The 57,671-nt window shown below is 49.3% G+C and carries 48 protein-coding genes and 1 pseudogene (2 of these 49 running past the window's edge); 22 read left to right on the top strand and 27 right to left on the bottom strand.

What is annotated here, in order from left to right; genetic code table 11:
- Positions 1-808: the 3' portion of an ammonium transporter gene (locus JYB87_RS04755; RefSeq protein ID WP_207356592.1), read on the top strand. The gene continues 353 nt to the left of window position 1, outside the view; the window shows 808 of its 1,161 coding nt (coding positions 354-1,161); the start codon falls outside the window, past its left edge; it ends in the stop codon at positions 806-808.
- 103 nt (positions 809-911) lie between these two features.
- On the opposite strand, the gene JYB87_RS04760 is transcribed toward JYB87_RS04755, so the two are convergent.
- Entirely contained in the window at positions 912-2,468 is a 1,557-nt protein-coding gene (locus tag JYB87_RS04760; protein ID WP_207355764.1) for a S10 family peptidase, read from the bottom strand.
- Between the two features lie 342 nt (positions 2,469-2,810).
- Here JYB87_RS04760 and JYB87_RS04765 point away from each other — a divergent pair, with 342 nt between their 5' ends.
- The 9 genes from JYB87_RS04765 (at position 2,811) to JYB87_RS04805 (ending at position 11,600) form a co-directional block, all read left to right on the top strand.
- Positions 2,811-3,737: a DUF368 domain-containing protein gene (locus tag JYB87_RS04765; RefSeq protein WP_207355765.1), complete on the top strand. Its 927-nt coding sequence runs from the start codon at positions 2,811-2,813 to the stop codon at positions 3,735-3,737.
- Between the two features lie 126 nt (positions 3,738-3,863).
- The gene (locus JYB87_RS04770; protein ID WP_207355766.1) at positions 3,864-4,823 is read left to right on the top strand and encodes a YbgA family protein; all 960 of its coding nucleotides are present in this window, start codon (positions 3,864-3,866) and stop codon (positions 4,821-4,823) included.
- Positions 4,813-5,715, top strand: a complete 903-nt coding sequence (locus JYB87_RS04775) for a MerR family transcriptional regulator (protein ID WP_207355767.1) — start codon at positions 4,813-4,815, stop codon at positions 5,713-5,715. The genes JYB87_RS04770 and JYB87_RS04775 overlap by 11 nt, the downstream gene beginning before the upstream one ends.
- The gene (gene phrB / locus JYB87_RS04780) at positions 5,712-7,139 is read left to right on the top strand and encodes a deoxyribodipyrimidine photo-lyase (protein ID WP_207355768.1); all 1,428 of its coding nucleotides are present in this window, start codon (positions 5,712-5,714) and stop codon (positions 7,137-7,139) included. The genes JYB87_RS04775 and phrB overlap by 4 nt, the downstream gene beginning before the upstream one ends.
- A 13-nt stretch (positions 7,140-7,152) precedes the next feature.
- Positions 7,153-7,608, top strand: a complete 456-nt coding sequence (locus tag JYB87_RS04785) for a nuclear transport factor 2 family protein (protein ID WP_207355769.1) — start codon at positions 7,153-7,155, stop codon at positions 7,606-7,608.
- Positions 7,605-8,327, top strand: a complete 723-nt coding sequence (locus JYB87_RS04790; RefSeq protein ID WP_207355770.1) for an SDR family NAD(P)-dependent oxidoreductase — start codon at positions 7,605-7,607, stop codon at positions 8,325-8,327. The genes JYB87_RS04785 and JYB87_RS04790 overlap by 4 nt, the downstream gene beginning before the upstream one ends.
- Positions 8,328-9,605, top strand: coding sequence for an NAD(P)/FAD-dependent oxidoreductase (locus JYB87_RS04795; RefSeq protein ID WP_207355771.1), 1,278 nt, complete (start codon positions 8,328-8,330; stop codon positions 9,603-9,605).
- On the top strand, positions 9,602-10,372 hold the full coding sequence (locus JYB87_RS04800) for a DUF1365 domain-containing protein (RefSeq protein ID WP_207355772.1): 771 nt from the start codon (positions 9,602-9,604) through the stop codon (positions 10,370-10,372). The genes JYB87_RS04795 and JYB87_RS04800 overlap by 4 nt, the downstream gene beginning before the upstream one ends.
- Positions 10,353-11,600, top strand: a complete 1,248-nt coding sequence (locus JYB87_RS04805) for an SAM-dependent methyltransferase (RefSeq protein WP_207355773.1) — start codon at positions 10,353-10,355, stop codon at positions 11,598-11,600. The genes JYB87_RS04800 and JYB87_RS04805 overlap by 20 nt, the downstream gene beginning before the upstream one ends.
- A 32-nt stretch (positions 11,601-11,632) precedes the next feature.
- On the opposite strand, the gene JYB87_RS04810 is transcribed toward JYB87_RS04805, so the two are convergent.
- Positions 11,633-11,965: a DUF3634 family protein gene (locus JYB87_RS04810; protein WP_207355774.1), complete on the bottom strand. Its 333-nt coding sequence runs from the start codon at positions 11,963-11,965 to the stop codon at positions 11,633-11,635.
- Between the two features lie 221 nt (positions 11,966-12,186).
- On the opposite strand from JYB87_RS04810, the gene JYB87_RS04815 reads away from it, so the two are divergent.
- The gene (locus JYB87_RS04815; protein ID WP_207355775.1) at positions 12,187-13,629 is read left to right on the top strand and encodes an NAD-dependent succinate-semialdehyde dehydrogenase; all 1,443 of its coding nucleotides are present in this window, start codon (positions 12,187-12,189) and stop codon (positions 13,627-13,629) included.
- 76 nt (positions 13,630-13,705) lie between these two features.
- Here JYB87_RS04815 and JYB87_RS18830 read toward each other — a convergent pair whose 3' ends face one another.
- The 4 genes and pseudogenes from JYB87_RS18830 to JYB87_RS04830 form a co-directional block, all read right to left on the bottom strand.
- Entirely contained in the window at positions 13,706-15,025 is a 1,320-nt protein-coding gene (locus JYB87_RS18830; RefSeq protein ID WP_207355776.1) for a methyl-accepting chemotaxis protein, read from the bottom strand.
- A gap of 254 nt (positions 15,026-15,279) precedes the next feature.
- Positions 15,280-15,717, bottom strand: coding sequence for a methyl-accepting chemotaxis protein (locus JYB87_RS18880; protein WP_267459566.1), 438 nt, complete (start codon positions 15,715-15,717; stop codon positions 15,280-15,282).
- A gap of 111 nt (positions 15,718-15,828) precedes the next feature.
- Positions 15,829-16,587: pseudogene (locus JYB87_RS18885) on the bottom strand (PAS domain-containing protein); the annotation flags it as partial.
- A 174-nt stretch (positions 16,588-16,761) separates the two neighbouring features.
- On the bottom strand, positions 16,762-18,222 hold the full coding sequence (locus JYB87_RS04830; RefSeq protein WP_207355778.1) for an aminoacyl-histidine dipeptidase: 1,461 nt from the start codon (positions 18,220-18,222) through the stop codon (positions 16,762-16,764).
- A gap of 214 nt (positions 18,223-18,436) precedes the next feature.
- Here JYB87_RS04830 and JYB87_RS04835 point away from each other — a divergent pair, with 214 nt between their 5' ends.
- The 4 genes from JYB87_RS04835 to JYB87_RS04850 all read left to right on the top strand — a co-directional run bounded on the left by JYB87_RS04835 (position 18,437) and on the right by JYB87_RS04850 (position 24,529).
- Positions 18,437-19,969: a M17 family metallopeptidase gene (locus JYB87_RS04835; protein WP_207356593.1), complete on the top strand. Its 1,533-nt coding sequence runs from the start codon at positions 18,437-18,439 to the stop codon at positions 19,967-19,969.
- Between the two features lie 725 nt (positions 19,970-20,694).
- Positions 20,695-21,984 (top strand): NCS2 family permease, encoded by a 1,290-nt coding sequence (locus JYB87_RS04840; protein WP_207355779.1) that lies wholly within the window; start codon positions 20,695-20,697, stop codon positions 21,982-21,984.
- 167 nt (positions 21,985-22,151) lie between these two features.
- Entirely contained in the window at positions 22,152-23,273 is a 1,122-nt protein-coding gene (gene proB / locus JYB87_RS04845; RefSeq protein WP_207355780.1) for a glutamate 5-kinase, read from the top strand.
- Positions 23,270-24,529, top strand: a complete 1,260-nt coding sequence (locus JYB87_RS04850; protein WP_207355781.1) for a glutamate-5-semialdehyde dehydrogenase — start codon at positions 23,270-23,272, stop codon at positions 24,527-24,529. The genes proB and JYB87_RS04850 overlap by 4 nt, the downstream gene beginning before the upstream one ends.
- Positions 24,530-24,635: 106 nt before the next feature.
- Here JYB87_RS04850 and ybaK read toward each other — a convergent pair whose 3' ends face one another.
- Both ybaK and JYB87_RS04860 read right to left on the bottom strand, forming a co-directional pair.
- Positions 24,636-25,115, bottom strand: coding sequence for a Cys-tRNA(Pro) deacylase (ybaK, locus tag JYB87_RS04855; protein WP_207355782.1), 480 nt, complete (start codon positions 25,113-25,115; stop codon positions 24,636-24,638).
- A gap of 19 nt (positions 25,116-25,134) precedes the next feature.
- Complete coding sequence (locus tag JYB87_RS04860; protein WP_207355783.1) at positions 25,135-26,043, bottom strand: DMT family transporter; 909 nt, start codon at positions 26,041-26,043, stop codon at positions 25,135-25,137.
- A 268-nt stretch (positions 26,044-26,311) separates the two neighbouring features.
- Between JYB87_RS04860 and dnaK the strand changes: the two genes are divergently transcribed.
- The 3 genes from dnaK (at position 26,312) to JYB87_RS04875 (ending at position 32,835) form a co-directional block, all read left to right on the top strand.
- Positions 26,312-28,231 carry a molecular chaperone DnaK gene (gene dnaK / locus JYB87_RS04865; RefSeq protein ID WP_207355784.1) on the top strand — a complete coding sequence of 640 codons (1,920 nt, stop codon included), beginning with the start codon at positions 26,312-26,314 and terminating at the stop codon, positions 28,229-28,231.
- Positions 28,232-28,324: 93 nt separating this feature from the next.
- The gene (dnaJ, locus tag JYB87_RS04870) at positions 28,325-29,464 is read left to right on the top strand and encodes a molecular chaperone DnaJ (RefSeq protein ID WP_207355785.1); all 1,140 of its coding nucleotides are present in this window, start codon (positions 28,325-28,327) and stop codon (positions 29,462-29,464) included.
- Positions 29,465-30,186: 722 nt separating this feature from the next.
- Entirely contained in the window at positions 30,187-32,835 is a 2,649-nt protein-coding gene (locus tag JYB87_RS04875; protein ID WP_207355786.1) for a TonB-dependent receptor plug domain-containing protein, read from the top strand.
- 129 nt (positions 32,836-32,964) lie between these two features.
- On the opposite strand, the gene JYB87_RS18675 is transcribed toward JYB87_RS04875, so the two are convergent.
- The 3 genes from JYB87_RS18675 to JYB87_RS04890 form a co-directional block, all read right to left on the bottom strand.
- Positions 32,965-33,246 (bottom strand): GNAT family N-acetyltransferase, encoded by a 282-nt coding sequence (locus JYB87_RS18675; protein ID WP_228729990.1) that lies wholly within the window; start codon positions 33,244-33,246, stop codon positions 32,965-32,967.
- A gap of 403 nt (positions 33,247-33,649) precedes the next feature.
- Positions 33,650-34,822, bottom strand: a complete 1,173-nt coding sequence (locus tag JYB87_RS04885) for an aminotransferase class I/II-fold pyridoxal phosphate-dependent enzyme (RefSeq protein WP_207356594.1) — start codon at positions 34,820-34,822, stop codon at positions 33,650-33,652.
- Between the two features lie 314 nt (positions 34,823-35,136).
- A complete protein-coding gene (locus tag JYB87_RS04890; protein ID WP_207355787.1) occupies positions 35,137-37,413 on the bottom strand; it encodes a TonB-dependent receptor in 2,277 nt (758 codons plus the stop codon).
- Between the two features lie 550 nt (positions 37,414-37,963).
- Here JYB87_RS04890 and JYB87_RS04895 point away from each other — a divergent pair.
- A complete protein-coding gene (locus JYB87_RS04895; RefSeq protein WP_207355788.1) occupies positions 37,964-38,662 on the top strand; it encodes a hypothetical protein in 699 nt (232 codons plus the stop codon).
- Positions 38,663-38,806: 144 nt separating this feature from the next.
- Here the strand turns inward: JYB87_RS04895 and pepA are convergent, their stop codons facing one another.
- The gene (pepA, locus tag JYB87_RS04900) at positions 38,807-40,315 is read right to left on the bottom strand and encodes a leucyl aminopeptidase (RefSeq protein WP_207355789.1); all 1,509 of its coding nucleotides are present in this window, start codon (positions 40,313-40,315) and stop codon (positions 38,807-38,809) included.
- Positions 40,316-40,557: 242 nt separating this feature from the next.
- Between pepA and lptF the strand changes: the two genes are divergently transcribed.
- Entirely contained in the window at positions 40,558-41,670 is a 1,113-nt protein-coding gene (gene lptF, locus JYB87_RS04905) for an LPS export ABC transporter permease LptF (protein ID WP_207355790.1), read from the top strand.
- On the top strand, positions 41,670-42,728 hold the full coding sequence (gene lptG, locus JYB87_RS04910; RefSeq protein WP_207356595.1) for an LPS export ABC transporter permease LptG: 1,059 nt from the start codon (positions 41,670-41,672) through the stop codon (positions 42,726-42,728). Before lptF ends, lptG begins: the two co-directional genes overlap by 1 nt.
- 63 nt (positions 42,729-42,791) lie before the next feature.
- On the opposite strand, the gene JYB87_RS04915 is transcribed toward lptG, so the two are convergent.
- From JYB87_RS04915 to JYB87_RS04925, 3 genes are all read right to left on the bottom strand, one after another.
- A complete protein-coding gene (locus JYB87_RS04915; protein ID WP_407695831.1) occupies positions 42,792-43,277 on the bottom strand; it encodes an RDD family protein in 486 nt (161 codons plus the stop codon).
- Entirely contained in the window at positions 43,261-43,524 is a 264-nt protein-coding gene (locus tag JYB87_RS04920) for a DUF2960 domain-containing protein (RefSeq protein ID WP_207355792.1), read from the bottom strand. Before JYB87_RS04920 ends, JYB87_RS04915 begins: the two co-directional genes overlap by 17 nt.
- A gap of 72 nt (positions 43,525-43,596) precedes the next feature.
- Positions 43,597-44,079 carry a GNAT family N-acetyltransferase gene (locus JYB87_RS04925; RefSeq protein ID WP_207355793.1) on the bottom strand — a complete coding sequence of 161 codons (483 nt, stop codon included), beginning with the start codon at positions 44,077-44,079 and terminating at the stop codon, positions 43,597-43,599.
- Positions 44,080-44,355: 276 nt separating this feature from the next.
- On the opposite strand from JYB87_RS04925, the gene JYB87_RS04930 reads away from it, so the two are divergent.
- A complete protein-coding gene (locus JYB87_RS04930) occupies positions 44,356-44,970 on the top strand; it encodes an OB-fold-containig protein (RefSeq protein ID WP_207355794.1) in 615 nt (204 codons plus the stop codon).
- Positions 44,971-45,055: 85 nt separating this feature from the next.
- Here the strand turns inward: JYB87_RS04930 and JYB87_RS04935 are convergent, their stop codons facing one another.
- From JYB87_RS04935 to leuS, 12 genes are all read right to left on the bottom strand, one after another.
- Positions 45,056-46,357, bottom strand: coding sequence for a DEAD/DEAH box helicase (locus tag JYB87_RS04935; protein WP_207355795.1), 1,302 nt, complete (start codon positions 46,355-46,357; stop codon positions 45,056-45,058).
- Between the two features lie 178 nt (positions 46,358-46,535).
- Complete coding sequence (locus JYB87_RS04940) at positions 46,536-47,741, bottom strand: serine hydrolase (protein WP_207355796.1); 1,206 nt, start codon at positions 47,739-47,741, stop codon at positions 46,536-46,538.
- Between the two features lie 125 nt (positions 47,742-47,866).
- Complete coding sequence (locus tag JYB87_RS04945) at positions 47,867-48,679, bottom strand: septal ring lytic transglycosylase RlpA family protein (protein ID WP_207355797.1); 813 nt, start codon at positions 48,677-48,679, stop codon at positions 47,867-47,869.
- Positions 48,666-49,667 (bottom strand): lytic murein transglycosylase B, encoded by a 1,002-nt coding sequence (gene mltB / locus JYB87_RS04950; RefSeq protein WP_207355798.1) that lies wholly within the window; start codon positions 49,665-49,667, stop codon positions 48,666-48,668. The genes JYB87_RS04945 and mltB overlap by 14 nt, the downstream gene beginning before the upstream one ends.
- 23 nt (positions 49,668-49,690) lie before the next feature.
- Positions 49,691-50,791 (bottom strand): rod shape-determining protein RodA, encoded by a 1,101-nt coding sequence (gene rodA, locus JYB87_RS04955; RefSeq protein WP_207355799.1) that lies wholly within the window; start codon positions 50,789-50,791, stop codon positions 49,691-49,693.
- Positions 50,778-52,643, bottom strand: a complete 1,866-nt coding sequence (mrdA, locus tag JYB87_RS04960) for a penicillin-binding protein 2 (protein ID WP_207355800.1) — start codon at positions 52,641-52,643, stop codon at positions 50,778-50,780. The genes rodA and mrdA overlap by 14 nt, the downstream gene beginning before the upstream one ends.
- A 33-nt stretch (positions 52,644-52,676) precedes the next feature.
- Positions 52,677-53,147 carry a 23S rRNA (pseudouridine(1915)-N(3))-methyltransferase RlmH gene (gene rlmH, locus JYB87_RS04965; RefSeq protein WP_207355801.1) on the bottom strand — a complete coding sequence of 157 codons (471 nt, stop codon included), beginning with the start codon at positions 53,145-53,147 and terminating at the stop codon, positions 52,677-52,679.
- Positions 53,148-53,153: 6 nt separating this feature from the next.
- Entirely contained in the window at positions 53,154-53,477 is a 324-nt protein-coding gene (gene rsfS, locus JYB87_RS04970) for a ribosome silencing factor (protein ID WP_207355802.1), read from the bottom strand.
- A 61-nt stretch (positions 53,478-53,538) separates the two neighbouring features.
- Positions 53,539-54,183 carry a nicotinate-nucleotide adenylyltransferase gene (gene nadD, locus JYB87_RS04975; protein ID WP_207355803.1) on the bottom strand — a complete coding sequence of 215 codons (645 nt, stop codon included), beginning with the start codon at positions 54,181-54,183 and terminating at the stop codon, positions 53,539-53,541.
- Positions 54,183-55,214 (bottom strand): DNA polymerase III subunit delta, encoded by a 1,032-nt coding sequence (holA, locus tag JYB87_RS04980; protein WP_207355804.1) that lies wholly within the window; start codon positions 55,212-55,214, stop codon positions 54,183-54,185. The genes nadD and holA overlap by 1 nt, the downstream gene beginning before the upstream one ends.
- Positions 55,214-55,723 (bottom strand): LPS-assembly lipoprotein LptE, encoded by a 510-nt coding sequence (locus tag JYB87_RS04985; protein ID WP_207355805.1) that lies wholly within the window; start codon positions 55,721-55,723, stop codon positions 55,214-55,216. Before JYB87_RS04985 ends, holA begins: the two co-directional genes overlap by 1 nt.
- An 11-nt stretch (positions 55,724-55,734) precedes the next feature.
- Positions 55,735-57,671, bottom strand: the 3' portion of a protein-coding gene (leuS, locus tag JYB87_RS04990) for a leucine--tRNA ligase (protein ID WP_207355806.1). It continues 643 nt past the right edge of the window; only the last 1,937 of its 2,580 coding nucleotides appear in the window; its start codon lies beyond the right edge, outside the window; its stop codon occupies positions 55,735-55,737.

Genomic DNA, 57,671 nt, shown 5'->3' on the forward strand with positions numbered 1-57,671 from the left:
TCCGTTTTTTGAAGGTCTGATTTGGAACGGTAATTACGGCTACCAAGCCTGGTTGGATCAACAGTTTGGTGCGCAGTTCCATGATTTTGCGGGTTCGGTAGTGGTGCACAGTGTTGGTGGCTGGATTGCCTTTGCTGCCATTTTACTGTTGGGTTCGCGCAAAGGGCGTTACCGTAATGGCAAGGTGATTGCGTTTGCGCCGTCCAATATTCCGTTTTTGGCGTTAGGCGCTTGGGTGTTGGCCGTCGGTTGGTTTGGCTTTAACGTGATGTCAGCGCAGACCCTAGAGAATATCTCTGGTTTAGTGGCAATCAACAGTTTGATGGCGATGGTCGGCGGTACCTTGGTGGCCATGTTACTCGGTAAAAACGACCCTGGCTTTATCCATAACGGCCCGCTGGCGGGCTTGGTGGCAGTTTGTGCCGGTTCAGATCTGATGCATCCGATTGGTGCTTTAGTGGTGGGCGGCGTTGCCGGTGGTCTATTTGTGTGGGTATTCACCATGGCTCAAAATAAGTTTCCAGCGTTTGATGACGTGCTCGGTGTGTGGCCGTTGCATGGCTTGTGTGGCGCTTGGGGCGGTATTGCGGCAGGCATTTTTGCCAGCCCATCGCTCGGTGGCTTAGGCGGCGTAAGTTTTATGGCGCAACTGGTGGGCACTGTGACCGGTATTGTGGTGGCCACTGTAGGCGGCTTTGTGATGTACGGCTTAGTGAAATTAGTGTCTGGATTGCGCTTATCTGAAGAAGATGAATTTCGTGGCGCTGACTTAGCTATTCATCGCATTGGTGCGACCAGCGAAGAGTAACGCTCACTTAGGCCGGACAGGAAGTTTCTTAGGTCGGCAATGCATCAACGAAAAAGCTCAGCCTGTTGGCTGAGCTTTTTGTTTGCAGACTGCGAGGTAGCAATTACTTGGTCAACAGTTTGTCGTAGAACCCAGCAACATCCTTGTAGAAATCAACCATCGCTTTTTCGTTCAGGTAGATCATGTGGCCTGATGGGTAGTAGGTCAGCGACACGTTGCCTTTGAGGCTTGGGTCGAGGTTCATGTGCGCCAAATCGTACTCAGTGGCATGGAATGGCGTGGCCATATCAAAGTAGCCGTTGGTCGCTAGTACATGCAGATCGGGGTTGGTGCGAATTGCATCGCCGAGGTCGCGCACCACATAGGGCTCGCGGGTTTTGTATTGGAAGCCCCATACGCCGCCTTGGGCATGGCTCCAGTCCCAGTTCATGTACGCTGCGTGGTTAGATACCTTGTACGACTCAGTGGTGCTGTAGTTGAGTTCCGTTTCTAGGTAGTTGTGCAGACTGGCCACATAAGCGCCGCTTGGGCCTGTGCTTGATGGGTCGGTGTCAGGCATCGCGCCAATGGCGTCATCATCCATGCCCAGATAACGGCCATCGTAGCGGCCTAACGTACGGTGTTCATCACGCAGCAACTCTTTGCGGAACTGGCCTTGATTAACACGCAGATTGGCGTTGATCAAATACTGGGTATCTAGCCCTGTGTATTGATGCAGTTTTTCGGCGATTTCCGCCAGTTTGTCGGCAGGGAGGTTATGGCCTTGTGCCAAGGCAATAGCGTAATCCGTTTCAGCAAAGGTGCGCACTTCATCCAAGAATGGCTCAAGCTTTTCTGGCTTGTTTGGCAGTTTGTTTTGATACCATGCGGTAGCTGCAAAGGTAGGCAAAATGCCCACGTATTGGCGATCTAAGCCGGGGGCATTTTCTGAATAGTTAAGAATGCTAGATACCAACACAATCCCGTTGAACGCCATGCCTTGGCCTTGCAGTTTGTTCACTAGCGCTGGCGCACGTATTGTGCCGTATGATTCGCCGATGACAAACTTCGGCGCGGCCCATTGATGATTGAGGGTGACGTAGCGGGTAATAAAGCGGGCAAAGCCGTCAACGTCGCCATCTACGCCCCAAAAGTGCTTGGCTGGATCATCTTTACCATCGGCATTGTCTTTGGTGGCGATACCGCGTGAGTAACCGGTGCCAAAGGCATCAACAAACACCAAGTCGGTTTTATCCAGCAGGGTAAATTGATTATCCACCAAGTTATAAGGCGCGGCACCGGTTGGCGCAGCATTTTCAGTCAAAATCCGCTTTGGCCCAAACGAGCCCATGTGCAACCACAGACTTGAAGAGCCAGGGCCACCGTTAAATAGGAAGGTCACCGGGCGCTGTTCACCGCGCTTGGCCGGCTTAGTGTAGGCCACATAAAACACCTTGGCATCTGGCTCGTTTTTGTCGTTGCGGATCACCATAGTGCCGGTGGTTGCAGTGTATTCGAATTTATCGCCATGCAAGCGAATGGCGTGTTCTGTGGTGACTGTTTGGTCTTGCGCTTCAGCCGCGATTGCTGCTGTTTGCTCGGCAGCCATCACCGGAGTGAGCAATAATGTTGAGGTTGACAGGGTGGCTGCAAGCACCGCTGCTAGAGGTAGTAAACGCATGGTTAGCTCCAATTTTATTGATTATGTTTTTTTGATTGCGGAGTACCGTTGTAACAGAGATTTTAATGGCTGTGGTGCGACAATTTGTGAATGGAAATATCATTATTGTGCGTAATGTTGAACGATAATTTTTGCGTAACTTGCTGTTTTATAGTTGGTTAATATTAATTTGTCTGGGTAAAATAGCGTGACTTACTGTGTGGCAAGACAACTTTTGTCACAATTTGACAGTAAAAATCATTTATCTAAGAAAAAGTTAAAGTAATGCAAGTAATCATGCTTTAGCATTTACATTCTTCAACCGTATAATTCACCGCCTAAAGTGAAATTAAAGGAAGTACAGTGCAGTATCTACTTACTTACCTCAAAGGATTGGCCATGGGGGCCGCTGATGTGGTGCCAGGGGTATCTGGCGGAACAATAGCCTTTATTACCGGCATCTACGACACCTTGTTAGAAAGCATTCGCCGTGTGAATCCATCTTTGTGGAAACGTTATCGCGAGCAGGGCTTTAAAGCGGTGTTGACCCATATCAACGCCGGTTTTTTGTTGAGCCTGTTTGCTGGCATTATCACCAGTATTTTGACACTGGCTAAGCTGATTTCGTGGCTGTTGGTGGAGCATCCAATTCCGGTTTGGTCGTTCTTTTTTGGCTTAATCATTGTGTCTGTGATGCACATGTTAAAGCAGGTGCAGGGTGGAGTATCACTGGTACGCCTCGTACTGTTCGCCGTGGGTGTACTGATCGCTTGGGGCATTACGGTGTTGAGTCCGGTCAGTATCGAAGCCAGTTATTTGAATATCTTTTTTGGTGGCGCCATTGCGATTTGCGCAATGATTTTACCGGGCATTTCGGGCAGCTTCATACTGCTGCTGTTAGGGCTATATCCCGCGGTATTGGCGGCGGCAAAGAACCTGCAAATCGATATTTTGGCTTGCTTTGCAGTGGGCGCTTTGATCGGTATTTTGAGCTTTAGCCATCTACTGTCGATGTTGTTGCGCCGTTTTAAGGACGCGACCTTGATTTTTTTAACCGGCTTGATGATGGGCACCCTTGGCAAGATTTGGCCATGGAAGCAAACCCTGAGCTGGCGGACCAATTCACACGGTGAACAAGTGCCATTGTTGCAGCAAAACTTGTCGCCGCTTGCCTATGAAAACCTTACCGGGCAATCACATCAACTCTGGTTAGCGCTGATCTATGCTTGCTCCGCTATCGTGCTGGTGTTGGCACTGGAATACATCAGTAATCGCAAGCATCACCATTAAGGGTGACTCGTTAACAAGGGCTCCGTTGGAGCCTTTTTTGTGGGCGTAAAAAATATTTGTACAAATATTTGATCCTTGTACAACTCTGTGCCGTAATAGATACAAAGTTATACAAGGAGCAGATAAATGTACAAGTTTGAACCGCAGCATATTCGTCTTGGTGTCAGCAGTTGCCTGCTGGGGGAGAAGGTGCGTTTTGATGGCGGCCATAAGAATTCTGCTTATTGCCAAAATGAACTAAAAGCGCATTTTGATTTTGTGCCGGTTTGCCCAGAAATGGCGATTGGCCTTGGCGCACCGCGTAAATCGATTCGTTTAGTTCGTGAGGCCGACAAACAAATTCGAGTGCAGTCAGCCGACAGCAGTATTGATGTTACTGATGCGCTGCAGCAGTTCAGTCAGCAGAAGGTTGAGAGCTTAGATTTTATCAGTGGTTACATTGTCTGCGCCAAATCGCCCACCTGTGGCATGGAACGGGTGACAGTGTATAAAGCCGGCACCAATAATGGCATGAAAGAGGGCGTAGGACTCTACACCCAAACCTTGATGGAGCGCTGGCCTCAGCTGCCGGTAGAAGAAGAAGGTCGCCTGCATGATCTGGTGATCCGTGAAAACTTCTTCACCCGCGTTTACGCTTATCACGATTGGCTATGCCTGCTGCACAGCGGCCTAACCCAACATAAATTGACCCAGTTTCACGCGCGCTACAAATACCTGCTGCTTGCCCATTCGCCAGCTCAATATCGCAATCTCGGGCCGTTGGTGGCTGATGCTGATTTGCCACTGGCACAAAAGGGACAGCAATATTTTGAAGGCTTTATGGCTGCGCTGAAACAGAAGGCGACCCGCAAAAACCACACCAGCGCCTTGCAGCATATTCAGGGCTACTTTAAGCGCGATTTGAGCAAGCCGCAAAAGCAGGAGCTCACTCAAACTATTATGGATTATCGCAATGGCGTGAAACCTTTGATTGCGCCGCTTACCTTGATCAATCACTACCTCAAAGAACATCCAACGCCCTATATCGCCGAGCAGGTGTATCTCAATCCACATCCACAGGAGTTAAAGCTGCGTTATGGCTACTGAAAACGAATTTTGTTTGGCGATTGGAGAAGTTGCGCGCTTGACTGGGGTAAACCCTGTGACCTTGCGTGCGTGGCAGCGTCGGTTTGGTTTAGTTACGCCGCAGCGCACGCCCAAAGGACATAGGTTGTATAGCCAAGCACAAGTCGATGAAATTAAAGAGATCTTGCATTGGCTGGCGCAAGGGGTGGCAATTAGCCGGGTTAAGCCGTTGTTGAGCAGCGCTGAAGGGCATGCCGAAATCGCCATTAATGACGATGCCGATTGGCAGCAACTGGCCAAAGGCTTGGATGATGCGGTGATGGCACTCAAAGCAGTCACACTGCGCCAGCGTCTAGACGAGCTCACCAGTTTGTATCCTATGCCGTTATGTGGAGAAAAACTGGCTGATTGGCTGCAAACCATTGAAGCCAACTTGGCACTGCGGGTTGATGGTGGACTGATTAGCCAGTGGCTGGCACGGCAGTTACAGCTGTATTTGGCGATTAGAACCGATTCGGTAATACGGCAAAAGCCACAGCAAGTGTTGCTACTGGCATTGCAGGAACATCCACAACATGCGCTGTGGGTGTGGCAGTTGGCACTGTTAGCTCAGGGTAAATTGCCGTTGCTGTTTGACCGTTCCAGTGAGCTCGATAGCTTGCCCTTGTTGATGGAGCGTCTACAACCTACCGCCTTATTAGTCTTGCCAGCGGCACATACACACGCGAGTTTGCTTCATCAACTGTCTGAGTTAGCCAGCAAGCTGTCACTCAGCACAGCGCTTTGCGGTAAATTTGCTTCGCTGTTGCAACCACAGCTGAGCCAAGACACTAACCTTACTAACCTCAGTATTCTCGACAGTGTGGTGCAGTTGCCAGCTTGGCTGATGGCAACACAGGAGGTGTCAGCATGAGCCAAGCAACGGTTTATATCTGGTTTCGGCAAGACTTACGTGTCAGCGACAACCAAGCCTTGCACGCGGCAGCCAAAATGGCGCGGCAGCAGCAACTGCCGTTAAAAGCGGTTTATATCGAAACGCCGTTGCAGTGGCAGCAACATGATGTTGGCACGCGGCAGTTAGATTTTATTCAGCGCCATCTCAATTGCTTGCAGCAATCGCTGGCAGCGCTTGGGGTTGAATTAGAGCTATGGCATTGTGATGACTTTAATGGCGTACAACAGCTGTGGCAGAGCCGCATGCAGCAGCACGATATTGCTGCCATTTTTGCCGGGCGCGAGCCCGAACTCAATGAACTGCGCCGCGATCAAGCACTGATTGAAGCAGGGTTGCCACTCAACCTCACCGACGAACATTGCATCTTAGCCCCCGGCACAGTAGTGAATCAGAACGGCGAGATGTACCGCGTATTTACTCCATTTTTTAAACGTTGGCGTGAGATTGCCAGCGCGCAGCAATTTCAACCTGTCAAAGCGCCGGTGCCGCTTGGGCCAGCATTATCGGTTGCTGAGCCGATTAGCTTCTCGGTGGCCACTGGCGATAGTGAACTATGGCGTGCTGGGGAAGGCGAAGCGAAACAGTTGCTGCAGCAGTTTGTCGCGAATCATGCGGCTGACTACAAGCAGCAGCGGGATTTTCCAGCACTTGATGGCACCAGCAGCTTATCGCCTTACTTGGCAATTGGGGTGATTAGTCCAAGGCAATGTTTGGCAACGCTGTTGGCGCAATTTCCTGAAGCGCTGGTGGATGACACTAGCCCAGGCCGTTGTTGGTTGTCGGAATTGGTCTGGCGCGAATTTTATCGGCATCTGCTGCAGGCTTACCCCAATTTAAGCATGGGCGCTAACTTCAATCCGCTCGGGGCACAAATTGCGTGGCGCGATGATCAACAGGCGTTTGATGCTTGGTGTGAAGGTCGCACCGGCTATCCCATCGTTGATGCTGCCATGCGTCAGCTCAATCGCACTGGCTGGATGCACAACCGGCTGCGGATGATCACCGCCAGTTTTCTTACTAAGCATCTGTTGATTGATTGGCATCGTGGCGAACGCTGGTTTAGACGACAACTGCTGGATGGTGATCTGGCTGCCAACAATGGTGGCTGGCAATGGTCGGCGGGCACAGGCTGCGATGCGCAACCCTATTTCCGCATCTTTAACCCTATGACACAAAGCGAAAAATTTGATCCTGACGCCAGCTTTATTCGTAAGTACGTGCCGGAAGTGCGTGATTGGCCGTTGAAGCAGATCCACCATCCAGAGAGCCGTGTTAATGGCCATCTGTTTGCGGTCAGCGATTACCCAACGCCGATTGTGGACCATAGCGCCGCGCGGGAACGTGCCTTAGACCGTTTATCGGTGTTGAAGAAAGCTAATTAACAAGGAGCAGCACATGACAAGTATCAGTGGCACAGCGAGCCCTGTTGAGCAGCAATTGGTCGAGCGCTTTCTTGTCATGTATCAGCGCCTCAACCGCGATAATTTAGCGTTACTCAATGATGTCTACGATGACGAAGTGTTATTTCAAGACCCGTTACATCAGGTGCGCGGCATTGCGGCGTTAACCGAGTATTTCGCCGCCATGTACCAAAACATTGATTACATCGGTTTTGATATGCAGCAGGTATTGCTAGTGCCGTCGCAAGCCGCTATTACTTGGCGAATGCAGTTTCAGCATCCCAAGCTCAACGGTGGCCGGTTAATCAGTGTTGATGGGATGAGCTTTCTAACCTTTAGCGATAAAGTCACCTTCCACCGCGACTACTTTGATGTGGGGCAGATGTTATATGAACAACTGCCGCTGCTAGGGAGTGCGGTGCGAGCCATAAAACGGCGGGCCGGGGTATGAAGCGAATACTGATCACGGGCGCGACCTCAGGCATTGGTTTACAGCTGGCAAAAGATTATGCCGCTGATGGCTGGCAGGTGTTCGGTTGTGGACGTCGTACTGAGGCGCTCGCTGATATTGCCAACCTGACCGCGTTCTCGTTCGATGTCACCGATAAACAGGCGCTGCAAACCGCGGCTGACACCATTGCCGATGCCTCGTTGGATATGGTGTTACTCAATGCTGGCACCTGCGAATACCAACAAATTGACCAGTTCGATGGCGACAGTTTTGCCCGGGTTATCAATACCAACCTGATTGCGGTGGGCTACTGCTTGCAGTTTTTGTTGCCGAAGCTAAAGCCGGGCGCACAGTTAGCCCTGACGGGTTCTGCAGTGGTGCATCTACCGTTCAGCCAAGCCGAAGCATATGGCGCGTCCAAGGCGGCGATTCATTACCTCGCGCAAAGTTTGCAACGCGATCTTCATTCAAAAAATATCAGTGTCAGCGAGATCCAACCGGGCTTTGTTGACACGCCTTTAACTGCGCGAAATCAGTTTGCGATGCCGTGGTTGATGACGGTTGAACAAGCCTCGCAGCGGATCCGCGCGGGAATAGCAAATCGCAAAGCGGTGATTGCCTTTCCTTGGCCGCTGTTGTTGTTGCTCAAATTGGTGTCATGGCTACCTTTGCGGTGGCAACTCAAGTTACTCGCTACCCAACCCACAGGAGAGTTATAGATGAGTCAGATAAAGGCTGCATCAGCACGTAAACGGATTGCCATTGTTGGCTCTGGTATCTCATCACTGACTTGTGGCTATTTGTTGTCGAAAAAGCATGAAGTCACCCTGTTTGAGGCGAACCCAACTTTAGGCGGCCACACAGCTACCGTTGATGTGGAACTGGCGGGCAAACAATACGCGATTGATACCGGCTTTATTGTATTTAACGATCGCACTTACCCGAATTTCCAAAAGTTGATGGCGAAAATTGGCATCGAAGCGTTGCCTACAGAGATGAGCTTTTCGGTGCAGCATCAACAAACTGGCTTGGAATATAACGGCCATAGTTTGGCGACGCTGTTTGCGCAAAAAAAGAACTTATTCAGTCTGCAGTTTTGGCGCTTTTTGCTGGAAATTACCCGCTTCAATAAGCGTTGTAAGCAGCTGTTCGTCAGTGGCGCCTATCCAGAAGATACCCTAGGCGAATTTCTCAAACAGGAGCGCTTTTCAGCGTTTTTCTGTGAACACTACATTTTGCCCATGGGCGCGGCGATTTGGTCGGCCAGTTTGCACGCCATTGAGGCGTTTCCGCTGCGTTTTTTCATTGAGTTTTTCCAGAATCACGGCCTGCTTGATGTCACCAATCGGCCGCAATGGTATGTGATTAAAGGTGGTTCACGCAGCTATATTCCGCACTTGATCAAGCCGTTTGCAGAGCGGGTACATCTCAATGCACCGGTGCAGGCCGTTACTCGTAACGACTTATGGGTGGAGTTGAAAGTGGCCGACCAGTGGCACACTTTTGATGAGGTGATTCTCGGCTGTCACAGTGACCAAGCCTTGGCGCTGTTAACCGATGCCGATCTTCACGAACAGCAAGTGTTAGGTGCGCTGCCGTATCAAAACAACGACGTGTTGCTGCATCAAGACACACGTTTGTTACCCAAGCATCAAGCAGCGTGGGCTAGTTGGAACTACCGCCTAGATGGCGACCGCGAAACACCGTCTACCGTCACCTACAACATGAACATATTGCAGCGCTTACCCGCCGATGCGCCGCATTTTTTTGTGACCTTAAATCAAAGCGATGCCGTTGCCGAAGACAAGATTTTGCAGCGGTTCAATTACAGTCATCCGCAGTTTTCGATGGCAGGATTACGGGCAAGACAGCAACGGACGCAGATCTGCGGTAAACGCCACACCCATTTTGTCGGCGCTTATTGGTACAACGGCTTTCACGAAGATGGTGTGCGCAGTGCGCTTGACGTGTGTAACCGCTTTGGAGTCAGCCTATGAGTTCGTTCAATAGCGGCATCTATTACGGTGATGTACTGCACAAACGCACAGAAACCGTGGAGCATCAATTCCGCTATCCGTTTGCGTTAGTGTTGTTGGATCTTGATGAACTCGAACAGCTGGAACGCTTAGGCGGGTGGTTTGGGCCACAGCGCTGGCGGCCGCTCAGTTTTAACCCGCAACATCACCTTGATGGCGGCACTATGCCACTGAAGCAGCGGGTACAGCAGCGCGTGGCTGAACTTGGTGGCGACGCGGGCAACCGCGTGATGTACGCCGGTCAACTGAGCCATTTTGGCGTGTACTTTAGTCCGGTTAACTTTTTCTATTGCTACCAAGATGATGCGCTAAATTGCATCTTGGCTGAGGTGAGCAATACCCCGTGGAACGAGCGCCATTATTACCTGATTGATGCTCAGCAAAGCGCGTTAACCCCCAAAGCGTTTCATGTGTCGCCATTTATGGATTGCGCCATGCAGTATCGCTGGCAGTTCAATCATCCGGCAGAGCAGCTTAATTTTGCGATTAGCAATTTGCGGCCAAACAGTGGTAAAGCCAGTTTTCGCGCCGCTATGCAGTTGCAACGCCAGTCATTTACCGCCTCCAATATTCGCCGTTATGGGCTGCGTTATCCCTTGATGACGCTGCGCATCGCATGGCTAATCTATTGGCAAGCATTGAAATTATGGTGGAAGAAAGTCCCGTTTGTGCCTCATCCCAACACACTAAAATCACAGGAGAACCCCCATGCAACCAAGCGAGATTGAGTTAAAGCAGCCCGTATCTTGGCAACTTGGCTGGCGACAAAAACTGGCGAGAAGTGTGTTGTTTAACCTACTGCAAGGGCTGAGCAATGGCGCGGTCACGCTGGTGGAAGGTCATCAACGCTATAGCTTTGGCGACGCTTCCGCCGAGTTGCGCGTGACCATGACCATAGTCGATCCGAGCTGTTATCAGCGCTTAGTGTTTGGTGGCAGTATCGGTGCGGCGGAAGCTTATATTATGGGGCAATGGCACTGTGATGATTTAACCGCGTTGGTGCGGATTTTTGCCCGTAATCTGAAGTTATTGCAACGACTTGAACAGCGCTTTAGCTGGATAACCAACGGCTGGCATTTGTTGCGTCATCGCTTTAGTCGCAACTCGGTCAACGGCAGTAAGCGCAATATCTTGGCGCATTATGATTTGGGCAACTCACTGTATGAGCAGTTTCTTGATGATTCGATGCTGTACTCCAGTGCCATCTATCCGCATCCCGACACAGGTTTAGCGGCAGCGCAGCAACATAAGTTGCAGTTGATCTGCGAGCGGTTGGATCTCAAGCCGGGGCAACGGGTATTGGAAATCGGTACCGGATGGGGCGCGCTGGCTATTTACGCGGCGCAGCATTTTGGCGTGCATGTGACCACCACCACCATTTCTGATGCCCAGCACCAATATGCTAAAGCGCGGATTGAGGCGGCAGGTTTAACGGAACAAATCTCCCTGCTGAAGCAGGATTACCGCAAGCTCGAAGGCCAGTATGATCGGATTGTTTCCATCGAGATGATTGAAGCGGTTGGGCATGAATATCTGCCGGGATTTTTTAATAAGCTGAATTCGTTACTGTTACCCCATGGTAAGTTGCTACTGCAGGCCATCACCATCGCCGATCAACGATACGATAGCTATCGTCGTGGGGTGGATTTTATTCAGCGCTATATTTTCCCCGGTGGCTGCTTGCCGTCGGTGTCTGTGATGGCGCAGCAGCTAAGTCAACATTCCGATATGGTGATTGATAGCCTGTATGATTTTGGCTTTGATTACGCCAAAACCCTCAACGATTGGCAGCAACGTTTTGTGCACGCATTAGCGCAGGTCAAACAGTTGGGTTACGGCGAGGACTTTATTCGAATGTGGCGTTTTTACTTGAGTTACTGCGAGGGTGGGTTTCTTGAGCGAACCATCAGCGTGGTGCATGTTACTGCGGCCAAGCCAGATTATCGGCCGCAGTAATTTCAAACACTTGTAAGCTAACAGAACCGCGATTAGTGAGCCTTGGCCATTGAGGCAACTTCATATTGTTTGGCAGAAAAGGCCTCGCGGATCTGGTGGCTGTAAGCTGTGCCCGCATTAGCAGAAATATGCAATGTGACAGGTTGGCTATTCTCGGCGCGTATCACGCAAGTGAGCTTACCTTTTTTGGCGATGGCGCGGCACTCTTTGGCAAAACGTTCTGGGATTTTGCCGCTGTGTTGAGCCATTCGGCCATTTTTAAAATGCATCTCAAATAGCACGTCTTTGGGTTTACGTACGAATACCAATTTGTAAATCACAGCAAGAATTACTAACAGCGCCAGCAGTTTTAAAATTTCGGCCATGTTGTCTCTCCGAGATGACGACGATGGCTTCACTATAGTCGCTGGTCATGCGGCTAACTGCTAATTCGGTCACAGAGTTTTGATGCGGTAAGTTTGAATTACTGTTAAAAAACAGTGAGTCGGCAGTCATTATTGGCCACGATCGTTCGCTAAATTCCGCCCATTAAGTTCAGCTATGCTACTTTATTGAAATTCATCTGCACTAAGACTCAGGAGTCTATATGCAACTCGCCAACCCTGAACTATTGCAAACACAAGCCTATATCGATGGCCAATGGTGTGACGCCGCTAATGGCGAACAAATAGATGTTATCAATCCTGCCACTGAACAACGGCTTGCCTCGGTTGCCTTTGTCGGCGCCAGTGAAACCCAGCAAGCGATTGCCGCCGCTGAGCGCGCATTGCCCGCATGGCGCAATCAAACGGCCAAAGCGCGTGCACAGCTATTGCGCCGCTGGTACGAGCTCATTATCGAAAATAGTGCTGACTTGGCATTGTTGATGACCAGTGAAGGCGGCAAACCCTTAGCGGAAGCCCAAGGCGAGGTGGCTTATGCGGCCTCGTTTATTGAGTGGTTTGCCGAGGAAGCTAAGCGATTGTACGGCGATGTGATTCCAGGCCATCAAGCCGATAAACGCTTGTTGGTGATTCGACAAGGCATTGGTGTGTGTGCAGCCATTACCCCGTGGAATTTTCCGGCGGCGATGATTACCCGTAAAGCTGGGCCAGCCTTGGCGGCTGGGTGCACTATGGTATTAAAACCCGCCGAACAAACGCCGCTTACCGCATTGGCTTTGGCCAAACTTGCCGAGCAGGCGGGTATTCCTGCGGGTGTGTTTAACGTGCTACCCGGGCACGCAATCGAGATTGGCCGAACGCTTACCGACAGCCCCGTGGTGCGCAAACTGTCGTTTACTGGTTCGACCGCAGTGGGCATCAAATTGATGCAGCAAAGTGCGGCAACGTTGAAAAAACTGTCACTGGAGCTAGGCGGCAACGCGCCATTTATTGTGTTTGAAGATGCCGATATTGATGCCGCTGTTGCCGGTGCGCTTCAGTCTAAATATCGTAATGCTGGGCAGACTTGCGTCTGCTCTAACCGCTTCTATATTCACGACAGCGTTTATGATGAATTTGCCGCCAAGCTGGCCAGTAAAGTGGCTGAGCTCAAAGTAGGTAATGGTACTGACGCCAGCGTCAATATTGGCCCGTTAATCGATTATAAAGCGCTCGATAAAGTGCAGATGCAACTGCAGGACGCTGTGAGTAAAGGGGCTAAATTGCTGTTGGGCGGTGAGCGATTAGCAGGGCGTTTTATGCAACCGGCTGTTTTAACTGAAGTAACGGCGGCAATGATGATTGCCAAAGAGGAAACGTTTGGCCCAGTTGCGCCATTATTCCGTTTCCAAGATGAGCAGCAAGTCATTGAATTAGCAAATGATACCGAGTTTGGCTTGGCGTCTTACTTCTACTCGCGGGATTTATCACGTGTTTGGCGTGTTGCTGAAGCCCTCGACTACGGCATGGTGGGGATCAACACCGGATTGATTTCCAATGAGGTCGCGCCTTTTGGTGGGGTCAAAGCCTCTGGATTGGGGCGAGAGGGCTCAAAATACGGCATTGAAGATTATCTAGAGATGAAATATCTCTGTATCTCGATTTGAATTGCCAGTAAACAAAAACGCGGTGCATCGGATAAAATCGCATTGCCCGCGTTTTATTGCTGAATTTGATGCATTGCTACATGCGGTGATCACCAGAACGTGACAGTGACGCAACGGTTTCCGCAGCCTGAGAAGAGCTGGCCAAAATATGGTTCATCACCAAAATCACATCTTGGATCTGCAACTGCGCCTGCTGGGTTGAAGTTGCCACTATTGACATATCCTTGGTGGCAATTTCCGTTAAACCACCATTTTGTTGCACTACGTCACCAATCTGCTGGGTGGAATTACTGGTGCGCCCCGCCAGTTTACGCACTTCATCGGCGACCACCGCGAAACCGCGACCTTGATCACCGGCGCGGGCGGCCTCAATTGCAGCGTTCAGCGCCAGCAAGTTGGTTTGATCGGCAATACCGCTGATGGTGGACACAATTGCATCAATATTGCGTGACTGTTCATTCAGTTTGGTAATTGCCAGTGTTGCCTTTTCTACCTGCGACACACTGCTTTGCGAGGTGGTTGATACTGATTGCAGCAGCGACAAAGCCTGCTGGGCTTGCTCGTTGGTGTCTAACGCTGCACGATGCGCTACTTCCGCCGCATGGGTGGTCGCATTAGCGCGTTCAATACGCTCGGTAATATCACTGGCGAATTTAATTAACTTATAGACTTTGCCATCTCGGTCTATTACCGGGTTGTATGAGGCTTCTAGCCAAATCTCTTGGCCCGATTTAGTGACACGTTTGAATAGACCGCTTTCAAATTTGCCGCTGGCAAGACTTTTCCAAAAGTTGGGGTTTTGCTGATAGAACTCATCTTCACAAAACATGCGGTGATGCTTGCCGATAATCTCTTCGCGGCGATAGCCCATGGCGCGCAAAAAGTTATCATTGGCATCAAGAATATTGCCTTGCGGATCGAACTCAATTACCGCTTGCGAGCAGCTCAACGCTTGTGAAATTGCCACATGATGGAGTAGTTCTTCTTGGGTGCTGGTGACGTCAGAGCAAATTTTCATTACCTGAGTCACTTGGCCATTTTCCACTACCGGGAAGTAAGTGGCTTGCAGCCACAGTCGTTTGCCCGAGGCATGGCGACGTTCCACAATGCCACAGTAGGGTTTTCCGACGCGCAACTGCTGCCAGAACTTTTGGTAGTCATCGGAGCTGGCATAGGCGGAGCTACACAATTGCCGATGTTTCATCCCTTTGAGGACGGAACGTTCAATACCTACCATGTCGGCAAACATTGGGTTGGCATCTATGATAGTACCATCCAGCTCAAAGGTGATGCTGGGCAGGTTGGTTTCGATAGCAGAAGAGACTGCGGTTAAACGATTAACATTAACGTTTGTTAAACAGTCATTTTCGGCTTTCTTGGTTCGGTTCCAGAACATGGTTAACCCTTTTCAAATTCGTGCGTTGGCGAAGGTTAATTAAAATCTTCTTCGGTCCCTGAAATTTGAGCGCAGATTGCTATGCGGGGCTCATCAGCGCGAGTTGGTCGAAGTTAAGCATAGAAGATATTTTTGAGGCTGCATTACCGACGTTGGTCGTGGATACAATTATTTAAAAAAGCTGTTTGAAATGGTGGAGTTACTGCCAATGGGCGATTAATCGCCCATTGGCAAGTGCAGAGGTAGTGTTGCTGTTAGTCGGTATTTTGCAACGCTGCGATGGTTTGTGACACGTTTTGCGAGCTGGTGAGAATATCGTTCATTACAGTGCTCACCTCTTCAATGTGGACTTTCCCTTGGGTTGTTGCATCTGCAACAGAGGAGATCTCTTTGGTGGCTTGTTCGGTCAATGTGCCGTTCTTTTTCACGACATTGTTGATCTCTTTGGTAGATTCGGTGGTTCGAGCCGCTAATTGCCGCACTTCATCGGCCACCACTGCAAATCCTCGGCCTTGCTCTCCTGCTCGGGCGGCTTCAATGGCCGCGTTCAACGCCAACAAATTGGTTTGATCGGCGATGGCGCTAATGGTGGATACGATAGATTCAATATTTCGGGACTGTTCATTCAGCTCCACAATCGCACACGACGCACGCTGCACTTGCTGATAGTTGAGGTTGGCATTATCGCGCACATTGCCCAGCAGTGACGTGGCGTGTTGCAATTTTTGTGTGGTTTCGATAGCTGACTCTCTGGCAACATTGGCTGCGGCTTTGGTGGCATCGGCCCGCAGTACCCGTTGGGTGGTATCACTGGCAAATTTGATGACTTTATATACATTGCCATCGGGATCTTTAATCGGGTTATAGGAGGCCTCTAACCATACGGCATCACCGTGCTTGGTGTAACGCTTGAACAGCCCAGTTTTGTACTCACCCGCGGCGAGATCTTTCCAAAAGCTGGGATTCTTACTGTAGAACTTGTCATCGCAAAATATGCGGTGATGCTTGCCCTGAATCTCATTCAGTTTGTAGCCCATGACCTGCAAAAAATTACTGTTGGCATCGACAATATTGCCTTGCGGGTCAAATTCGATCCCTGCGCGCGATTTATCAAGGGCATCCGACAGGGCGATTTTATCCAATAACTCTTCATGTTCGGCGGTTACATCGGTGGCCATTTTCATCACTTTGGTGACTTGGCCATCACGCATCACCGGAAAGTAAGTGGCCTGTAACCAGACGGCATGACCATTGGCATGACGGCGTTTTACTGCACCTGAATAGGGAATGCCGCTGCGTAATTTATTCCATAGGTCGGCGTATTTGGGCGATTTTGTCAGCTCAGCAAAACATAAGTCGCGGTGGTGCATACCGATAAGGCGTTGGCGCTCAATACCTACCGCTTTGGCAAATAACTCGTTCGCATCAATAATGTTACCGTCGGGCGTAAAGGTGATTGACGCGATGCTCTTATTGATCGAGTTGGTAATGGACTTAAGTTCAGCGAGTTCATCTTCCAGTTGATGGCGCTGTTGTTGAGATGATGATTTTCCCCAAAACATAGTGAGTCCTTCAATGGCTATTCAGATGGGATTAACTGCCAATTTCACAGGCAGCGTCACCAAAGTCAATGGTCGTAACCGTGTGAATTAAGAATAGAATCTAATGTTGAGATTTGCCTAATTAGGTGCATAAAAAAGCCTTCATTGACGAAGGCTTTGGCGAGCGATGCTGAATTACGCTTTGGTTGGAATACGTTGCAGAACCGCCAGCAGTAATTCCCAATATTGGCCGACCGTGGTGATGTTCACCATTTCGTCAGGGCTATGTGGATAGCGAATAGTTGGGCCAATCGACACCATATCCATGGTTGGGTAAGGCTCTTTGAATAGACCGCATTCTAACCCAGCGTGAATCACCATGATCACTGGCTCTTTGTGGTAAATGTCTTGATAAGTATTACGCACAATCGCCATCACTTCAGATTCGTTGTCTGGTTTCCAGCCAGGATAAGCACCGCTGAAGACCACTTCGGCTCCAGCCAATTTGCCTAACGCTGCCAGTTGGCTGCACACGTTATCCCGGCCTGAATTAATTAACGAGCGGATCAAACACAGTGCCACGATTTTGTCGGCATGGGTGGTGATAACGCCAAGGTTCAGTGAAGTTTCGGTTACGCCTTCTACTTCATCACTCATGCGTATCACACCATTAGGGCAAGCATGCAGCAGTGCCAGCAGTTGTGCTTGGCTGCTGGCACTCAATTGTTCAGCAGGCAACTCAACTGAGGTCAGTGCTACTTTGACATCGGCATCTGCTACCGCTAATTCTGCGCGCAGCAGTGCTTGGTATTCAGCGACTGCAGTGGCTAATGCGTCCGCTTTCGCAGCAGCAACCGTGATGGTGGCAAACGCTTCACGCGGAATGGCGTTACGCAGTGAGCCACCGGTGAAGTCAGTCAATGCCAAACCTAGTTGGTCAGCATAATCAAACAGGAAACGCGCCAGTATTTTGTTAGCGTTACCACGTCCTAAATGGATGTTCACCCCAGAGTGACCACCTTTTAGGCCTGAAACGGTCAGACGGAATGCTTTTGCATCGGCGTTGCAAGCATCTTTGGTCAACGGCAAGGTGAAGCTGGCATCAACGCCACCGGCGCAACCCATGTAGATTTCACCTTCTTGCTCTGAGTCGGTGTTAATCAGAATATCGCCGGTTAACACACCTGCTTGCAGGCCGAAGGCGCCGGTCATGCCCGCTTCTTCATCAATGGTTAGCAGAACTTCTAATGGGCCATGTGGAATATCATTACTGGCCAGAATTGCCAGCGCGGATGCCATACCGATCCCGTTGTCAGCACCCAATGTGGTGCCTTTGGCTTTTACCCAATCACCGTCCACCCAAGCTTCAATAGGATCTTTGGTGAAGTCATGCACTTTGTCGGCATTGGCTTGTGGCACCATATCCATATGCGCTTGAATCACGACGCCTTTGCGGTCTTCCATGCCTGCTGTGGCAGGTTTACGAATAATGAGGTTACCCACCGCATCTTCGATGACGGGAAGGCCAACGGATTTAGCCCATGCTTGAATATGTTGGCTTAGTGCGGCTTCATGCTTAGATGGTCTTGGAATTGCGCAAATCTTTTCAAACCATTGCCACAAAGGCTGAGGGGCTAATTGGCTGAGTTGAGACACATCTGACTCCTGATTAAAAAAGTGAACACAGATCGATGAGCGGAATGCCATCGACATCAATGGTGCGAGTTTAACATAAGCAGAAGTTGATAGTGGTTATCAGTTAAGATCTAGCTCACTGTTTGGCAGTAAAACTTTCCAGTGCGAATGGCATGGTATTCCCGCCAAGTTCAGCCAATAATAGGTGGTTAATTTTCAATGCCTTGCTCGGGAGCTGGTTGTGCTGCAATTTTTTCAGGTATCAAGTGACGCGCTTACTTCATCCAACGTGGACTGGGACGCGCTGATTATCATTAGCCAAAATCCATTGGCGGTGCCTTTTGAGTCGGTACGTACAGCGCTATTGCAGCAAGCAGCGATTGATAAGCGGATTGGCCAACAAGTGGTATTGAGCTTGTGCCCATCGGTACCCGGCCAGCGGCTCATCACTGCCCCAGTGCAGATTGATGATGAATATGGCGATGTCAGTGTCTATGCTGAGGTGGCCCAACAAGCGATTAGTCAAGCGCAAGCCAGTGGCGCCAAGCGACCGCTGATGTGGGTAGAGCACAATCCCCAGCCGCAATTTGTGCAGGCCTTAGAGGTCGCCGCCTTTGGCTGCGCGCAACAGTTATGGTTGCCGCTAGAGGCGCGCGAAGCTGGACATCATGCGGCGATTGAATCGTTAGGCTTATTGGATGTGTCGGCTGAAACAGCGCTGCAATTGACTGCGCTTGAAGCGGGTAAATCGTTAACGCGTGATCTTTGTGGCACTGAGCCGGAGCGCATGGCGCCGTATGCCTTTGCAGATTACTGTGTTAAATCGCTGGCGGGCACAGATGTGCAGGTTGAGGTGATCGACGATATCGATACTTTGCTGTCGGATTATCCGTTGATGTGTGCCGTTGGCAGAGCATCGTTATCGGTTGAGCGTCATCAACCTCGAGTGGTGCAGCTTGAGTATCGTCCCGTTGGCGAGGTGCGCCATACCTTATTGATTGCGGGGAAAGGGGTGATATTTGATACCGGCGGCGCCAGTATTAAAGTCGGCGGTGGCATGTCAGGCATGAGCCGTGACAAAGGCGGTGCCGCAGCCGTTGCCGGGTTCATGAAAACCATAGGATTACTGCAGCCTGCAGGCGTAAGAGTGGTGGCGCAACTTGGACTAGTGCGTAACAGCATTGGTAGCGACGCCTATGTACCGGATGAAATTATTGCTTCACATGCGGGTGTGCGGGTGCGGATTGGCAACACGGATGCAGAAGGGCGCTTAGTGTTAGCGGATCTGTTGTCGCATTTACGCCTAGCCGCTAAAGATGCGGTACAACCACAACTCTTTTCGGTGGCCACCTTAACCAGTCATGCGGGGCGCGCTTATGGGCGTCATTTTGCGACTGTGCCTAACAGCGTCGCGCAACCTGTGTTGGCAGCCAATTTTACTGCAGTCGCCCGTGTTGCTGGCGAACCCGCTATGTTGTCACCGTTAGCGCACGAAGATTTTAGTGTGATTAGCGACACCAGCCTCGCGGCGGACGTGTTGTCGAGCATGCACCTTGGCTCGTCGATGGTGACTCGTGGGCATCAGTTGGCGACAGCCTTTATTGTGACGGCCTCTGGCTTGGCAAAACATGGCGCCAACGCTAAGCAGCCGTTGCCTTTTATGCACCTTGATATCGCAGGGGCAGCAATAGAAGGTGATCCCCGTTATGGTAAGCCGACCGCGGTACCGTTGCAGACATTTTGGCATTACCTACAACAGTTGATCTAAAAAATACAAGTGATTATTTGCGCTATTTTTTGGTGGATAAATTCATAACCAATTGAAATTAATGAATATAAAAAATAAAAAATGAAACCACCGTGTAATCGTTATGTAACTTTATTACGGTAATTCATCAAATTTAAAAAAAATCACATTTTATCTTGTAATAATATTTCACTGGTGTATTATTAATACCGATGGTGATGCCAAGACATGAGTTTGATGGCGGTTATCGGCGGTATATGAGAGTGACGAGAGTCCCCAATCTCTAATTCTCATCAGAAGTTCTTCACTGATAATGATTTTGGTCGGTTGTTAACAGTGAACATTCAGCCTCGGTAATCAACCGCGCTCCCTTGACGTTTGTTGTTGATTTCACTCCGGATCACAGCTTTCACCGGTAACTGCTCAAGGGCGGTTACTTTACAAGATTTTCGATGGGCCCCATCCATCAGGATCTGTTTGTGCAAATGGTTATTTATACCCATGTTATGGGCGTTTTGTTACATCTCTTCACCTGCTCACATGAGCAGGTTTTTTTTTGCATGTACGTCAGTACTCGCTATCACTCCCAACTCGATGTAATTGCGTGATCCTTGTCCTGCAGCCCACGAATATTGCTGGAATAATGCCAAGCAGTACCTTTATAATCTGCCGCTGCTGTACGGTTGTGTTAAATAACTGTTACAAAACAAAAACCCTACAAACCATTGTTCAAGGAATCCGGTTCCATGCTGGAAAAACTGTTTAAGCTCAAAGAGCACCAAACGACCCTAAAGCAGGAAGTGTTGGCTGGTTTCACCACCTTTCTGACTATGGCATACATCATTTTCGTTAACCCAGAAATTCTGGCCAAGGCTGGAATGGACCACGGTGCGGTATTTGTCGCTACCTGTTTGGCTGCTGCGGTTGGCTGTTTGGTGATGGGTCTTTTAGCCAACTATCCAATTGCGTTGGCTCCAGGGATGGGTTTGAACGCCTTCTTCACCTTTAGTGTGGTTGGTGACATGGGATACAGCTGGGAAACTGCCTTAGGTGCGGTGTTCCTGTCAGGTTGTTGCTTCCTTATTTTATCGTTAGTCCGTATTCGCGAATGGATTGTGAACTCAATTCCAATGTCGCTACGTATGGGCATTGCCGCAGGTATCGGCTTGTTCTTAGCGCTGATTGGTCTGCGTAGTGCTGGCATCGTTATCGACAACCCTGCCACTTTGGTTGGCATGGGTGATCTGAAAGCTTTCCCTGTTGCTATGTCTGCACTGGGCTTTTTCCTGATTATTGCCTTCGTGAATCGTGGTTATAAAGCTGCGGTAATTCTGAGCATCCTGTCTATCACGCTGTTAGGGCTGATTTTTGGTGATGTGCAATATCATGGTCTGGTTTCTGCGCCACCGTCATTAGCACCAACCTTTATGGCAATGGATTTGAGCGGTGTGATGGATATCAGCATGATCTCTATCGTATTCGCCTTCCTGTTTGTTGACCTGTTTGACACCTCAGGTACTTTGGTTGCTGTGGCACATCGTGCGGGTCTGCTAAAACCTGACGGTAGCTTGCCACGTTTGAAGCGTGCACTGACTGCAGACTCAGTTGCCACTATGGCCGGTGCTGCATTGGGTACTTCTACCACTACCAGCTACATCGAAAGTACTGCTGGCGTAAGCGCTGGTGGTCGTACCGGTCTGACTGCTGTGGTTGTGGGTCTGCTATTTATCGCTGCACTGTTTATTTCGCCATTGGCGGGCATGGTGCCAGCGTACGCAACAGCCGGTACTCTGTTCTATGTGGCAATTCTGATGATGTCTAGCTTGCTGCACGTTGAGTGGGACGACTTGACCGAAGCTGCACCTATGGTGGTTGCTGCGTTGGCCATGCCATTCACATACTCAATTGCGAACGGTATTGCACTGGGCTTTATCTCTTACGCAGTGATTAAATTGATGTGTGGTCGTTTTAAAGACCTGAACATCGGTATTATTGTGTTGGCAGCATTGTTCTTAGGCAAAGTATTGTTTATGTAATAAATTTGCTGTTTAAGAAAGGTCATCCTTAGTGATGGCCTTTTTTTATGGCAGTTTTTTAAAAATATCGTAGAAAAGATTAGTTCATAACTAATGGAGCTAGGAATTCCTGTGGCGATTCGGTATAAGATAAGCCCTCTTATTTTGAATTGTTGCGTTTGATGTAGATGGAACATTCCAGTAAAGCTCCTTATCGGCGAGTGGTTGTAAAGCTAGGCACCAGCGTGCTGACTTCTGGCAGTAAAAAGCTAGATAAAGCGCACATGGTAGAATTATCGCGGCAGATGGCCGCCTTGATGCGAGACGGTATTGAAGTGGTGCTCTGTACTTCGGGGGCAATTGCCGCCGGACGTGAACACCTGTTATACCCGCAACTGCCGGATACCATGCCCAACAAGCAGCTGTTGGCCGCCGTAGGGCAAAGCCAGCTGATTTTGGCGTGGGCGCAACTGTTTAGCATTTATGGGCTGCATGTTGGGCAACTGCTGCTCACTCGCGCCGATCTGCAAGACCGCAAACGTTATCTCAATGCGCGCGATACCCTGCATGCCTTGCTGGCACAGAATATTATTCCCATCATCAATGAAAACGATGCGGTCGCCACCAGTGAGATTAAAGTAGGTGACAACGACAACCTATCGGCGCGAATTGCCTTGCTGTGTGACGCTGATTTGTTGATTCTGCTGACCGATCAAAAAGGCTTGTTTGATGCAGATCCGCGCGACAATCCAGACGCTAAACTTATCTCTGAAGTCGCTGGCATTGACGATCAGTTGCGTGAAATCGCCGGAGGCTCAGTGTCTGGGCTTGGCACTGGCGGCATGGCAACTAAGCTAGAAGCCGCTGACATTGCACGGCGTGCCGGTATTGAAGTGGTTATCGCCTCTGGTCATCATCCCGATGTGATTTTAAAAGTGATGAACAGGGAGAGTATCGGCACCCATTTCAGTGCCATCGAGAACCCGCTCGAAAGCCGTAAGCAATGGATTTTGGCAGGGCCAAAAGCCAAGGGCAAAATTGTGTTGGATGATGGTGCGGTAAGAGCAGTATCAGAAAAAGGCCGCAGTTTGTTGTCCAAAGGGATTGTGGCGATTGAAGGCAGCTTTGATCGGGGAACAACTGTTGAACTGCATGATCAGCATGGTCACCGCTTTGCCAAAGGCATCTGCCGCTATAGTGCCAAAGCGCTGCGGATGATTGCCGGTAAACATTCAAACGAAATTGAAGCGATCTTAGGTTATGACTACGGTGATGCTGTGGTTCACCGAAACGATATGGTGGTGTTATGAGCGAACAATATTTGCAATCGTTAGGGCAACAAGCCAAACAGGCAAGTTTTGCGCTGGCCAATCTGTCTTCGGCACAGAAATCGGCGTTGTTAAGCGCCATAGCCGCGAGTCTGACTGCTGCGGCAGACGAAATTGTCGCGGCCAATGAGCAAGATGTTGCCGCCGCAAAGGCCGCAGGATTAACTCAAGCGATGATCGACCGTTTGTTGCTGAATCATCAGCGACTAGCAGGTGTAATTGCTGATATCGATAATGTGATCGGTTTGCCTGACCCGATTGGTCGCGAGTTTGATTCGCGCTTATTGGACAACGGCATGCGCTTGTGTCGCCGTGCCGTACCGCTCGGCGTTATTGGGGTGATTTATGAAGCGCGCCCCAACGTGACGGTAGATATTGCGGTATTGGCATTAAAAACCGGTAACGCGGTGATTTTGCGTGGCGGTAAAGAAACGCTGAACTCTAACCTTGCACTCGCCAAAGCGATTCGCAGCGCGATTGTCGAATGCGGTTTGCCTGCCGACGCGGTGCAGTTGATCGATAATCCCGATCGCACTTTGGTTACTGGGTTGCTCAAGTTGGATCAGTATGTCGATATGATTGTGCCGCGCGGTGGCGATAAACTGCAGCGGCTCTGTGCTGAGCAAGCGACAATTCCGGTGATCCTCGGTGGTATCGGTATTTGTCATCTCTATGTCGATAAAGCAGCCGATTTAACTCGTTCAACAGATGTGATTATCAACGCCAAGGTGCAACGTCCAACCGTCTGTAATGCATTGGATACCGTGTTGGTGCATGAAGCCGTCGCGGCTGAATACTTGCCGCTACTTGCTGCGGCATTGACGGCGCAAGGCGTGAAGTTAGTTGGCTGCGAAGCGACCAGTAAGCTGTTACCCGCCTATGAGATTGAAGCTGCTACTGATGAAAGCTTTAGCACAGAGTGGTTATCGCTGACGCTGGGTATCAAGGTGGTGGCAGATATCGAGGCTGCAATTAGCCATATCCGTCAGTTCTCCAGTGGGCATTCGGAAGCGATTTTGACCGATGATATCGCGGCAGCCAGCCACTTTTTGAATGAAGTGAATTCAGCGGCTGTGTATCTCAATGCCAGCACCCGCTTTACTGATGGTGGCCAATTCGGTTTAGGCGCCGAAGTGGCGGTGAGTACCCAAAAGCTGCACGCACGTGGCCCAATGGGTTTAGAAGCGTTAACCACTTACAAATGGTTGGGTGTGGGCGATTACACCGCGCGTAGCTAAGCTGAGCCGCCTCGTTGATAAAACCAAATCGTTCGTAAAAAAAGCGCCGCTGTCAGTCAGGGCGCTTTTTTGTTTGTCTGCATCATGGTAGCTATTATCTAAACGATTAATCTTCTGCCTTAATCTCGGCAAAGCTGCCGCGACACAGCGAGGCTAAATCGGTTGCACTCAAACAGATTTCCAGCCCGCGGCGACCCGCACTGACATAGATAGTATCAAAGGCTTTGGCACTGCTATCGATAACGGTTGGTAGCTGCTTTTTCTGCCCCAGCGGGCTAATACCACCGACTAAGTAGCCAGAAGACTTTTGCGCTAGTTGCGGATTGGCCATCACCAATTTTTTCTGCTGTAGCGCTTTGGCGGCCGCTTTGAGACTGAGTTGGTGATTCACTGGCACCAGTGCGACGGCTACCGGATTCGACTTATCATCCAGGCTGACCAACAGGGTTTTAAATACTTGGTTTGGGTCTAAATTCAAAGCACTCGCGGCTTCTTCACCATACGATGGGGCATTTTTATCGTGATGATACTCATGCACTGTGAAGCTAATTTTCTTCTTGGTGGCTAAGTCGATAGCAGGTGTCACAACGACCTCTCTTGTGATGTTACAGCGCGCCTCGCAGACGACGATTTTTAATATAAGGCAACAGTTGTTGCAGCAGCAGTGCCAGTAAAATGCAGCTCAAGCCAAACAGCGTTGAGACTTCAATGGCTTCGCCTAGCACTAACGCGATAAAGCACATCGACAGCACTGGCGATAAAAATACCAAGTTGCTGACGGTTGCGGTGCGTTCGGCTGATTTTAGCGCCATCAGCCATAAAACGAAGGTGACTCCCATCTCAAATAGACCAACATAAGCACCGGCTAACAAGCCTTTAACGCTCAGGGGAGGTAATGGTTCTGTGGCTATCAGGGTCATAAAAATGAACGGCAAGGCGATGATAAAACTCAGTAATAAACTCACTACTGGGTCGCCTTTGTCGCGGGTATTGATAATCCAGTACAGACACCAAAGCACAGTGCTCGCCAGTCCGAGTGCGATACCAACAGGATTTTCAAACGATAACCCCGCAATATTGCCGCCAGTGGCGATAATCACCACGCCTGAGTAGGCCAGTAACGCGGCAACTAAATCGATGCGCCGCAGTTTTTGCTTCAGCATTGGCACCGATAACAACGGCAATAGAATCGCCCAAGTGTAGTTGAGCGACAGTGCTTGTTGCGCGGGCAGTAAATCGTAGGCTTTGAACAGCACCAAATAGTACAAAAATGGATTGAGCATGCCGGTTTGCAGATACAACCAAGGCGACTGACGAAATTGCGGCGTGATGAGTGAAAGTTTACCTTGTAGACCCAATATCAATAGCAGCACCAGCGATGAAACAATCGTGGCGACCAACACCAGTTGTAGCGGACTAAAAAAGCCGAGTGCAATTTTAAATGCCGTGGCAACGGTGGACCATAACAATACTGCACCTAGGCCATAGCCGATGGCCAAATAGGACGTTTTCAATGGGGACTACTCGCAAACTAACACGCCGCTAACGGGCGTTGATTATGGGGTCGAACGCTATTCTAGCCATGCTTGCATCAAAAAGGGCTAAAAAAGATCCTCACTAATGGCAATTTTTTTAAATTCACCCTTGTAAAGCCAAATTGCGCCCCCATAAAGGGGTTAAGACGCGATACAGGTGGTAAAAATAGTGCTTGAAAACAGCAAATTCGCCCCTATATCCAGTAACAGATAACACATTTAAGTGCGAAAATTTTCGGAGGACCTCATGGGCAGAATTATTGGTATCGACTTGGGCACAACCAACTCTTGCGTGGCCGTATTAGACGGTGACAAACCCAGAGTGCTGGAAAATGCTGAGGGCGATCGCACCACACCTTCTATCATTGCATTTACAGAAGATGAAACCCTGGTAGGTCAACCTGCAAAACGTCAGGCTGTAACCAACCCACAAAACACCTTCTTTGCAATCAAACGTTTGATTGGTCGTCGTTTTACTGATGACGAAGTCCAACGTGACGTAGACATCATGCCATTCAAAATTGTTAAAGCTGACAATGGCGACGCATGGGTTGAAAGCCGCGGTAAGAAAATGGCTCCGCCACAAGTTTCTGCCGAAGTGCTGAAAAAAATGAAGAAAACTGCAGAAGATTTCTTGGGTGAAAAAGTCACCGAAGCAGTAATCACCGTACCTGCATACTTCAACGATTCACAACGTCAAGCGACTAAAGACGCTGGCCGTATCGCTGGCTTGGAAGTTAAACGTATCATCAACGAACCGACTGCAGCAGCGCTGGCTTATGGTATCGACAAAAAGCAAGGCGATAACATTGTTGCGGTATACGACTTGGGTGGTGGTACTTTCGATATCTCTATCATCGAAATTGATAGCGCTGACGGCGACCAAACTTTTGAAGTGTTGGCAACCAACGGTGATACTCACTTAGGTGGTGAAGACTTCGACAACCGCGTTATCAACTATCTGGCTGATGAATTTAAGAAAGAGCAAGGCTTGGATCTGCGTAAAGACCCACTGGCAATGCAACGTCTGAAAGAAGCGGCTGAAAAAGCGAAGATTGAATTGTCTAGTGCTAACCAAACTGAAGTGAACCTGCCTTACATCACTGCTGATGCAACAGGTCCTAAACACTTGGTAGTGAAAATCACCCGTGCAAAACTGGAATCTTTGGTTGAAGATTTGATCCAACGTTCGCTGGAACCACTGAAAGTTGCCTTGGCTGACGCAGACCTGTCTGTATCAGAAATCAACGAAGTGATTCTGGTGGGTGGTCAAACCCGTATGCCGAAAGTGCAACAGGCAGTAACTGAGTTCTTCGGTAAAGAGCCACGAAAAGACGTGAACCCTGACGAAGCGGTTGCTGTGGGTGCGGCTATCCAAGGTGGTGTGCTGGCCGGTGACGTGAAAGACGTGCTGCTGCTGGACGTTACTCCACTGTCTCTGGGTATCGAAACCATGGGCAGCGTGATGACCAAGCTGATTGAGAAAAACACTACAATTCCGACTAAAGCGAACCAAGTGTTCTCAACTGCAGAAGACAACCAAAGCGCGGTAACTATTCACGTGCTGCAAGGTGAACGTAAACAAGCCAGTGCCAACAAATCACTGGGTCAATTCAACCTCGAAGGTATCGAGCCTTCACCACGTGGTATGCCACAGATTGAAGTGACCTTTGACTTGGATGCGGACGGTATCTTGAACGTTTCTGCAACCGATAAGAAAACCGGTAAGAAACAAGCGATTACCATTAAAGCCTCTTCAGGTCTGTCAGACGAAGAAGTTGCGCAAATGGTACGTGATGCCGAAGCACACGCTGAAGACGACAAGAAATTTGAAGAATTAGTGACTGCTCGTAACCAAGCTGATGGTTTGGTACACGCCACTAAGAAACAGATTGAAGAAGCTGGCGATGCTCTGCCAAGCGATGATAAAGCCAGCATTGAAGCGGCAATCAGCAAAGTTGAAACTGCAACCAAAGGTAGCGATAAAGATGCTATCGAAACTGCAACTCAAGAGCTGATCCAAGCCTCTCAAAAACTGGTTGAAATTGCCCAAGCGAAAGCTCAGCAAGCTCAAGGTGGCGCAGAATCTGCACAGCAAAGTGCACACGCCGCTGCAGATGATGTTGTTGATGCCGAGTTTGAAGAAGTTAAAGACGACAAGAAATAATCGGGCGTTTACCCCCGGTTAACTGCAGGCGGGCGTTACGGGGAAACCCTAACGCCCGTTCGTTCTTGCACCAGCTGAGAAAACGTAGAGATTATGTCAAAGCGAGATTATTACGAAGTATTAGGCGTCGGCCGCGACGCTAGCGAACGGGACATCAAAAAGGCGTATAAACGTCTGGCGATGAAATTCCACCCGGATCGCAACCCAGGCGACAAAGAAGCCGAAGCCAAATTCAAAGAGGTGAAGGAAGCCTATGAAATCCTCACCGATAGCGATAAACGTGCAGCCTATGACCAGTTCGGTCATGCAGGGGTAGACCCAAGCCGTGGCGGCGCCGGTGGTTTCGGTGGCGGTGGCGCTGATTTCAGCGACATCTTCGGCGATGTGTTTGGGGATATCTTCGGTGGTGGTCGTCGTGGTGGCGGTCAACGTCAAGCTGCGCGTGGTTCTGATCTGCGCTACAACTTGGAGCTGTCGTTGGAAGAAGCTGTGCGCGGTGTTAGCCGTGAATTGCGTATTCCAACCTTAGCAACGTGTGATGTGTGTGATGGCTCCGGGGCTAAAAAAGGTACCTCTGCCACCACTTGCGGCACCTGTCACGGTGCTGGCCAAGTGCAGATGCGTCAGGGCTTTTTTGCGGTGCAGCAAACCTGTCCTACCTGTCATGGCCGCGGCAAGATCATTAAAGAACCATGCAATAAATGTCATGGCGATGGCCGCGTAGAAAAGAGCAAAACGCTGAACGTGAAAATCCCTGCGGGTGTGGATACCGGCGATCGTATTCGTTTAGCGGGCGAGGGCGAAGCGGGCGAATTTGGTGCACCAGCCGGTGACTTGTATGTACAAGTGACGGTGCGTGAACACCCAATTTTCGTGCGTGATGGCAACAACTTGTACTGCGAAGTGCCAATTTCGTTTGCGAAAGCTGCGCTCGGCGGTGAAATTGAAGTGCCAACGCTCGATGGCAAAGTGAATCTGAAGATCCCCGCTGAAACCCAAACAGGTCGCATGTTCCGCCTACGTGGTAAAGGGGTGAAATCGGTGCGTAGCAGCGCAGTCGGCGACTTGCTGTGTAAAGTAGTGATGGAAACCCCAGTTAATCTGTCTGAAAAACAGAAAGAGTTACTGCGTGAGTTTGAAGCAACCTTGACTGGTGAAGCTCGCAAACACAGCCCAAAAGCGGAAGGTTGGTTTGATGGCGTGAAGAAATTCTTTCAAGATCTGAACGGCTAAACCCATTAAATTACGCCTGCGTAGACTAAAGCCAGCATTTTTGCTGGCTTTTTTATTGGCGAAAATTTTGCATTGCCTGGGGGGACGTTACTGCTGGTATGCAATCCAATAGCAGCTAATACTGGCTGGTTTTTTAAATGTTCCGCTGTGATCTTAATTACGTTAAAGCCTACTAAATTATAACATTATTGAATAATACTTATTTTATTGGTCATTGTTTTAAAGAATCAATAACTAAACTGCTTAATTAGTAATGACGTAAATTGGTGCAAATTGCTTTTTTTTGGTGCAGTTTGGCGCGAAATTTTGCGCTGATTTGATTACTTTTTTCGGTTAATGTTCCGCCATTAATCATGTGAATTAGATTATTTTTCATCCCTCTCCTTGGCATCTCTAGATGGCTCAACCCCCCGTATTTGTTGACGTGCGTCAAATTTTAACCAACGACTATTTCCAATTGTAAAAAATTATTTGTTGCAAAAATGTGTACTTTAGTCGAAGTCGGCACGCTAATTGAAATGTCTGGTCATGAAAGGTGGCACGCATGCAAATTTAATGTTGCAAAGTTGTGATTATCAAGCGGATTGGTTGAACAGCAGTGTTCAGTTCAATACGGGCGGTGAAACCACTTTTTTCGGGAGCAAGTCTTGCGGTAGTTACTTGCCGGTTACAGGCAATAATAAAAATCACAAGAACAATAATATCAGTATCAAGGGGTTGGTATGATCAAAGAGAAAAAGCTTAGTCGTTCAATTAAGTATGCACTCGCTTTATCTTGTGCATCGATTGCATTCACAGGCCAAGTTTGGGCTGACGAAGAAGATGATGCAGCAGTAGAAGCAGCCATCGCCGCTGCCGCTGCAGGCAAAATCGAAAAAATGGTAGTAACCGGTTCTCGCGGTGCTGCTCGTTCAGTAAAAGACTCACCTGTTCCGGTGGATGTGATTGCTGATGACGAATTGAAATCAGTAAGTTTCTCCGATACCAACGACATTTTGAAAACACTGGTACCGTCTTTCTCGGTAAACCGTGAACCATTGTCTGATGGTGGTACCTTTATTCGTCCTGCTACCTTGCGTGGTATGGATACAGATAAAACGTTGGTACTGGTGAATGGCAAGCGTCGTCATCGTGCAGCATTGGTACAGATCGGTGGCTCTGGTAGTCAAGGTCCAGATATTTCAACCATTCCATCTTCTGCTCTGAAAACGGTAGAAGTTTTGCGCGATGGTGCAGCTGCTCAGTACGGCTCAGATGCGATTGCTGGGGTGATTAACTTCCAGCTGAAAGATAACAGCGAAGGCGGTTCATTCACGGCTGACTGGGGTCAATTCTATGAAGGTGACGGTGAAGCATTAACGCTGAGCGCTAACAAAGGTTTTGCGATCGGTGAAAAAGGCTTCGTGAGCATCTCTGCGGAGTACTCAGACTCAGATCCAACCGTACGTGCGCAACAGTATTGTGAATCTTATTTTTGTGTGACCGATCCAAGCACTTACCCTGCAAGTGGTTTTGGTGACTATGAAACCTATTCACAAAACTGGCAATCAGCGTCGATGACCAGCAAAAAGTTCGTACAGCCTTGGGGTCAGCCAAGCTCTGAATCTACGGCGATCTTCTATAACGCTGGTTACACAGTGAGTGAAAAATTAGATCTCTACTCATTCGGTAGCTACACAGATAAGTCTGCCAGCGGTCTGTTCTTCTATCGTTATCCAAACAACGGCACCATCATGAACATCCGTTTAGAAGATGGTTCTACTTGGAACGCGATGGAAATCTTCCCAGGTGGCTTTACCCCGCAATTCTCTGGTGACGTGACCGACTACTCTGCAGTCGTGGGCGCCAAAGGTATGCTGGAAAATGGTTTGAGCTATGACGTCAGTGGTCGTTACGGTTCAGACAAGATTGAATACACCATGGCAAATACCATCAACCCATCTATGGGTGATGCAACGCCAACTCTGTTCCATCCCGGTGCTTTGATCAACAAAGAGAAGCAAGTACAAGCTGACTTCACATTGGACTTTGACGTTAGTGCATTTGCGAGCCCATTGTTGTTTGCCTTCGGTGCAAGCTACATGGACGAATCTTACGAGTTGGAAGGCGGTGATGCAGCCTCTTATGAAGCGGGCACTTACTCAGTGTCTGATCCATGGGGTTTCTGTAACGCGGACGGTACTCCAACTGCGGCTGGCTTAGGCGTGATGGGTAACGGTTCAACACTGAACTGTGCTGATTCTTCAGATCCGGTTTACCGTGTCATGGGTGTGGGTTCTAACGGTTTCCCTGGTTACTCACCAATGTATAGCGGTAAGTACTCACGTGATTCTTATGCTGCATACGTAGACTTCAGCGCTGATGTGACTGAAAAACTGTTCTTGCAAACTGCTTTCCGTTGGGAAGACTACTCAGACTTTGGTTCAGAGCTGGTAGGTAAGATTGCGGGTAACTATCGTCTGACTGACCACTTCGGTGTTCGTGCGTCATACGGTACAGGTTTCCGTGCACCAACGCCTGGTCAGCAAGGTACTACCAACGTGTCAACCCGTTTGCCGAACGGTTTACCAGTAGCAACAGGTCTATTCCCTGCCGGTGGTCCAATTGCTGCAGCGCTGGGTGCGTCTGAGCTTAAGCCAGAAAAATCAACCAACTACACCTTAGGTTTCACTGCTGACTTTGATAGTGGCTTGGGTATTACACTGGACTTCTACCGCATCGATTTGAAAGACCGTATGTACGCGATTTCAACCATGGATGTTAGCCCAGACCCAACCACAGGCAGTGATTACACCAACTATTTAGCATTGGTTGACGCTGGCGTAGCTGGTGCAGAATCAATCGGTGGCGTGTTCTACTTCCAAAACATGTTTGACACACGTACCACAGGTATGGATTTCGTGACTAACTATGGTTTTGATAACGCGCTGGGTTATACCTCGTTCACCATGTCTGCTAACTACAACAAACAAGAAATCACCGATGACAAGACAGGTGCATTCAACCACGAAGATACCTTTGACTTCGAAAATGGCCTGCCAAAATGGCGTGGCGTGTTGACTGTAAACCACACCTTTGGTGACTTATCTGTAACTGCTCGCGCTAACTACTACGGCTCTTATACTAACTCAGACGGCGCCAATGCAGCTGAGTTGACTAAGCAAACCTTTGGTGAAGAAGTGCTGTTTGACTTGGAAGCCTCATATCAAATCACTGATTTGATTAAGCTGACGGTTGGTGCGCGTAACATTTTCGATAACTACCCAGACAAAGGCGAATTTGAAGCCGGTCAAGGTCGTATTTATCGTTCTGACTCTGTTGTCGACTGGAACGGCGGGTATTACTTTACTCGCATCTCTATGGATTTCTAATCCAAAGAGTTCAGTCTGTTATGTTATTAGGCCATTCGTTGAATGGCCTCTTTTTTGTTTGAATGTTACACACGCTTCATGTGTTGTTGCATGAAGCGCTGTTGCTTTTAGACAAGCTTATTCGAAGTGTTAGTTGAACAATCTTGTAATGCTTGAATGTACGTCAGTTAAATTTCTTGTACATGCCATAGCTGTGTGCTGCGGTATGTTGGTATCCGAGTCGCTCATAAAACTCCGGCTTATCCGCCAGTAACGATACATTGCTCCCTTGAGCACTTTTGTATCAATATAGGCTTTTAGCTTTTCCATAATCTGTTTACTTAGTCCTTTGCCTTGATATTCAGGCAGAACTGCAATGTCGACGATTTGAAAAAGGCATCCACCGTCACCAATTACTCTATCAAAGCCAATGAGCGCTTCGCTATGTCGAACGCTTACTGCATAAAGTGAATTACGTAACCCGACCTGTGCCGCCTGCTCTGATTAAGCCGACAAACATGCCGCTACTCGGATCTCGCAGTATTCCGCAACAGACGGGAGATTTTCTGAGCTAGTAAATTGCATGGGGCGTCGCTCAACGGTTAATAACGAGTGAAAGTGGCCAATATTCACCGGGTTGGCTCATCTTAAAAGTGTTGTGTTGATGAACGCAATAGCGCGGATATTTGAACTTATGTGGTTTAAATGTTGGCCAATTGAGCGGGCTTAGAACTGCTGGGTGGAGGTAAAATCTATAGCTTTGTGATGCTGCTAAATACAAAATGCCACCGTGCGGTGGCATTTTTCATTGGGTGGGGGAAGAAAAGGTTAAGGCTTACACTAAGCCTTTCTTACGCAGTTCTAACATGGTTTTTGCTACGTAAGTCATCTCTTCTGGTGTACCCAGAGATACACGGCAGTAGTCATCCGCTGGTGGGAACGCACGGCCAACCAGAATGCCTGCTGCTTTCATCTGCTTTTGGTACTCAGCCAAAGGTACTGCCACTTTGTGGAAGATGAAGTTGGTGTTTGATGGTACATATTCCAGCTTCAGCGCGTGCAGTGCTTGCAACAAGATCTCACGAGAAGTTTTGTTGCTTACTTGGCTCAGTTTGATGAATTCTTTGTCTTGCCATGAAGCGATAGCGGCTTTAACTGCTGGGAAGTTCAGTGCGTTAGACGCAGTTTTTTCACGCAGTTTACCAATCATTTCAGGGGTAGATACTGCCCAACCTACACGCATACCCGCCATTGCGAACAGCTTAGAGAAGGTCTTCAGCAGGATGATGTTGTCTGCACCGGCAGTCAACAGTGGTGAACATGAGCGGAAGTTTTTGTCATCGGCAAATTCAGCATATGCTTCGTCCATCAAGAAGATGGTTTTTGCTGGCTTGCTCTTGATCCATGCTTCTACTTCATCGGCTTTACAGATAGCGCCTGTAGGGTTGTTCGGGTTAACGAAATACACCACAGATGGACCATCGTAATCAGCCACAGCCTTTTTCATTGCTGGTAAGTCGATGCCCCAATCTTTCAGCATTGGCACTTTAGTGATTTTGGTGATGCCATTAACTTTGGCGTTTTCTTCTGCAGAGTCGAAGGTCAATGCTGGGCATACCAATTGAATATCTGGCGCTGCCAGTGCTTCGATAGCCGCACGAATACCTTCAGTTGCACCTGCAGTTAGCAGTACATGATCAGGAGACAAACCGTAGTCGTCAGCGATCAGCTTTTGCAGAATACCGGTAGATTCGAAAGGATAGCGGTTACCTTGAGCAACGGTTTCACGTGCTACAGCTTGGGCTTTTGGTGACATACCCAATGGGTTTTCGTTCCAGCAGATACGGATTGGACTGTCTGGAGTAGGGGCTTTAAAGCTAGATGTTCCTTCGCTTGATTTTGCTACAGCAGCCGATGATAAACCGGACAATGCTGCTCCGCCTGCCAACACGCCTGAAAACTTGAGTAATTGTCTGCGTTGGATGTTTGGGGCGTCGCTTTTTGCCATTGGATAGCTCCTTGTTGTTATAGATTCGATAATGGATAGGCATAAAAGGTAGAGCATGAACCGTGCCAAATGTTAATCGCTTGACTGACAGTTGTTTCAGCCCGGTTAACAACGAGTGTTGCATAGTTTTAGTTCAATGTCTGCACCATTATTGCCCATTTGCACTAAAAAATACGCAACGAATGCAAGTTATTTGCATGAGAATATTAGGTGAAAATGGAAAATCATTGATGTAAATGTAATGGTGTACTGGTGCAGGAATAAAAAAAGCGACCAGAAGGTCGCTTTTTGATGCGGATTTGATAGCACCACAATTAGAAGTTGTAGTTGATACCTAACATCACATTACGTCCCATCAATGGTGCATAATCTTTCAATAGCGAGGTATGTGGGCGTGCTTCTCTATCGGTGAGGTTATTGCCTTTAAGGTAAACAAACAGATCGCCGTTATCGGTGTAGATCCGATAGGTCACCGCTGCATTCACTAACGCATAGCCTGAGTTATCAGTTTCGTTTTCGGCTGTTTTATCCTGTTTGGCATAGGCCACCATACCGGCTTCAGCGTGCCATTGCGCTTGGTCAAAGTTCAGTGTTGAGCCAAAGCGCATCGGTGAAATCCGTGGCAAGTTGCCGCCATCCACCAGTTTGGCGCGGGTGTAGTCGGTAAACATCTCAAGCGACCATGTATCGTTAAACGGAATACTTGCTTGAGCTTCAACCGAGAACAGCTGCGCATCCCCTTGCTGATATTGGTAGACTGGCATATCGCCTTCTTCATCACTGGCGATTAAATCGGCCGCCACTAAGCCGGTATTGGCCTCATAGAAGAAGTTGTCAACGCGGTTATAGGCCATGCTGATGCTGCCGGTCCAAGCGCCGTCCAGCTTACGCAGGGTGACGTCGATGTTGTTGGCAATTTCTTTTTCAGCGTTGGCCGCATTGGTCACAATATTGCCGTCCACGATCTGGAATTCAGAGCCAATTTCGAAACTCTGGGTCGCATCATGTGGACCATAGCTGTAGAGCTCTTCCGCTGTGGCCGAACGTTCGGCGCGGGTCAGTGCCACACTCAAGTTATACGACGGGTGAAAATCCCACACTACACCCGCAGAGGCAGTGACGTTGGTATCGCTGATGCTGTTAGGTTGGTATTCGGCTTCACCCGTAAGGGTATCTAGGCTCATCTGCGCTGGATCAAGCTTGTAATGTTCAACCCGTGCGCCCAACTCAAAGCGGAAGTCGTCCACTTTACGCTCTTGCACAATAAAAGCGGCAAGCGTGTCGGTTTTGCTGTTGGGTGTTAGCTGCTCTTCACCATCCACTTCAAAATCACGATGGGTAACATGTAAGCCCATCGAGCCTTGCCATTCTGCCCAAGGGTTATTGTTCAGGGTTAAGCGAGCTTCAGTCTGCTTGTTATAGAAGAAGGTATCAGCATCGCCATTTTCCTCTTCAGCATGTTGATAGTCGGTGTAACCCGCATCCAAACGGATTTTTGAGAAACCCGCAAACGGATCCAATAAGCCACCATGAAGCTGCCAAGCGGTTTTCTTCAAGTCGATGGTGATATGAGGTTCGTCCTCTTCACCTTTTAGCGGAATGCCATAGTTTGATTCGGTACGGGTACCTGATACACCGATAAAGCCACTGTCACCGGCATAACCAATGCCCGCCGCGTATTCATCTAATTGCAGCTGCGAGTTGTCGACATTGCCGTGAGAGCTCTCGTCACCGATGATTGCGTTGCCGGGAATATCGTACGAATCGGTACGGCGGCGGGTGCCATCAAGATGCCAGTTAACGCCTTCTTTACCACCGTTAAGGTCTGCGGTGAGGGTTTTGCCGTTGTTCGCACTGTCATAACGCGCGCCCACATTGCCATTGAATGTATCAATGGCTTGTTCGCTGATGCGCTTATCGACCACATTGACCACACCGCCAATGGCGCCATTACCGTACATTAAGGTGCCTGGACCCCGCAGAATTTCAATCTGTTGTGCTGAGGCGGCTTCTGCTGTGACCGCGTGATCGGCGGAAACGGTAGAGGCATCTCCAACAGATAAGCCATTTTCTAGCACTTTCACCCGTGGGCCATCCATCCCGCGGATGACTGGGCGGCTAGCGCCGGCGCCAAAGTGAGTCGCTTGAACACCCGGCAGCTTATCGAGCGTGTCACCTAAGCTGGCTTCGGTGTTGAGTTTGAGTTGGTCTTCGGTAAGTACTGATATTGGCGTGCTACTTTCCATCGCCGAACGGCCAAGCGGTGAGGCGGTTACCACAATGTTTTCAATCTTAGATTTTATCAGGCTGAAGTTTTCAGTGAGTACGCCCTGAGTCACTTGCACATCGCGCTCAGCGTGTTTGTAAAGTGCGCTACTGATGTGCAGGTGGATATGGCTATTATCACTGACATTGAGCGAATAATTGCCGCTTTCGTCGGCAGTGGTTTGATTACCGCCATCGACGCTGATCAGCGCCTTGGGGATGACATTACCTTGTTCGTCAGTGATTTTACCTTGCAGTTGTGCAGCAAATGCGGTTGAGCTAACGCCAGCGGCGGCCAGCGCCATAGTTAATACAGCAAGCTTCATTGTGCCTGTCCTTTTTGAAAAGCATGAATCAAATAAATGTGTTGAGTGATTGAATTCAGCTTAGAACAGGCGGGGCGCGAGCAACGGCACGGCGCGAGTGAACAACAGTAGGTTGGGTGTATTGAGTCTCAGCAACAACAGACACCAAAGTTGAGCTAAGTGTCGGTACCGGCGCCGCCATCGGACCGGTAATTTGTTGATTACCGAAATTACACAGTAAACAGTGGGCGTGATCGTGGGTAAGTGCTTGCTCTGAGGTGTGCAACAAAGCTACCGACTGCAATGCAGTCAGCCAGACAGCTAAAAATAGCCAAAGCCATTTTCGGTTGTGAACAAACAAACGTCGAATCACGATGGGTCGATAGGCGTTACTGTGTTAAATAGTGCGAGCAAACTTACTTGATCTGGGTCACACAGTCCAATGAATCTTCTGTAACATTTGTTTGCAAGCCATCCTTGGCACAAAGATTCAGCATGTTAAGGTACAGGTTGGCTGATTTCACAAGGGATGGTTGAGATGTATTTAGCTTGGAGCCTGAGGCAAAAGTGCTTGCAGTTAATGTGTATTGGCGCGCTGTTATGCGTTGGCGGTTGTGCTTCACAGGTGGTTTATCTGTCGGATGTTTATGTTGATAAGGCGCTGGTAGACGATACCGCGATCGCGTTAACTGAGGCCGGACTCAAAGTTGACATCAGTCATGTGCGGGCACCGCGTAAGTTAACGCGCCCCTTGCTGATTAAAAGCCCCACGCTCTTTGATGAGACGTATCTGCAGCAGATTCTTAGCGCACTGGCACAACATGGCTATCCCGATGTTGAAGTTATCTCAATGCAGACCGGTCAGCACTTTTATAACGGACATCATGTGGGCTTGTATCTGCCCGAAGAAAATCGTCCGCATTTGCCACTGGCGATGCGAACAGAAAATTGCGGTGATGCCTATGCCACATTGGAATTCGGCGCCGACGGCCAGCAATTTACCCTAGAGCGTGAACTGCCCAATGGTGATTTACGTTCGCTACAAGGTAAGGTGATGCTTACTTATGAAGGTAACGTTTCTCGTGCTGAGCCGCACCACTTTGAGCTGCAATGGTCGAACGGACAAAGCGAATTTCTACTTGAACGAACCCAAATAGAAACATTTTTTGGCTTGCGCACTGCCGACATCGTCACCTTGAGTAAGCCAGGAGTTTTAGGGTTACCTGATGCATGTCAATTCGTGACGATTTATGACCAAGCGCCAGATTAAATATCAGTCCACATCTGCTGTTATCGTAAGTTAGCGTTGTGCAAAATAGCGGGTTTAAATACTCATGGCATAAAAAACGAGGCATTAAGCCTCGTTTTTCAGTGAACGCTAGTGCGTTGTAATTACAGCATACTGCGTAAGTGATTACTCGCCTTGTTCAACCCCTGAACGGTTCAATACAAATTGAGTTAACAACGGTACCGGGCGACCGGTTGAGCCTTTATTTGCGCCACTATTCCACGCAGTACCGGCCACATCAAGGTGAGCCCAGTTGTACTTTTTCGCAAAGCGCGACAGGAAACAGGCCGCAGTAATAGAACCAGCAGGACGGCCACCAATGTTGGCCATATCGGCAAATGGGCTGTCCAATTGTTCTTGGTACTCATCCCACATTGGCAGACGCCAGCAGCGGTCGCCACTTTGTTCGCCAGCGTTTTGCAGCTCGTGTGCCAGAGGGTTATGTGATGAGAACAAACCACTGGCGTGTTTACCCAATGCAATCACACAAGCACCGGTCAGCGTAGCGGTATCAACCACCACTTCTGGGTCAAAACGCTCAACATAGGTCAGCACATCGCACAGCACCAAGCGGCCTTCAGCATCGGTGTTCAACACTTCAACGGTTTGGCCACTCATGGTGGTGAGAATGTCACCCGGACGATAAGCATTACCCGCAGGCATGTTTTCACAGCCCGCCAGCACGCCAACAACGTTCACCGGCAAGTTCATCTCGCAGATAGCTTTCATAGTGCCCAACACGCCAGCAGCGCCGCCCATGTCGTACTTCATCTCGTCCATGGCTTCACCGGGCTTCAATGAAATACCGCCAGAGTCAAAGGTCAGCCCTTTACCGACTAAAACGATAGGTTTGGCACTGGTATCAGCTGCGCCTTTGTATTCCATGATGGTCATCAAGGATTCGTTCTCGCTGGCACGACCTACCGCAAGGTAAGAATGCATCCCCAGCTCAGCCATTTTAGCTTCACCAACGGTGCTTACCGTTAGCGCATCACAGGTTTCGGCCAACTGTTGCGCTTGTGCGGCTAAGTAGGCTGGGTTACAGATGTTCGGCGGCATGTTGGCCACATCGCGGCACAAGGCCATCCCTTCAGATACGCCGGTACCATGGCTTATTGCGCGCTCGCCCACGGTCAGCTCACGGCGCGTTGGTACGTTGAATACCAATTTGCGCAGTGGACGACGCGGTTCACCTTTGCGGGTTTTGAGACTGTCAAAGCTGTACAGTGCTGCGTTGGTGGTTTCAACCGCTTGACGCACTTTCCAATAGGTATCGCGGCCTTTAACATGCAGTTCAGTTAAAAAGCATACCGCTTCCATTGAACCGGTTTCATTTAAGGTATTGATGGTTTTCGCGATAATTTGCTTGTATTGGCGTTCATCCAGCTCACGTTCTTTACCACAACCCACCAACAATACGCGTTCACTTAACACGTTAGGTACGTGGTGCAGCAGTAACATCTGTCCAGATTTACCTTCAAGGTCGCCGCGACGCAGCAGATTGCTGATGTAGCCTTCGCTAATTTTATCCAGTTGTTCCGCAATACCAGATAAGCGGCGAGGCTCATAAACCCCGACCACGATACATGCGGAGCGTTGTTTTTCTGGACTACCGCTTTTAACGCTGAACTCCATGAGCTCTCCTAGATTCTTTTAAAGACAAATATTTTTATTTATTGGATAATGCCCGTTTGCGGCCGCAAACGGCGGAATCTTCTGTAATTGTCATTGTCTGAAAAAACAGCAGGTCATTGAATTTCCCTGCTAAAATGAGTGGCAATGACTAAAAATTGCAGAAAATTGTCAAAAGTAGACAGTTTACATAAAAGATACTCTGTTACCAGCAAAAAGATAACTTTAGAACGCGGATCCTGCTTGTGATTGTATTCAGATATTTAATCCGAGAAGTGTTTAAGTCCCAAGTGGCTGTGCTCTCAGTACTATTGGCCATTTTTGTCAGCCAACAATTCGTACGGATTCTTGCAGACGCCTCTGATGGCGAATTTCCTTCCACGATTGTGATGCAGCTAATCGGGCTCAATATGCCGGAATTGGCCAGTCTCATTCTGCCGTTGAGTCTATTTCTAGGCATTCTGCTCGCGCATGGTCGGATGTACGCCGAAAACGAAATGGTGATTTTCCACAGCGTTGGTATCAGTGAATGGTATGTGGCGCGAGTCATGCTGCTGGTAGCGCTGTTCAACTGTGTTGTCGCAGCAGCCCTGTCGATTTATATCACCCCTTGGGCAGATGAACGGAAAAACCAAGTGCTCGAAAAAGCCAAGTCTGAAGCGGGCTTAGCGGCACTTATTCAAGGTCGATTCCAAACGAGTCCAAATGGCCGCGCAGTTATCTTTGTTGAAAGAATTGGCAAAAATAATGAGTTGGAGCGGGTGTTTGTGGCGCAACAACCTGATCCTAAAGATGCCGATGGCTTGTCTAACTTAGTGGTCGCTCAAGGTGGGCGCGTAACTGAAGATGATTTGGGTGGTGAAAGCCTCAAGCTCAATGATGGCGTTCGTTATCAAGGTTCGATGCATCGTAAAGACTTCCAAATTATCGAGTTTGGCAGTTACCAAACCCAGATTAAAGAGCGCGAAGTGGATGAGCGTGACCGTAAACTCTCTGCGGTGCCCTCTGCCGAATTAATGCAGATGACCACGCCGGAAGCGATTGCTGAAGTGCAGTGGCGTTTAGCCGTGCCGGTGGCCATTTTGCTGGTGACCTTAATTGCGGTGCCGCTCGCGCGGGTAAATGTCCGCCAAGGCAAATTCGCGAAGTTGTTCCCAGCGGTGCTGCTGTATCTAGGCTATTTCGGTTTGCTGGTTGCTGGCCGGAAAGCGTTGCAAGACGAGGTGATCCCGCTGGCTTTGGGCTTGTGGTGGATTCACGCCGGCGCCTTGCTGATGGGCGTGTTACTGCTGAGTAAGGAGCGACTTATAGGCATTCGCTTGATGGGCTTATTCCGTCGTAGGAGTGTTGCGGCATGATGAAAATTTTGGATTGGTACATCGCCCGCACGCTGCTGAGTTCATCGGCCTTATGTTTGTTAGTGCTGACAGGGCTGTCGAGCATTATTAAGTGGGTTGACCAGCTGCGCCTAGTTGGCCGCGGTAGCTACAGTATGCTTGATGCGGCGATGTACGTGCTGTATTTGGTGCCGCGCGACATCGAACTGTTTTTCCCCATGTCAGTGCTGTTAGGGGCACTTATTGGCATGGGCATGCTGGCCTCAAGTTCTGAGTTGGTGGTGATGCAAGCCTCGGGCATGTCGCGCTTTCAAATTACCCGTTCAGCGATGAAAACAGCGGTGCCGTTAATGCTAATGATTATGGCGTTAGGCGAGTGGGGCGCGCCTGCCGCTGAGATGAAAGCGAAAGAACTCAAAGCAACCAAGATTTCTGATGGTAAATTGATTAAGTCTCATCGTGGTGTGTGGGCGCGCGATGGCAATATGTTTATCAATATTGGCCGGATTGAAAGTGTTGATCACTTAGGTGATTTGACCTTGTATGCCTTTGATGACGCCTTGCATTTACAGTATGTAATTCATGCTAAAGATGCGTTTTATCAAGGTGATGCGTGGACCTTGCAAGAGGCACAACGCTCAGCGATTGAAGACGATCAAGTGGTGTTCCAAAATAGCGCTACCCAGCGGTGGGAGTCATCGTTAACCCCTGACAAGCTCAGTGTGGTGTCAATCAACCCTGATGCACTGTCGATTCAAGGCTTGGTGGATTACATCGATTATCTCAGTATCAACAACCAAGATGCGAGCCGCTATCGCTTGGCGTTTTGGCACAAATTGATTCAACCGTTAACCGTGGCGGTGATGATTTTGGTGGCGCTCTCGTTTGTGTTTGGTCCGCTGCGTTCACAAACCATGGGCGCGCGCATTGTGCTTGGGGTTATTGCCGGGTTTGTGTTCTATATTTGCAACGAAATTTTTGGCCCATTGACGCTTGTCTATAACCTGCCATCAATTATCGGTGCGATTATGCCAAGTCTGCTATTTTCATCCGTCGCCCTGTATTACATCCGCAAGTAAGCTGGCGTTTGTAAGGCATACAATTGAAAAAGGCTCTTAAGAGCCTTTTTTGATCGATAAACGCTATTTTGGCAGTCGTACCACTTCGCTGTTACACAGTCTATCTTGCAGTGCCAGATGCTGCGCGCTGATTAGCAGTAGGAGATTGCCGAGGCCGAGCAGGCTCCAAAAGCAGCGCGCAATCGCGGTAATTGGACTGAGGTTTTGGCCGTTGGGATGTTGTAGCCGTAAACGCCATGCTTTCATGCCGAGTGTCTGGCCGCTGCGGCTCCAAAAATAGCTGTAAAAAGCGACCACACAGCACAGCAACCAGAGTTGATAGATGCCATGGATGACGGGCGTCTGTTGCAGCGCGAGCGCCAGTTCTGTGTTGTCGGCTAACTCGATCCAACCCAGCTGATTCAGCACTGCAATCATTGCTATACCTATGATGCCTGCAAGCGCGTAAATCGCGACTGCAAGCAGCGCATCATAAATCGCTGCTGCGGTGCGAGGTAAAAAGCCTGCTCGAGGTAAGCCAGCTAACTGATAGTTAGGCCTTGCCGTCACTGCTTTCTTCATCTCTTAATAAGCGCACGTCGGTGAAGCCCATGCGTTGGAACTCGGTCAGGCGATAGCTGCGCACTGCACCTTTGCCTTTTGCGGTCATGGCCACTTGTTGCTCCATTGCGAGAAAACGGGTCAAATCGATGCCTTCTGCGGCTGCAACCGCTTCAAAGATATCGTGGTACTTGTCGTAGCTAAAATTGATGACCTTGGCTTCGCCTTTAAAAATGTATGCAACTTGCCGCGCCATGAAGACTCCTGAAAATGCTGTGGGCGTTGATTAAAGCCGATAGTGTAATCAGATATCGGCAGAACACCACAGTTAATCGCTTAACTCGCGGCGCATATACTGCGCTTTATCACCGTAGATGTTGAGATCTTTGCTAATTGAGCAAGGCGTAAAACCTAACTTTTGCCAGTAACGATCAGCGCCGGCAACCGCTACTAAACTCAGCGAACAATATCGGCTAATGCGGGTAAACTGCTCTAGGTGATGCAGTAGCTGATGCACCAAGCCCTGACCTCGTCCCTGTGGCAATAGCGCAACATCGTGCAAATATAAGGTGGAGGCTGCATCATTGGGTGCCAATGCCTGATGTAACGATGGAGCTTGGTTGTCTATCCAAGGATGTGCGAAGCAATACCCCACAGTTTGCTGTTGATGTTCAAAGACAAAGCAACAGTGCGGCGCAAGCTGTTGTTTATTTTGCAATACAGCAACCGATTCAAGTAAGGCGTGGGGGTAGCAAGTTTGCTGAATGTAGGCGATGGTTGGCCAATCAGAAGGCTTGATAACTCTCAACATAAAGACGCTCAAAATTAGGTTAGCGTGACAGCACCAAAGCTGCAGATTATATCGTTAGCTGCATGCAAACGAGCAGCTGCTTTGTTGATGTTCGCTATCTAAAAAATCAATTAATCACTCATTGTGTATCTGGATTAATTGATTTAATTTGAAAGAAATTGCCGTTAGTTTAACCGGAATTTTGTAGATTAACACTACACTTTATGGGGAACGGCGCTATGGACGCGTGTAGAGAGTCTATTCTCACGTTAGCAGTTTGTCTCAAGGAGGAACAAAGTGCTGGATTTTATTCTAAGCCACGACAACTTAGCCTATCTGGTCTGCGCCATTGTGGTATTCACGCTCGGTGTGATTGAGATGATGGCGCGTATCGCGGGCTTGAGTTTGGTTCTGGTGTTTGATGAGCCAGAGCCCGCGTTTGATGTAGATGAACCCGATGCGCACCCGCTAAGTCGCTGGCTTTATCTCGACAGTTTGCCTGTATTGCTCTGGTGCATTATGGCGTTAAGTGCATTTGCGGTACTGGGCTTTGCTTTAAACCTCGCCTGTTTATGGCTTGATGGCGGCACCTTACCGCAATCGATCTCTTTGTGGTTGGTTTTCCCGCTGGCTGGAGTTGCTTGCCATTGGTTGGGAGGGCAGCACTGGTGGCGCTATGATCGTAAGCTCAAAGCGCGAGAGTTAGATCTCAGTGGTAGCATGGCGGTGATGACACTCGGCACCGCTAAACCGGGCATGCCAGCTGAAGCGTTAGTGAAAGATCGAGATGAGCATCGGCATTACGTTATGGTGGAGCCTTGCGAAGGTGAGTCAGGCTTTGTACCCGGAACTTGGGTTGTGTTGTTGTCTCGCCGCAAGGAAGTGTGGCTGGCCACTAAATTTGAGCCCTAATTGTGGCCAGTTCGCCAATAACGAAAACATCAACAACGAAAACGCCAGCAAACAATGCTGGCGTTTTTATGCGGCGATTCGAGCTTTATTTGAGTTTTTTCAGCTTCTTACCTGAAGATCCAACTTTCACTTTTACGCGACGGTCGCTCATCCGTTTTTCCGCAACCACTTGATCTTGCGCTTCACTTTCACCCGGACGGCTCTTACCAAATTTGCGGCGACGCTGCAGTTGCTTTAGCAGTGACTCGCGTTGGTTCATTTCATAGCCTGGCATCACAATGCGTTTTAGGCGCTGACCGATCAGCGTTTCAATATCGCTCAGGATGCGTTCTTCTTCGCGGCTGACAAACGAGATTGCGGTGCCATTTTTACCGGCACGGCCAGTACGGCCAATACGGTGTACATAGTCTTCGGCGAGGAATGGCATGTCGTAGTTAATTACGTAATCGAGATCTTTAATGTCCAAACCACGAGCCGCAACTTCGGTAGATACCAGCACGCGGATTTTGCCGGACATAAAGTCTGCCAGCGCGCGACGACGGCTACCGTGAGTCTTTTCACTGTGTACGGCCACCGTTGGAATCCCATCGGCAGATAATTCTTTTGCTAAATGGTCCGCATCTTCACGCGTGGCCGAGAACACCAGCACTTGGTGCCAGTTCTTACGGCCAATTAACTCAGACAACAATTCGCTTTTGCGGCGTTGCTCAACGGGGTAAACCACTTGGCTAACGGTAACTGCGGTGGTGTTGTGAGCATCCGCAGTAATGACTTTTGGCTTTTTCAAAATTTGTTGGGCTAACTGGCGTACACCACCGCTGAAGGTCGCGGAGAACATCAGGTTTTGCCTGTTATCATTCGCCAAATGACGGATTTCATTGATGTCTTTGATAAAGCCCATGTCCAGCATACGGTCGGCTTCATCGAGCACCAGAAAATCCAGCTGCGCTAAACTGATGTTGCCTTGGTTGATGTGTTCCATCAGACGGCCTGGGGTGGCTACCACGATATCGGCACCACGACGAAGTTTGTTTGCTTGGCTGCTGGTTTTAACGCCACCAATCAAGTTAATGACTTCGATATCCAAATAGCGAGCGTATTCTTTGGCATTGGCAGCAACTTGCGCGACGAGTTCGCGTGTCGGCGCGAGGATTAACGCTCTTGGCTGACCACTTACACGCGCTTTAGGCGCATCAATCATGCGTTGTAGCAGCGGCAGTACAAAGGCGGCGGTCTTGCCAGTACCGGTTTGTGCACTCGCTAAAACATCTTGGCCACGACGAACCGCAGGAATCGCCTGTTGCTGAATCGGCGTCATGCTCTCGTAGCCACATTCACTGATAGCGCGGAGGATATCCGGGGCAAAACTATAGGATTCAAATTTCATGCGAGTGTTCCTCAATCTAGACCAATAAGCCTGGGAGTATTACCTCTCGGTAAGTCGGACTGCAGGCGGCCGCGGAGTATAGCAAATAAACGCTGCGGCAAGAAACGTTTGTGTGGCTTGATAGCCATTTCGCCAATAAAAAACCGCTCAAAAGAGCGGTTTTGTTGAACTTGTTGGCTTAGAACCACTTGCTAAACAGCTGCTTGAAGTAATCCATCAGCTTGCTGAACCAGCTGCCTTCGTTGACTTCGTTCAGAGTCACCAGCGGGAATTGGGCGATATCTTTGCCATCCAGCTGGAAGTAAACTCGGCCAACCGTTTTGCCTTTAGCAATCGGTGCGACCAAATCTTCATTCAGCTCAAAGTTCGCTTTTAGGTTTTTCGCTTGGCCACGGGTGATAGTGACCGGGGTATCGGTTACCACTCCCAGATTGATCGTGTCAGTATCGCCGTACCAAATTTTTTGGCTGACAAACACGTCACCCGCTTTATAAGGGGTAACAGTTTCAAAGAAGCGGAAACCATAGTTCAGCAGTTTTTTGCTTTCGGCTTTACGCGCAGCTTCGCTGGCTGTCCCCATTACTACTGAAATCAAACGCATACCATCTTTAGTGGCGGAGGCAACTAAGTTGTAGCCAGCACCTGATGTGTGCCCAGTTTTAATGCCGTCAACTTCTAAGCTGTTATCCCACAGCAGGCCATTACGGTTGTATTGAGTAATGCCGTTGTAAGTGAACGACTTCTCTTTGTAGACCTTATATTCGTTCGGGACGTCGCGGATCAATGCCGCGCCGAGCAGCGCCATATCATAAGCAGTACTCATATGGCCTTCGGCATCTAAGCCGTGGGCGTTCTCAAAGTGCGAGTCTTTCATGCCCAGTTGTTTGGCCCAAGAGTTCATCAAATCAACGAAAGCGTCTTCAGTACCGGCAATGTGTTCGGCCATGGCCACACAAGCATCGTTACCTGATTGAATAATGATGCCGCGGTTCAGATCCGATACTTTGATCTTCTTGCCGACTTCAATAAACATCTTGGAAGAGTCAGAGAAGTTTTTTGACCAAGCATTTTTGGTCACGGTCACTTCATCATCGGGCGACAGATTGCCACGTTTGATCTCTTGACCGATGACATAACTGGTCATCATTTTGGTCAAACTGGCTGGGTTTAACTGTTGATAGGCGTTGCTTTCTGCAATAACACGGCCTGAGTTGTAATCCATCAGCACATAGGCTTTGGCTGCAACATCAGGTGCATCAGGCATTACCATCGGAGCCTGAGGTTGCACATTAGGAACAGGAATAGGATCAGCTTGGACGCTGGTGACAAAAACACCGGCGATAACGGCCAGCGTGGTCAGGGGACGTTTTACAAAATTCATCATTGGCGGATTACGTCGATTGGTAAGTGAATGTCAGCGAATTGTCGCGATTATATCATTGTCGACCTGAATATTCAGTGAAGGTTCCTTCATCTTTTTGATATTGCATAATTATTGGTCAATTTTGCTTAATCCCGAATCAGGAACCCTTTGGGGTAACCGTTGTCGCGCACATGATCCAGCATCTTGCTGGCAATATCTTGATTACTGATGGGCCCTAACTGCAAGCGATAGACATTGTCGCTCTGGTTAATTCGGCTCTTCAATGAGAACTTTTGTTCTAGCGTCGTGGCGAGCTCTTTTGCACGTTGCTGCGAAGAGGAAGCAAACACCTGAATATAAAATTGCGGCGTTTGATTAAGCTGCTCAAGTGCGCGCTTCTCTGGGGCATCCACCATAATCACTTCAAGCCGTATCGGCGCGGTGCCGGTTTGGGTGATCCCGAGTTTATATGCCGCTGCATACGACATATCTAAAATGCGAGTTGAGTGAAACGGACCGCGGTCATTAATACGGATGATGGCACTTTTATTGTTGTTCAGGTTGGTCACTCTGACATAGCTCGGCAATGGCAGCGTTTTATGGGCGCCTGACATGGCATACATATCAAATACCTCACCATTAGAGGTGAGGTGACCATGGAATTTAGCGGCATAATAGGACGCGACACCTTCTTCTATAACGCCTTTACCGCTTTGCAGTACTTGATAATTTTTACCCAGCACTTCGTAATCTTTATTGCCTTGTCGGCTGTAGGGCTCGTAAATCGGCACGGCATCTTCAAGCTGCGACAGGTCAGGCGGGTTGTCCGGCGCTTTGTCCTGCTTCATGCTGTAGCGGCCATCGTTGCGATTTTTGGGCGCTTCTTTAGTCGGCACGCTTGAGCATGCCGTCAACAATAAGCCGCATAAGCTGATGATGAAAAGATTAGTGCGCTGCATGGTGCTTTCTCAATTGTTCGCTAAATTGGTACACCGCCATTGCATACAGCGGACTGCGGTTATAACGGGTAATGACGTAAAAGTTTTTTAGCCCGAGCCAATAATCGGTGTGTTCCGCTTGCTCTAACGCGATAAGCATCGCGGGCTGAGATACATCCAGATCAACACTGTTTTTTAGTGCTACTTCGGGCGATAAAATATCATTCACCGTTTGATTGAGCGGCTTACCGCTCCACACTGCGGCGGTTGGCGTTGTCGTGCTTAGCAGTGGCAATGCGACCAGCGCGCCACGTTGCCATCCATGCTGATGAAAATAGTTCGCCACGCTACCAATGGCGTCAACCGGATTGCCGAGCAAATCACGTCGACCATCGCCATCAAAATCGACCGCATAGGCGAGATAACTCGACGGTATAAATTGACCATAGCCCATGGCACCCGCGTAGGAGCCAAGTGTGGTGTTGACATCTAGCTTTTCGGCTTTGACTAACGCCATAAACTTGCCAAATTCACTGCGAAAAAAATCGGCGCGAGGCGGATAATGAAAGCCCAAGGTGTAGAGCGCATCTTTTACCGGATAAGTGCCCATCACTTTGCCGTATTTGGTTTCTATACCGATAATCGCCACAATGATTTGCGGGTCGACTTGAAACTGTTCCGCCGCTTTAGCAATGGTGGCTTCATGCTGACGCCAAAAATCAACACCTGCTTGCAGGCGTTCGTCGGTGAGAAAAATTGGAAAGTATTTATGCCAAGGCTTGGCTTCCCAAGGTTTAGTGATGGCTTCAATTACCTTCGGCTCAAATTTAGCATTGGCAATAAAGCGGCTCACTTCTTGGCGGCTAAAACCCGCTTTGACTTGGCTGTCGATAAATTGCTGCTGTAGTTGCTCAGGAGAAAGCTGCTCAGAAGAAGGCGCCGCAAATACAGAAGATGCCAGCAAAGCTGACATCAAGATTGGCGCGAGCAGCCGCTTGGTCATCGGCATAAGTACATCCCTTTTAGTTAAGGTTATCTGTCGATAAAGCGTCTGTGGGTATGAATGCTCATTAGAATGCCAAATCCGGCCATCAATGTCAGCATCGATGTGCCGCCGTAACTGATTAACGGTAGCGGCACACCCACCACCGGCAAGATCCCCGACACCATGCCGATGTTTACAAACACGTATACAAAGAAGGTGAGGGTAATGGAACCCGCCAGCAAGCGTGCAAAACTGGTTTGTGCCCGTGATGCAATCACTAAGCCGCGGCCAATGACATAGATATACAAAGCCAACAAGAACAAGCTGCCAATGAGACCAAACTCCTCACCAATCACCGCAAAGATAAAGTCTGTGTGGCGCTCTGGTAAAAACTCTAACTGAGACTGTGTGCCATCCAACCAGCCTTTGCCCCATAACCCACCGGAACCAATGGCGATTTTGGATTGGATGATGTGGTAGCCGGTACCGAGTGGATCTGCTTCGGGGTTGAGCAAGGTCAGCACCCGATTACGTTGATAATCGTGCATTAAAAAGAACCACAGCACTGGCAAAAAGGCCAGCACTGAGATAATTATGCCGCCCACAATCATCCAGCTCATGCCCGATAAAAACAGCACAAATACCCCAGATGCTGCCACTAGAATTGAGGTACCCAAATCCGGCTGCTTCGCGATAAGTAAGGTGGGGACTAACAAAATCACCGCAGCGCCTGCAAGGTAACGCTTCTTTGGTGGCAGTGGGAATTTACTGATGTACCAAGCCATAGTGATTGGGAACGCGAGTTTCATCAGTTCTGACGGCTGAAACTCCATAAAGCCCAGATTAAGCCAGCGCTGGGCCCCTTTATTGATCTCGCCAAAAAAGGTCACCGCAAGCAGCAAGGCGACCCCAGCAAGATAGATGGGCAATGCCCAACGACGATACATCTCAGGGTTAATTTGTGCCAAAAACAGCATTAAGCCGAGTGATAAGCCCATCCGCAGCAGTTGCCGATCCATCATTGCCAAGCTTTCGCCACTGGCCGAATAGATGATGAACAGCCCGTAGCCCATCAGCGCTAACAGCCCCAATAACAGTGGAAGATCAATATGCAGCTTTTGCCAGAAGTTGGGTTTAGTGTTCTGCATTGTGCAACTCCCACTTATCACGCAGCATAAAATCGTCGAGCATTTCTCGGGCAACCGGGCCTGCGTTAGCACCACCCCAGCCGGCGTTTTCGAGTACTACGGCCAATACAATCTTGGGGTTTTCAAACGGTGCGTAGGCCACAATCAAGGCGTTGTCGCGCAGTTTTTCATCAATGGTATCAGCATCATATTTTTCATCTTCAGCAACGCTAAACACCTGCGCGGTACCCGTTTTCATCGCTGCTGTGTAGGGGGCGTCTTTAAAGCGCGAGCTATGGGCCGTTTGCCGCATCGCCTCGGCAATGACGTCCCAGTTACGCTGGTCGTTCAGCACAATGGGCGGCTGCTGATCAGCAGGATTATCGATTTTTGAGGTCACGTCTTTAATCGACTTCAGCAGATGCGGTGTATAGTGTTTGCCTTTGTTGGCTAAGATGGTAAATGCGCTGGCCAGCTGCAATGGCGTTGAAGTCCAGTAGCCTTGGCCAATGCCGATGGAGATGGTGTCACCGATATACCAAGATTGGTTATATTTGAGCCGCTTCCAATCGCGAGATGGCATATTGCCGGCGGATTCTTCGAAAATGTCCACACCGGTATTTTGGCCAAAACCAAATTTGCCCATAAAGTTACTGATGTGATCAATGCCGGTCTTGTAGGCCATCTCGTAGAAGTAGATATCGCACGAGTGCACAATCGCACCATAGACATCCACCCAGCCATGCCCCCAACGCTTCCAGTCGCGGTATTTGCGGTCAACTCCGGGGATCTGCCAATAGCCCGGGTCCCACACACGGGTTTTCTCAGTGACCACTTTGTCATCCAATCCCATCAATGCCATTAACGGTTTAATGGTGGATGCTGGTGCGTACTGGCCTTGGGTGGCGCGGTTAATTAATGGTCTATCCGGCGAGTTCAGCAGATGACTATACTCCTTGCCGCTAATCCCATGGACAAAGTGGTTGCCGTCATAACTCGGGCTGGATGCCATGGCGAGAATGCCGCCATCACGCGGGTCAATCGCCACTATGGAGCCGCGACGACCGCCAAGTAATTCCATGGCCTTTTTCTGCAGCTCTAAATCCAGTGTGAGATACAGATCTTGCCCTGGTTCTGGCGGCTCGACTTTAAGGGTACGGATATGACGGCCGAGGTTGTTTACTTCCTCTTCCATATGGCCGGGCATCCCGTGCAGCAAGGATTCATAAAATTTCTCAATCCCTTGCTTGCCGATATTATTGGTAGCAGCGTAATCCGACCATTTGCCCGTTTGCTCTAACTTGCTGCGGTCACTGTTATTAATGCGCGCAACGTAGCCAAGCACATGGGTCAGCAGGGTGCCTTGCGGATAGAATCTATCAAGCCCAGCTTCTACCGATACACCTTCAAATTTATATTGGTTAACACTGAATTCAGCCACTTGCTCTTCGGTCAGGCGGCTTTTGATGGTTAACGGCTTAAAGCGACGATGAAATTTGAGCGTTTCCATAAAGTCTTGCCGCTCATCATCGCTAATCGGAATGACTTTAGTTAGCTCATCCAGCATGGCGGGGATGTCTTTGACCTTTTCTGGCACCACTTCTAACGAGTAAAACGGCTGGTTTTCGGCTAACAGCTTGCCGTTACGGTCGTAAATCAACCCGCGACTAGGAGCAATAGGGGTCACTCGAATGCGGTTGTCATTCGAGCGGGTGGTGTAGTCTTTAAATGCGGTGATCTGCAGATGGTAAAGGTTACCAATCAACACGCCAATTAGCAGTAACACACAAACAAAGGTAAACAGCGCGCGGCGTTTAAATAGCGATGCTTCCGCCGCATGGTCGTGCATGGTGATGCGCTTTTTTCTATGCACTGAGTCTCTCCGTCCTTTGTTGCCCGTACGGCGTTATTCCCGATGATAGGGATGATTATTATTGATGCTCCACGCGCGGTAGAGACTTTCTGCTACCACGACGCGCACCAGCGGATGCGGCAGCGTGAGCGCAGATAAACACCAGCTTTGTGCGGCGGCTTGCTTACATGCAGGGGCCAATCCCTCTGGCCCACCAATCAACAGACTGACATCACGCCCATCGAGTTGCCATTTTTCCAAATTGCTGGCGAGTTCAGGCGTGGTCCAGTTTTTCCCCGGTAAGTCGAGGGTGACAATATGGTTGCCTTTAGCGACTGCGGCCAGCATCGCTTCGCCTTCTTTTTGCAGAATGCGGGCGATATCAGCATTTTTGCCCCGTTTACCAGCGGGGATTTCAATCAACTCAAACGGCATATCGCGCGGAAAACGGCGCTGATATTCTTCAAATCCGCGAGTGACCCAGTCGGGCATTTTGGTGCCAACGGCAATCAATTGCAGTTTCATAAGCGCTTAAATTTCTGACCAGAGTTTTTCGAGTTGGTATTGCTCGCGGGTGACATCTTGCATCACGTGCAAAATCACATCACCTAAATCCACCAGTACCCATTCGTTGCTATCGCGGCCTTCAACTCCAAGTGGTTCAATTCCGACTGCTTTGGCCGAGCGTACGACGTTATCGGCGATAGCGCGTAAATGGGTGTTCGACGTACCGGTACAAATCACCATGTAATCAGTGACATTGGACTTGTCTGTCACATCCAACACTACTACATCTTTCGCTTTAATATCTTCAACTTTGTCTACTACAAAGGCTTTTAGTTCCGTGCTTTGCACGTGCAGTTCCTCACTCGTCGGTTATTTTGGCGCGCTAGTATAGCGGCAAATAGCGTTTGTATCAGCTTTGATATAACTGCTGTTGCAAAATGAATGCAAGCACAGCGGCGGGTACAGCTTGTTGGCAGGCGGCTATGTCGCTGTTTGCTAGTGCTTGGCGCAATAGGGTTGAAGCATAGGGTTGCAGCTCAATATCCAGCTGAATGATCTCTCCGGCGGATGTTGGCGCGTGGCTGAGATGTTGTGTCGCATTGCTTTGACGTTGTTGCCATGCTGGCCACACCGGATTCTCTGCGGTAAGTTGCCAACCGTCGCGGCCACAGATCACCAGATGGCACAAATCAAACAGCCGTTGCCATTGATGCCACGTCGATAAGGTCACCAAGGAATCAGTGCCCATGATGAAATAAAATGTATCTTCTGGTCTCGCGTCACGCAGCTCTTCAAGGGTGACGACACTGTATGACGGCACTTCGCGCTTGAGTTCGATATCGCAGATAGAAAATGCAGGAAATTCTTGCTGGGCTAACGCCAACATTGCGAGACGTTGCTCTACCGAGGCGCTGGCAGCCGCTTTGTGCGGCGGAATACGGTTTGGCATCAACCATAACTCATCCAGTTGCAGTTGTTGTCTTACCGCCTCTGCTGGACGTAAATGGCCATAGTGCACAGGGTCAAATGTGCCGCCGAAAATCCCAATCCGCATTAATCTAATCCAAATCCACTAAGTTGCGCATGCGCCTTCGCATCAAACAACAAACACAGGTGGCTGACGCCAGTCCAGTCTTCAATGCCCTGACGTTTAAGCTTTAGTTCCAAGGTTGAACAGCAAGATAGCATCCATTCAAGCTGATCTAGTGACAGCCGTGATAACGCGCTTTGATACAGTGGTTGGCGTGAATCCCAGATCCGTAATTTGCTGTAAATGGGCGCCAATGGTTGCCTAGCCTGTGCCGCTGATTGCAGTTGCCACAGAATGGTCAGCTCTTTTTGCAGCGCCCAATGAATGATGGGCATGGCGGTATCTTCTGCTTTGAGCTGCACCAGCATGTGTTGCGCTTTATCTTGGCGATTTTCCAGCAAGGCATCGACCAATTGAAACACGTTAAAGCGCGACTGATCTTCAAAATACTGTGCCAGTTCATCGGCACTGACTGGGCGGCTTGCTGCTAACAGCTGGAGTAACTGCAAGGCTTGATCGGCGGCCAGCAGGTTGCCTTCGTAGAGATTGGCGAGCATGGCGCGGGCATCATTTTGCAGATTAAGCCGATAAAACTGAATGCGTCCTTCAAGCCAGCGCTGAAACTGCGCCGCTTCCGGCGTAGTGCAGGGTACGAAAATCCCATCTTTATCGAGTGCTTTGAACCACTTGCTTGATTGCTGCTCGCGGGCCAGCTTAGGGCCGCTCAAAATAAGCATCACATCAGAATTCTGGCTATTGAGCAGTTGTTGCAGCATCGCGCTGCCATCCGTGCCGGGTTTGGCTTGTGGCAGATGTAATTCGATGATGCGGCGACTGGCAAACAGACTCATGGCATTCCACTCGTTAGCGAGATCTTGCCAGTTGAAGCTGTTGTCTTGTTCCAGTTGAATGCGTTCTTCAAAGCCTTGGGCTTTGGCGGCAGCGATAAGCTGCCCTTTGGCATTATTTAACAACCATGGGTCGTCGCCAAAGAGCAGATAGCAAGGTTTGAGCGTGTTAAGTTGCCGATGGAGTTGATCCGGATAGACCCGCATCAGTTGACCTCGGTAGATGCCAAGGTCTGAATAATGTAATCGGCCGCTTGAACCCGCATCTCCTTCACCAGCAAGTTCATCTCACGACTCTTTGCCAATGCGGTACGCGGGTCGTCTTGGTAGTCACGACGAATTTCGGCACTGAATTTTTGTGCCTCTTTGTTCGGTAATGCCACACTGAAATCTACATGATAAATCAGCTCATATTCAGCCACGTTACCGGTGGAATAGAGCGATAGCGTTGAACGCTCCAGCGAGTCTTTGATTAAGGTCAGTCGTGGTAACTCTTTGCTTTGTGGTTGAATGCTGATGTTATGCAACCTCAGTCTATCGCGCACTAAGCGGCTCAGTTCACTGTACTGATCTTGTGTCTGCAGGCTCAACACCCGCAACTCGTTTGGAATCGAATAGCTGCCTTGCAAGTGAAAACCGCAGCCAGCACTGGTCAGTATGACCAGTGCCAGTAAGCAAGTTGTCAGAGGCTTCAAACGCTTGATAGTTTTCAGCATGAAATCCCTTATCAGTTCGCCACGATGTTGAGCAGTTTACCTGGCACGAAAATCACTTTACGGATGGTGACACCTTCAAGGTATTTCTGTACCGGCTCTTCTGCCATCGCGACAGCTTCGACTTGTGCTTGGGTTGCATCAGCTGCCACTGTCACTTTTGCGCGCAGTTTGCCGTTAACTTGTACCACGATCAGCTTGCTGTCTTCCACCAATGCGGCTTCGTCAACTTCAGGCCATGCTGCAGTTTCAATCGCATCAGTATTGCCCAGCTCGGTCCACAGCACAGAACTCAGGTGTGGCGTAATTGGGTACAGCAAACGTACCACGGCGGTCAGTGCCTCAACCAACAGGGCTTTATCCTGTTCAGTGGTTTGTGGCGCTTTTTGCAGATGGTTCATCAGTTCCATCACTGCAGCGACTGCAGTGTTGAACATCTGACGGCGACCGATATCATCAGTCACTTTAGCGATGGTTTTGTGCAACTCACGACGCAGCGCTTTCTGGTCGGCATTCAGTGCAGCAACGTCCAGCGCAGCGATTTCACCCGCAGCAGTCAAATCAAATGCCAATTTCCACAGACGTTTGATAAAGCGGTGTGCGCCTTCAACGCCTGATTCTTGCCATTCCAACGTCATTTCTGGCGGAGCAGCAAACATCATAAACAGACGTACCGTGTCGGCGCCGTATTTTTCTACCATCAGCTGCGGGTCGATACCGTTGTTTTTCGATTTCGACATTTTGCTCATGCCGGTGTACACCAGCTCATGACCTTGGTTATCGAGCGCTTTTACGATACGGCCTTTGTCATCACGCTCTTCAATGGTGGCATCCAGTGGGGAAACCCACACACGCGCACCTTTGTCGTCGGTGTAGTAGAAGGCATCTGCCAACACCATACCTTGGGTCAGCAGGCGTTTTGCAGGTTCGTTAGATTGCACCAAGCCAGCATCGCGCAGCAGTTTGTGGAAGAAACGGAAGTACAACAAGTGCATACAGGCGTGTTCGATACCGCCAATATATTGATCCACTGGCAGCCAGTAGTTGGCTTTGCTTGGATCTAGCATTTGATCCGCTTTTGGCGAGCAGTAACGGGCGTAGTACCAGCTTGATTCCATAAAGGTATCAAAGGTGTCGGTTTCACGCAGTGCTGGCTGGCCATTCACGGTAGTTTGTGCCCACGCTTTGTCGGCTTTGATTGGGCTTTGTACGCCGTCCATCACCACATCTTCTGGCAGGATCACTGGCAGTTGATCTTCGGGTGTTGGCATTACACTGCCGTCTTCTAAGGTCACCATTGGAATTGGTGCGCCCCAGTAACGTTGACGGCTCACGCCCCAGTCACGCAGACGATAGTTTACTTGGCGTTTGCCTTTGCCTTCTGCTTGCAGTTTGTTGGCAATGCCATCAAATGCTTCAGCAAATGCTAAGCCGGAGAATTCTGCAGAATCAAACAGCACGCCTTTTTCGGTATAAGCTTCTGCTGATACGTCGACTTCGCCGTCAGCAGGTTTGATAACCGGTTTGATTTCTAAACCGTATTTGGCGGCAAATTCGTAGTCACGTTGGTCGTGCGCAGGTACAGACATGACTGCACCAGTACCGTAGTTCATCAGGACAAAGTTAGCTGCCCATACTGGCACTTTGGCGCCGGTCAGTGGGTGAATGGCGTATAGGCCAGTGGCAACGCCTTTTTTCTCCATCGTCGCCAGCTCAGCTTCAGAGGCTTTGCTTTGTTTGCATTCATCAATAAATGCAGCCAGTTCAGGATTATTAGCTGCGGCTTTGATGGCCAGCGGATGCGCCGCGGCAATGGCCACGTAAGTCACACCGTAAACCGTATCTGGGCGAGTGGTGTAGATATCGAAGGTTTCATCGCTACCATCAACCGCGAAGGTCATTTCGACCCCTTCTGAGCGGCCAATCCAGTTGCGTTGCATGGTTTTCACCT

Origin of the sequence: Shewanella avicenniae (assembly GCF_017354945.1) — a bacterium.
Lineage (GTDB): Bacteria > Pseudomonadota > Gammaproteobacteria > Enterobacterales > Shewanellaceae > Shewanella > Shewanella avicenniae.

Excerpts from the sequence above, each read along its gene's own strand:
- JYB87_RS04760 (WP_207355764.1), bottom strand. The coding sequence starts at position 2,468 with ATGCGTTTACTACCTCTAGCAGCGGTGCTTGCAGCCACCCTGTCAACC.
- JYB87_RS04770 (WP_207355766.1), top strand. The coding sequence starts at position 3,864 with ATGTACAAGTTTGAACCGCAGCATATTCGTCTTGGTGTCAGCAGTTGC.
- JYB87_RS04775 (WP_207355767.1), top strand. The coding sequence starts at position 4,813 with ATGGCTACTGAAAACGAATTTTGTTTGGCGATTGGAGAAGTTGCGCGC.
- phrB (WP_207355768.1), top strand. The coding sequence starts at position 5,712 with ATGAGCCAAGCAACGGTTTATATCTGGTTTCGGCAAGACTTACGTGTC.
- JYB87_RS04785 (WP_207355769.1), top strand. The coding sequence starts at position 7,153 with ATGACAAGTATCAGTGGCACAGCGAGCCCTGTTGAGCAGCAATTGGTC.
- JYB87_RS04790 (WP_207355770.1), top strand. The coding sequence starts at position 7,605 with ATGAAGCGAATACTGATCACGGGCGCGACCTCAGGCATTGGTTTACAG.
- JYB87_RS04795 (WP_207355771.1), top strand. The coding sequence starts at position 8,328 with ATGAGTCAGATAAAGGCTGCATCAGCACGTAAACGGATTGCCATTGTT.
- JYB87_RS04800 (WP_207355772.1), top strand. The coding sequence starts at position 9,602 with ATGAGTTCGTTCAATAGCGGCATCTATTACGGTGATGTACTGCACAAA.
- JYB87_RS04805 (WP_207355773.1), top strand. The coding sequence starts at position 10,353 with ATGCAACCAAGCGAGATTGAGTTAAAGCAGCCCGTATCTTGGCAACTT.
- JYB87_RS04810 (WP_207355774.1), bottom strand. The coding sequence starts at position 11,965 with ATGGCCGAAATTTTAAAACTGCTGGCGCTGTTAGTAATTCTTGCTGTG.
- JYB87_RS04815 (WP_207355775.1), top strand. The coding sequence starts at position 12,187 with ATGCAACTCGCCAACCCTGAACTATTGCAAACACAAGCCTATATCGAT.
- JYB87_RS18830 (WP_207355776.1), bottom strand. The coding sequence starts at position 15,025 with ATGTTCTGGAACCGAACCAAGAAAGCCGAAAATGACTGTTTAACAAAC.
- JYB87_RS04840 (WP_207355779.1), top strand. The coding sequence starts at position 20,695 with ATGCTGGAAAAACTGTTTAAGCTCAAAGAGCACCAAACGACCCTAAAG.
- proB (WP_207355780.1), top strand. The coding sequence starts at position 22,152 with ATGGAACATTCCAGTAAAGCTCCTTATCGGCGAGTGGTTGTAAAGCTA.
- JYB87_RS04850 (WP_207355781.1), top strand. The coding sequence starts at position 23,270 with ATGAGCGAACAATATTTGCAATCGTTAGGGCAACAAGCCAAACAGGCA.
- dnaK (WP_207355784.1), top strand. The coding sequence starts at position 26,312 with ATGGGCAGAATTATTGGTATCGACTTGGGCACAACCAACTCTTGCGTG.
- dnaJ (WP_207355785.1), top strand. The coding sequence starts at position 28,325 with ATGTCAAAGCGAGATTATTACGAAGTATTAGGCGTCGGCCGCGACGCT.
- JYB87_RS04875 (WP_207355786.1), top strand. The coding sequence starts at position 30,187 with ATGATCAAAGAGAAAAAGCTTAGTCGTTCAATTAAGTATGCACTCGCT.
- JYB87_RS04885 (WP_207356594.1), bottom strand. The coding sequence starts at position 34,822 with ATGGCAAAAAGCGACGCCCCAAACATCCAACGCAGACAATTACTCAAG.
- JYB87_RS04890 (WP_207355787.1), bottom strand. The coding sequence starts at position 37,413 with ATGAAGCTTGCTGTATTAACTATGGCGCTGGCCGCCGCTGGCGTTAGC.
- pepA (WP_207355789.1), bottom strand. The coding sequence starts at position 40,315 with ATGGAGTTCAGCGTTAAAAGCGGTAGTCCAGAAAAACAACGCTCCGCA.
- lptG (WP_207356595.1), top strand. The coding sequence starts at position 41,670 with ATGAAAATTTTGGATTGGTACATCGCCCGCACGCTGCTGAGTTCATCG.
- JYB87_RS04920 (WP_207355792.1), bottom strand. The coding sequence starts at position 43,524 with ATGGCGCGGCAAGTTGCATACATTTTTAAAGGCGAAGCCAAGGTCATC.
- JYB87_RS04925 (WP_207355793.1), bottom strand. The coding sequence starts at position 44,079 with ATGTTGAGAGTTATCAAGCCTTCTGATTGGCCAACCATCGCCTACATT.
- JYB87_RS04935 (WP_207355795.1), bottom strand. The coding sequence starts at position 46,357 with ATGAAATTTGAATCCTATAGTTTTGCCCCGGATATCCTCCGCGCTATC.
- JYB87_RS04940 (WP_207355796.1), bottom strand. The coding sequence starts at position 47,741 with ATGATGAATTTTGTAAAACGTCCCCTGACCACGCTGGCCGTTATCGCC.
- JYB87_RS04945 (WP_207355797.1), bottom strand. The coding sequence starts at position 48,679 with ATGCAGCGCACTAATCTTTTCATCATCAGCTTATGCGGCTTATTGTTG.
- mltB (WP_207355798.1), bottom strand. The coding sequence starts at position 49,667 with ATGCCGATGACCAAGCGGCTGCTCGCGCCAATCTTGATGTCAGCTTTG.
- rodA (WP_207355799.1), bottom strand. The coding sequence starts at position 50,791 with ATGCAGAACACTAAACCCAACTTCTGGCAAAAGCTGCATATTGATCTT.
- rlmH (WP_207355801.1), bottom strand. The coding sequence starts at position 53,147 with ATGAAACTGCAATTGATTGCCGTTGGCACCAAAATGCCCGACTGGGTC.
- nadD (WP_207355803.1), bottom strand. The coding sequence starts at position 54,183 with ATGCGGATTGGGATTTTCGGCGGCACATTTGACCCTGTGCACTATGGC.
- holA (WP_207355804.1), bottom strand. The coding sequence starts at position 55,214 with ATGCGGGTCTATCCGGATCAACTCCATCGGCAACTTAACACGCTCAAA.
- JYB87_RS04985 (WP_207355805.1), bottom strand. The coding sequence starts at position 55,723 with ATGCTGAAAACTATCAAGCGTTTGAAGCCTCTGACAACTTGCTTACTG.